Genomic DNA, 56,291 nt, shown 5'->3' on the forward strand with positions numbered 1-56,291 from the left:
CGGGCTTCATGTCCCAAAGGTGCTGCGGTCTCTCATCCGCCACCGCAATCGGCAATACACAGCCAATCCGCGACAAAGGGAAGTTACAAAGGTGGCGCGAATGCGCCGGATGAGGGGGCCGAAGGCCAGTTTTGGACTATGCCGTGCGCGCCGGCTTCCGCGGCCGCCCCCTCATCGCCTCACTGCGTTCGGCACTTCTCCCCGCTGGGGAGAAGAGGGAGGTCATCGCGGCCTTCCACTGTTCAATCTTGACCGATGAGTTCCTCAATATCCCCGCGCAGCCCCCGATCCCGAGCGGCTGTCCATCGCGCCGTTATACCGCGCACCGCCGCCCTTTTCGATTTCCGCCAGATTTTTGCCCCCGACGAGAATGCCGGCGGCCTGGCCCCAGATCGTCCAACTCGGATCGACGCCGACGTCATGGCCCATCTCCGTCAGGAGCTTCAGCGTGTCCGACGACAGCGCGAAGGGCTCCATATAGACCTTGTCGGGCAGCCATTGATGGTGGATGCGCGGGGCGTCGATGGCTTCCTGGATGCTCATGCCGTGGTCGATGACATTGATGATCGCTTCCAGCGTGATGGTGATGATGCGGGCGCCGCCGGGGCTGCCGATGACCATGAACGGCTTGCCGTCCTTCGAAATGATCGTCGGGCTCATCGACGAGAGGGGCGTCTTCTTCGGCTCGATCGCATTGGCTTCACCTTGTACGAGGCCATAGAGATTGGGCGATCCCGGCTTTGAGGTGAAATCGTCCATCTCGTTGTTGAGCAGGATGCCGGTTCCTTCAGCGACGACACCGGCGCCGAAGGAACCGTTCAGCGTGTAGGTGACGGCGACTGCATTGCCGTCATTGTCGATGATCGAATAATGCGTCGTCTCTGTGCTCTCGCCCATGCCCTTCGGCATCAGGTCCTTCGAAACGCCCGCCTTGAACGGGTTGATCTTCTCGCGGATTTCCTTGGCATACGCCTTGTCCGTCAGTTTCTCGACGGGATTTTCGACGAAATCCGGGTCGCCGAGCGCCGAGTTGCGGTCGACATAGGCGTGGCGCATGGCTTCCACCATGGCATGAACCGTCTCGGCCGAACCATAGCCGAGATAGGAGAGCGGATAGCCTTCCAGCACATTGAGGATTTCGCAGATGATGACGCCGCCGGAGCTTGGCGGCGGCGAGGAGGCGATTTCGTATCCACGATAATTGCAGGTGACGGGCTTCAGTTCGCGCGCCGTATATTGCTCGAAATCGGCCTTGGCCAGGATGCCGCCAGTGGCAGCACTTGCCTTGACGATCCTGTCGGCGATATCGCCCTTGTAGAATGCGTCTGGTCCTTTTTCCGAAACGCTGGCGAGGCTGGCAGCGAGATCCGGCTGGATCAGCGTCTCACCGACTGCGAACGTCTTGCCGTCGGGCTTGAGGAAGATCGCGGCGGCGGCCTTGTCCTTTGCCAGCTTTTTCGCACCATTGCCCAGCGAGGCGACATCGCCCTGATCGAGCACGAAGCCCTCCCTGGCGAAACGAATGGCGGGTGCCAGCAGGTCCTGGCGCGACAGCGTGCCGTATTTCTCCCGCGCCGTCTCAAGCCCTAGCACGGAGCCGGGCACGCCGACGGCCAGATAACCGGCGGTGCTGGCACCTTTGACGATCTCGCCCTTGTCGTCGAGATACATGGTCTTGGTGGCGGCGATCGGCGCGCGTTCGCGGAAATCGAGGAACGTCGTCTTTCCATCCTTCAGCCGGATGGTCATGAAGCCGCCACCGCCGATATTGCCGGCAGTGGGGTAGACGACCGCCAGTGCATAGCCGACCGCCACCGCCGCATCGACGGCATTGCCGCCCTTTTTCAGCACCTCGACGCCGACATCGGAGGCGAGATGCTGGGCGGTGACGACCATGCCGTGCTCGGCCTTGATCGGCTCGGGCGAGGCGGCGAAGGCGGGTGGCAGGCTGAGGGAAAGGATAAGCGCGGCGACCGCGCCGGTACGGGGTAGAGGCAGCATGGTGTTCTCCCGGTTCCGGTTTTTCGGATGCGGCATCTTTGCCGAGTTCGGGCGGGATTGCCAGACTTTCCGATAAGGGCAGTGTGTCTACAGCAAGCGACCGGCTTGAGGTTCGCGCAATCCAGCGCTGCTATAGGCGAACGGTACGCAAATCTGACGGAGCCTCTGTTGCCCTTCCTGACACGCAAATTCTTCTTCGCGGTGCTGCCGATGCTTGTCCTCGGCTACATCTTCGGCTCGTTCGTCAGCGCGGCAATTCAGGGCTTCGATGTCAATCCGATGTTCGTGGCTCTGAACGTATTCGGCATTGCCTTTGCGATCTGGGATTTCGAATCCCGGTATCGGCGCTGATGAATGCAGGCCTGATAACGGTTTTCTGCATGTCGTTCGCCCACGCGCGAGCAACGGCGTGGTTTTCAAAGAGCAGTTCGGACGTGGCGCTGAAAGCTGCCTCGTTTGAAGAGTAAAAAGTGACACCTCTCAGCGCCCCGTTCGGCGGTTTTTGCCCACGCACTTTTTCCAGTACGGCCCGCTCATTTGCATGTCGTTGTCCAGAAATCGCTCTACACTTTCTGGCGACATGCAGTGGACCCCTCTGTGCATCGCACGCCCGCAGCAGCAACAGCCTGCGGAGGGGAAATTTCGCCTGGACCCCGAATCTGGGGACTTCCGTCCTTTCCCCAAACCCGGCGCCGGCCCCGCCTCGCTGCCACGGCTGGCAGTGTATCCGTGGCGGGACGAGGGGATTATGGCATGAGAGTTGGGGGCGGGGATTTTCTTTCGCGGCGCAGATCCCCTCACCAACAAAATCTAACACTTAGCCTTTGGCTAAGATGTTGATTTTGTGTCCTCTCCCACTGGGGGAGAGGTAAAACTGCCGCAATCTCTCAAACCAAATCATCCTCGCATTGGCAAGGAGTTGGCTCCGAGTTGGCCTCTCCCCCACCAAGGGGTAGATAAATCTGTCGCGCTTTTGCGCCTGAAATTCAGATATGAAGTCCCAGAACGCCATAAGGTGGCAGTGAAAGGGGCGTGGAGACCGAGGGTTCTGATAGGGCGACGGCGTCAATATTCTGATCCTCTGCGGTCAGGTTGACGACCCAGAGAGCAGGGCCGGTTTGTCCCTCAACCGCAAAGGCCAGCACCTTAGCCGGGTCAGACGAGGCGACAGCGTACCAAGGGCGTCCCGCGAGGTCCGCCAGCGCCTTGACGATCGCGTGGAGCGGGCGGTTGCCGCCTGCTGGCACGGGCTCGTTTTCTCCGGCATGGAGCCCGAAGGGGCCGGTGAGTGCAGAGAGCGTCAGGGTTTCGAGGCCTGCGTCCAGAACAGAAGCGACATAGCCGGCGGCGAAGGCGGCGGCGAACTGGCCGTTGTGGCGGGGGTCTCGGTTGGCCATCGGGATGCGTCCACCGTCGGGATTGTCCATCGTGCGGCTGCCATAGGGGTTCTGGCGCATGGGGATAGTGGACGGGCCGATGCGATAGGGCTTGTTGCCATAGATGGCACGCACCGAGCGGGTGATGAAGGGCAGGGCCTCCAGCGTCTGCATGACGCTGACATCATCGGCAGCATGGACGATCGGATTGGTGCAATGGCTGACGAAGGCAAGATTTTCCGCCGGCACGCGCTTGCGGTTCAGTTCAGTGAAATAGGACAGCATGCCGCCGCCGAGGCGAATGCCGGGAAAGGCGTTTGCCGCTGCCGCATAGACATCTTCGAGCGGCGGGCAGTCCGGCCATTTGCTGCCAGGCGGGGTCGATTGCCGATCGACCGACGGGCAGACCATGATGGCGTCCGGCCGCAAATTCGCTGCCTGCATCCAGCCGGCGATTTCCTGCATTTCCACGTCCAGAAGGCGCTGGCATGGAACGGCGATCTCAAGCGTCGTCGTGCCGTCGTGGAGGGCGGTGATCGCTGCGAAATCCTGGAACGCATCGGCGCCATGGCCGGCAAGAGGATCGAAATGGAAGAGCAGGTCCTGCGCCTTCGGAGCGCCGGGTTGCTGCATGGTGGCGAGACTTGCCTTGGCTTCCTCAGGCGTGATCAGCAGGCCGATGGCGGGCATCGTGCCGGAGGCTTCGCCGGGTGTCAGGCGGATGACGGCCTTGTCTGTCGTGGATTTAGCGCGGTGAACAGATGCCGGACGGGCGTCTTTAATGACAAGCGTGATCTGCTGGCTGACGGGCTCATTGGCCGGGATACGGTAGGGCCAAGGCAGGGCCAGCGGGCGAACATAGGTCTTGTAGGAGGCGTCCGACCAGTTACGCTGGTCTTCCATCTCGAACGTATCGCCCTCCATGCGGCATTCGACGGCGACACCGGGGAGGGCGGTGTGGGTGATGGCGCTCATGTCCTTGAACGGCTGCCAGGGCTCGATCAGGTCGGGCATGTCGGTGGCTTGGATCTGGCCATCGACATGCTCGACGGTGACCGGGGTTCCGGCGACACCGACGATGGGATGCAGGATGCAGAAGCCGCAACGGTTCGTCTCGAAGCCAGTCGTGGAGCGGGCCTCGCCGTTGAAGGTCAGGCGGCCATCGGCGCTGCCCTCTATCATCGCGGAAATGTCGAGGACCGTTTCGTCCGGCCCGTCGCAGCGGGCGCTGTAGGAGACGGTGAATCCGTCGGCGGTTTCGGTGATCTCGACGTTCGACAGGGCGGGATCGTAGGTGCCCCAGTCGCGATCCCGGACCAGATAGGAAATCGCGCGCAGCACCTCGACGCCGTCATAGGCAATCATCCGCAAATTGCCGCCGGACAGCTGCGCCGTGAGCTTTCCCGCCTTCAGCAGGCGCGGGGCAGGCTCGATCTGCCTGGTTCCGGTGAGAGCGAAAGCCGTTGCCGCGTCGGTCATTTCAACAGGGTTCCGATATCGATGGTGGCCTTGGTGGCGGCGCTCTCATAGGCGGCCTCGACCAGCGCGAAGGTCTTCAGATTGTCGGCGCCGGAGGTGGAGGTTTCCTTGCCGGCCTTCAGGCTGTCAGCCCAATGCTGCTGGATGGCGAAGACGCTTTCCTGGATATTGTGCCAGGGCCGGGAAGCCCAGGGGAGGAGCGTCGGGGCGACATCGGTGTTGACGGTGCCATCGGCGGTAAAGACCTGCAATTCGTAGCCTTGCGACAGGCGCAGCGAACCTTCGGTGCCGTCCAGTTCGATCAGCGTCTCAGGGAAGGGTTCCACCGATTGTTTCGTCGCATAGCTGACATCGACAATCGAGGTCGCGCCATTCTCGTGATCCATCAGGATGGTTGCCACGTCCTCGCCATTGATCTTCGGATTGACGCGCTTGGTGCGGGCCGAGAGGCTCGTGACGTCGCCGAGGATGTAGCGGGCGATGTCCAGCGTGTGGATGCCGAGGTCCTCGATGATGAAGCGCTTGCCTTCGGCGAGATAGGGCTGGCCCGAAAAGACATCGTAACCGGAGCGGAACGAGAAACGGCCCCAGAACGGCGTGCCGATCGCGCCGGCATCGAGCACCTTGCGGACGGCCTGGATCGGCGTCTGCCAGCGGAAGTTTTCGTGGATCATCAACGGAATGCCGGCGGCGTCGCAGGCGGCGACCATCGCCTTGGCATCGGCGAGCGTCGGGGCGAAGGGCTTTTGGCAGATGGCGGGGATCTTGTGTGCTGCAGCCAGTTCGACCAATGCGCGGTGGCTGTTCACGGTCGTTGCAATATCGACGAAATCGAAGCAGCCATCGGCAAACATCTGCGCGGCATCCGTATAGCGTCGCTCGATGCCGAACTGGTCGCCGACGATCTTCAGGCGTTCCGGGTCGCGGTCGCAGATCGCGACGATACCGGCGCCATCGACGTCCTTCCAGCCGTGCATCTGGTTGACGGCGAAGAAGCCGCAGCCGATGAGAGCGCCTTTGAGATCGGTCATTTTAATCTACTCCCGGGGGATTACCCCTTACCAACTTCGGCCAAGGGTTCGCTGACGCTCACCCGGCCTTCGTATCCTCTCCCACAAGGGGAGAGGTAGACCTGCTGCACCATTCTGCCTCACATGAGGAGCGGTGATCGTGGCACCCCTTACCTCTCCCCCTGTGGGAGAGGATAGCAAGTCCGTGAGAGGCGCTAGCCGATCACTGGACGCGCTTGGTGAGGGGTAAACCCTGTTATCAGCCCTTCTTCGCCAGCTGCATCAGCGTTACCCGCTGCTGCAACCGTCGCTGGGCCTGGTCTACCACCACGGCGACGATGATGACGATACCCTTGATGACCATCTGCCAGAAGGAGGAGACGCCCATCATCACGAGACCATCGGACAGGATCCCGATGACGAAGGCGCCGATGATCGTGCCGCCGATCGTGCCGCGCCCGCCCGACATCGAAGTGCCACCGAGAACGGCTGCGGCAATGGCGTTGAGTTCGAGATTGGTGCCGTTCAGGGGGTGCGACGCCATGAGTTCGGATGAAATGATCAGGCCGACGATGGCGGCGCAGAAGCCGGAGAACATGTAGACGAACATTTTCACGCGGTTGACGCGGATACCGGACATGCGGGCGGCGCGCTCATTGCCGCCGACGGCAAAGATCTGCCGGCCGAGCGGCACGAAGCGAGCGAAATAGGCTGCGGCAAGGGCCACGACGATGAGGATGCAGACCGAGACCGGAAGCCCGAAGATCGTGCCTGAGCCGAGATAGCTGAAGCCCTGGTTGCCAAGCTCCTCGCGGCCGTTGAGGTTCGGCAGTGTCTGGCCGTTGGAATAAAGCAGCGCCATGCCTCGGGCGACATAAAGCGTGCCGAGCGTCGCAATGAAGGGAGCGACATTGAGCTTGGTGATCAGCAGGCCGTTGATCGCGCCGATGACGACGCCGACGAACATCGTCAGGATGGCGACCTCGAAGATGTTGAAATACATCGTATAGCCGATCTGCAGGTCGATGCCGTGCAGGATCAGGCCGCCGGCGACCATGCCGCAGAGGCCGACGATCGAACCGACCGAAAGATCGATGCCGCCGGTGATGATGACGAAGGTCATCCCGATGGCGAGGAAAGCGTTCTGCGCCGCATGCTTCGACATCAGGATCATGTTCGACGTCGACAGGAAGTTCGGCGCGAAGATCGAGAAGAAGATGATAACGGCGAAGAGCGCGATGAATGTGCGCGCCTTCATCAGCGTCAGGAGAACGGAGCCGCCATCAGCCGACGGCACTTTTGCGGTAGCGGTTGCTGATGTCATCACGCGAGTTCCTTCGAATGTGTTGTGTCAGCCGACTTGTGTCCCTCGGACGCGGCCTTGACGATTGCTTCTTCGGTCGCGCTTTCGCGATCGAGGATCGTCGTGATCTTGCCGTTGCTCATCACGGCGATCCGGTCGGACAGGGCCATGACCTCTTCAAGGTCGGATGTCGAGAACAGGATCGCGAGGCCTTCGCCCGCCAGACGGCGCATGGTGCGGAACACGTCCGCCTTGGCGCCGACATCGATGCCGCGGCTCGGCTCGTCCATCAGCAGAACCTTGGGATTGGTCATCAATGCCTTACCGATGACGACCTTCTGTTGGTTGCCGCCGGACATGGACGTGACGTCGAATTCCGGGTTCGGTGCCTTGATGGAGAGGTTGCTGATCGCATCCTTGATGGCGGATTGTTCGCGATCGCCGGCGATATGGAAGCCGAACTTGACGAATTTTTCGAGGCTCGCCAGCGTCAGGTTAGAGGCGATCGACAGGACCTGGACGAGGCCTTCTCGCTGGCGGTCCTCCGGGATCAGCGCCAGACCCTTCTTGATGCGTGTGGACGTGTCTTTGGCAACGATCTCTTCGCCGGCGACAAAGATCTTGCCGGTCGAGTGTGCATGCTGACCAATGACGCATTCGAAAAATTCGCTGCGCCCGGCGCCCATCAGGCCGTAAATCCCCAGCACTTCGCCTGTCTTGACCGAAATCGACAGGTGATCGACAGCGAGCCCCCCGGTCTTGCGTGGCAGGCAGATATCCTCGGCACGGAAGGCTTCAGCCCCCAGCTTGTGATCGACGGACTTGGCGAAATCCTTGGCATCCGAGCCGATCATCGAGCGGACGATCCATTTTGTGTCGATATCGCGCACCATGGCCTGGCCGGTGATCTGGCCATCGCGCAGCACGGTGATGTAATCGCCGATGCGCATCAGTTCTTCGAGGCGGTGCGAGATGTAGACGATCGCCACGCCTTGCGCCTTCAATTCGCTGATGACCTTGAACAGGATGTCGACTTCGGCGGCGGAAAGAGCGGAGGTCGGCTCGTCAAGGATCAGGATGCGGGTGTCGAGCGAGATCGCCTTGGCGATTTCGACGAGCTGCTGCTGGCCAATCGGCAGGTCTTCGACCATGGTTTCGGCGCTGATACCGGCATCGAGCTTGTCGAGGAAATGATTGGCCTTTTCGACCTGGGCCTTGTGATCGATTCCGCGCAGGCCGCGGGTGATTTCGCGGGTGGCGAAGATGTTTTCGGCGACCGAGAGATTGCCGAACAGGTTGAGTTCCTGGAATACCATGCCGATGCCATGCTTCTGGGCGTCGGCCGGCGAATTGAACTCGACTTCCTTGCCTTCGAGCAGGATGCGGCCGAGCGAAGGCTTTTCGACGCCGGCGATCATGCGCATCAGCGTCGACTTGCCGGCGCCGTTTTCGCCGACGAGCACGTTGACCGCGCCGCGCTTCAGCTCGAGGCTCGCATGCTTGACCGCGACGATGCCGGAATAGACCTTGGTCACGTCATCGAGCTTGAGAATGGTGTCGTGTGTTGCGGCCGTCATATCAGCCGCCGATCGTGATGGTGACGGGCGTGAGTAGTGCCGGCTGGCCGCTCGAGGGAGCGGGGTAGGCACCGAGAGCTTCCACCGTCTTGCCCTCGAGGCCGTCGCGCGCGAGTTTGTCGAGAACCTTGGCGTTCAGGTGATTGTTGAACGCCTTGCCGAACTCGGCCCATTGGATCTGGTTCTTGAATTCGCTGAAATTCACAAAGTTGAGGCTGTCGCGGATGGCCGTCCCCTTGACGACGGGACCGATCTGGATGCGGACATCAGCCTTGCCGTCGCCATCGATATCGGTGTCGAGATAACCGGCACGAGATTTCGTCTCCGCCTTGACGATCGTGCCGGATACCTTCGCGGCGTAGGTCCAAGGCGCCGTGCCGTTCTTTTCCTTATGGCCGTATTCGGCGGCCGCGGCTGTTGCATCCGAGGCGATGAGCGCGGAGACCTCCTGGTACGTGCCTGCGCGTTTTTCGAGGAAAGGGATGACCTTCGCGTCCCAGAGGTCGGCGACCTGCTTGTCAGGCGCAAAGCCACCGCTTGCTTCGGCGGCAGCCTCTTCGGCGGTCGGTGTCTTGATGATCTTGCAGCCGGGCAACACCAGCGCAATGGCGAGCGAAATTGCGGCTGCGGCCCGGAAATTCGGCATGAAAGTCACTCCGTCGTCGTGCACAAAAACGCACAGGGCAGAGAGGCTCTGCCCTGTGCGCGTCCTTTGGGAGGATCAATCCTTGAGCGCGAAGGTTTCGAGCTTGGCGGCGTTGTCGGCGTTGATGAGCACGCAATCCATCAGCTGCTTTTCTTCAGCTGGGCCTTTGCCCGTCTTGATGTAGGTGTCGGCCTGCTCGACAGCCATTTGGGCCTGGGCGTATGCCGGCTGCAGAACGGTTGCCTTGATGCCGCCCGAGGTGATCGAGTCACGCACGTCGTTTGAGCCGTCGAAGCCGACGACAATCACGTCCTTGCGGCCGGCAGCCTGGAGCGCTGCGATCGCGCCCATGGCCATCGTGTCGTTGCCGGAGATGACGCCCTGGATGTCCGGGTTTGCCTGCAGGATGGTTTCCATCTTGGAATAACCTTCCGTCTGGCTCCAGTTGGCCGACTGCTGGGCGACCATCTTCATGTCCGGATATTCGTCGATGATGTCGTGATAGCCCTTCGAGCGGATGCCGGCGTTGAGATCGGCTTCGCGGCCGAGAAGCTCAACATAGTTGCCCTTCTCGCCCATCAGCTTGACGAATTCTTCGGCGCCGAGCTGTGCACCCTGGTAGTTGTTGGAAACGATCTGCGAGACGGCGACGCCGGTGGCATTGATTTCACGGTCGATCAGGAAGGAGGGGACGCCTGCATCCTTTGCCTTCTGGACGGCAGCGATCGAGGCTTCCGAGCCGGCATTGTCAAGGATGATGGCCTTGGCGCCACGGCCGATTGCCGTGTCAATCAACTGGCTCTGCTTGTTGGCGTCGTCATCGTGAACCAGGACGAGAGTCTCGTAGCCGAGTTCCTTGGCCTTGGCTTCCGCGCCGACAGCCTCCGCCTTGAAGAACGGGTTGTCATGCGACGGGGTGATGATGGCGATCAGATCGGCGGCGAAAGCCGGCATTGCAACGCCGAGAGAAAGGGCGCCAGCAAAAGCGGCAAGGGTCAGTCTGCGTGTCAGTTTCATGTGGTCCTCCCAAGTGAGCTAAAATAACAGCGCCGTTCCCACCGGCGCCGATTGTGGGCGGAGCATTCGCTCCGCCTCTTCTCTCAGCATGATATCTCCCCAAACCGCTTCCTGCGGCCCGGCATCATGCCGGTCGGTCAGGTGATGCGCCGGATGCTTTCGGCGATCTCCTCGGGTTCGAAAACCTTCTTCCAGTCATCCTTCATCAGGACGGGGATGCCAAACTCGATCGCCTTGTTGCAGGCGTCGGAGAAGACGCCGGGCGTCTCTTCAAAGATGACGGCGCCGAGCACGTTCATATGGCCGAGCAGGAAGTCGCGGGCGGCTTCCTTCGGAACGCCGCGGGCAACGCATTCGTCCATGGCCTGGCGCATGACGACGAGCAGCGAGGCGCAGACGGTTTCCGACAGGCCCGGCTCCAGAAGCGCGATCTGCTCGACGCTGACGCGGTGCGAGCGCATGACCGGCGCCCAGATGACCTTGGCCACTTCCTCGCCGAGCGAGTAATGTTCTTCCGGACCCTGCATCAGGGCGGAAACGATGTGCTGCTTGGCGGCGACGCCACCGAAGAAGTCGCGCTTGGCGGCCGGGTCGGTCTCGTCGTTGAAGATCGGCGGATGGCAGGGGTGCGTTACGAAATAGGTGAGATCGTCGCGCTTCGGCAGGTGGCCGGCAGCAGGGGCGGCGGCATCCAGAACGACGACAATGGTACCGGGCACGAGCTTGTCGGCGATACCGGCGGCAACCTTGCCAATGGCGGTGTCCGGAACGGCCAGCACGACAACTTCAGCGCCGGCGAGCGCCGTGTCGGCGTCGACGCAGGACAAGCCGAGGTCGTTCTGCAGACGGGCCTTTCCGGCATCGCTCAGCTCGACATGCCGCACGTCGAAGCGCGAGCCTTTCAGGTTCTTGGCAAGCCGGTAGCCCATTTTGCCACCAGCACCGAAGAGTGCGATCGAAGTCATGTTTCCTCACCTGCGCGATTGTTTTGCGATGGTGTAAGGCAACTGGTATAATGAGTCAATCAGTATGTCAGATGGTGAGGTGATTTTTTGATGAGTCGATCTTGTCTGGCCAAAACTGAATTCCAAGAGGGCTGTGTGGCGCGGTTGCGCCTTGTCCATCCCGAGACTCAGGGTTTAGATTTTAACGCTGCATAAATGTTTTATAGTAGAGAATGCGAATGCTTCTCTGGAGGAGGAGCCCCGAATTTGAGTATATTTATAGTGAAAGGCTCAAGTTATGGGCTGGCTCGCGTGTCCAATATTATGAGGCCGCGCGCGTCGATCTGAATGGTATTGGAATTTCTGGTTTCGCCTTTACGACAGCACTTGGGATGGAAAAGATCGAAGCGCATGCTCAAACGGATCAAAAGACATCAAGTGCTTGTCGGTATGTTTGTCACGGATATCGAGGACCCCCTGCGGGATGAAGCCATGCGGGTTCGCAGCTTCCTCCTGAAGGATGAGGCGGCCGTCGCCAAGGTCAAATCCAGCAATATCATCAGTCTCGTCATCGATACGAACCGGGGGGTGGATGTCGGCAGCTCAGCGGCCTCCCACGCCCCCAAGGCAGCCGCATCCTCGGCATCTGCCGCTCGGGCCTTCTCAGAGGCCGAGATCAAGCACGCCATGCAGACGATCGAGCTGACCAAGCCGCTGCTCGAAAACCTGTTCTCCGACATCCGCCTGAGCGGCGCCGCCAGTTTCGAGCATGCGGATAATGCTGTCGATCAGATTGCCAAATCGATGGAGGGCAATCCGGCCGCCCTGATCGGAATTACCCGGCTGAAGAGCAAGGACGAATATACGTTTCTTCACTCCATCTCTGTCAGCGCCTTGATGGTGCATTTCGGCCGCTGGCTGCGGCTGGACAAGAAAACCGTGCGCGAACTCGGTATTGCCGGCCTTCTGCACGATATCGGCAAGATGATGATGCCGGACAGCTTGCTGTCGAAAGAGGGCGCTCTGAGCGCGGCCGAGATGGCGGTCATCCGCACGCATCCGGTTCGCGGTTACGAAACGCTGGCGCGGCAAGGCGACATGCCGGAGATCGTTCTGGACGTCTGTCTTCATCATCACGAGCGTATGGATGGCAAGGGTTACCCGAATGGCCTTTCGGACAAACAGCTCAGTCTTCCCGTGCGGATCGCCGCGATCTGTGACGTCTATGATGCGATGACAACGGCCAGACCCTACAAGCGGGCCTGGACGGCGGCCGAGACGATGACGATGATGTTGAAGTCGGAAGGACATTTCGACCGGTATCTGCTCGGGCAGTTCATGGCCAGCATGCGCAATCCGATGAAACTTCCGCCGGCGGTCGATCGGCGTCAGGCCGATCAACTGAACGCCTGAGCCTTTCCGGCGTTATTGTTGCAGGCCCTCGCGGATTTGCGAGAAATATCCGTCCGATCCCACCTGGCCGCCTTTCAGGGCGATCTGCAGTCCGTTGGTCGCCCCATAGGTTCCGTGTGCCGTGCAAAGCGGTGATCCTGGCGTCTGCGGCAGGGGCAGGAGCGTTGTCAGCGCCTGGACATGCAGTTCCCGCAAGGCGTGGCTCGATGTATCGCCGCCCGCGATGACCGCGCGGCTGAGTTGCTGATCCTCGACCAGTCGGCGCAGGATGGTGCCGAGCAGCCGGCCGAGGCGGTGGCGGCTGCCGGGAATGCGGTCGATATCGCCGCCGCGATCGGCGGATGGGCCAAGCGCGGTGTTGAGAATGACGCTGCGGCCCGCCTTCAAGCCTTCGATGCCGGCGCTGATGGCTCTCTCCAGGGTGGCCGGGCCGTTTTCACCCAGCAGTTCCAGCGGATCGAGATCGATGCCGATGAAGCCGTTGGCTATGGCATGGCGGATCTGGCGTTCGGTGGTTGGCGAGACGCTGCCGGAAACGACCGCGATGCGATCGGCCTTGCCGGGCAGCGGGAAGGTCTTGCGCCCTTGTGTCAATCCGGCCTCGCTCCAGGCGGAGAGCAGGGCATATTCGACGCCGGACGAGCCGGTGACGAACCAGCCGCCGCCGCGCTTGATGCGCCAGAGCTGGCGGCCGGCGTGCGCCTGGCGTTCGGGGCTATCGACATCGAACAGGACCATGCCGTCGGCGCCGCCGCAGAGCACATCGATCCGCTGGTCGGCATCGTCGGACGCCAGCATGGCGAGATCGGCGAGTTTCGTTTCGAGCGGCGTCTGAGCCTTCAGGTGCATGCGCAGGTCGGCTTCGGCCATCGGGGTGACCGGATGGCGGCTCATCACCGGATGACGATCAATGCGGTAGACATCGCCCTGATAGGCGGCAAAGAGGTGGCCGAAAGCGGTGTAGCGTTTCAGTTGCGGCGCGCCGACGAGAACCGGCACATAGGACTGTCCAAACAGCGCCTTGCCGATCTCGACCGCCTTGCCGATATTGCCGACCGCAGGACTGGAATCGAAGGTCGAGCAAACCTTGTAGTGGCAGATAGCGGCGTCGAGGCTCTTCAGCCAGCCGAAGGCGGGCGTCAGGTTTTCCTCCATCCAGGCGGGCGTTTCGCTGCGGCTGGTGCCGGCCAGACCGATCGCCCGGCAATGGGAAAACCGCTTGAGCAGCGCCTCATCCGGCACATCCATGAACAGCGCCGTCTCGACGCCATTGGAGGCGAGCGCCTCCATGACGTCAGTGGAGCCGGTCAGGTCGTCGCCGTAATAGGAAAGAAGAAGGTTCTGGGGTGCGCTCATGGTCGTCATTCTCCGCCACCGCCGAATTTCTTGAGGGAGGCCGCAAGCTCCGGATGGTCTTTCGCATAGGTCTCAAGCGGGATATCCGCCACAGCCGCTTGCCAGGCCTGCTGCACGGCACGCACGCCGGCTGCCGGTCCGCCGGGATGACTAACGATGCCACCGCCACAGAGATAGAGAAGGTCGGTGGTGCGGCCGGTGCGGCGATAGGTTTCCGGCGCCTGGCCGCCCCACTGGCCGGAACCGGCGACGGGCAGGGCGCAGTCGGACGCGTCGAACAGTGGCGTCGTTACGGCCTTGAAGCTCTCGACGAAACTGTCGTCCGGCTCCCAGTATTTGACGCCGATGCCGTTGATCTGGAACTGGTCGACGCCGAGCAGGCGCCAGAACTGCTGCCAGACCTTGAAATCGAAGCCGATGCCGGGATGACGCGTCAGCACGTCCCAGCCGTTGCGATGGGCATGGAGGACGAGGCCCGAACGCTTGCGCAGGAACGCCATGCTGCCCATGCCGATCGAGTTGATGTTGATCACGGCGCAATTGCCGCCGGCTTCCAGCACGAGATCATGATTGCGCATCATCTCGTCGGGATCGGTGGCGGAGATGCCGAAGGCGTACATGACCTTCTTGCCCGTCTTCTGCTCGTGCTCGAGAATGCGCGGCATGATGGCGGCGACGCGCTCCTTCAGCGGCGAATAGGCCGGGCTCATCAGCTTCTCGTCATCCTTGATGAAATCGACGCCGGACTCGATCAGTTCCCCGACCAGTTCGGCCGTTTCGTGCGGGCGCAGGCCCAGCGCCGGCTTGACGATGGTGCCGATCATCGGGCGGTCATAAACGCCCGTAAGCTTGCGGCTGCCGGGCAGGCCGAATTGCGGGCCGAGATAGGCGCTCCTGAATTCCTGCGGCAGCTTCAGATCGACGACACGCAGGCCGGTCATGCCGCGAATGGAGAAGATACCGCCCACCGCGATCGTCATCAGGGCGGCGAGGTCGGTGCCGATGGCATCGAGCGGGAAGGCGATATCGACGTCGGCGCGGCGGATCGGACCGTGGCCGGCCGGCGCTTCCGGCCAGCTTGGATGATCCGCATCGGGAAGCGGACGGATTTCGAGAACGCGGGCGGCGACGCGCGCCTTCAGTTCCGGCGTTTCGCCGGGCACGGGCACGAAGGTGCCGGTCGACTGGTCGCTGGCGATCTTCTCCGCCATGGCCTCGATGCTGCCGGGTGTCTCAATCCTGTAGGTGACGACGATCATCCGCGAAATTCCTCCCGTATCGCCGGATCACTGTTAGTTCCGGCTGGCACGTTTTCGGCAACTGGTATAATGAGTATATCAATTGCGCAAGAGGGTGCGTGCATCAGCAATCATGAATGTGGACTGTGCCCGGCGAAAACATGCCCGTCCATTTCCTTCGCGGACGGACCGGTGCATAACGATGATGACGATAAGACAGCAGGAAAACATGGCCCAGCAGACAGAACAGATCGTCCGCCGCAAACTGTCCGACGAGGTTTTCGCACGGCTGAAGGCCATGATCACCTCCGGCGAGCTCCAGCCGGGCGATGAAATGCCCTCCGAGCGCGAATTGATGGAGCGCTTTGGCGTCGGCCGCCCGGCAATCCGCGAGGCGATGCAGGCGCTGGCCGGCATGGGTCTGGTGGTGATCTCGCACGGCGAGCGTGCCAAGGTGCTGGAACTGACGGCGCAGTCGATCTTCCGCCAGATGGATATGACCGCCAAGATCATGCTGGCGAAATCCTCGGATTCGCTGGAGCATCTGAAAAATGCCCGTATCTTCTTCGAGCGCGGCATGGCGCGCGAAGCCGCATTGAAGGCGAAAACGGACGATATTGCCTCCCTGCGCGATATTCTCGAACACCAGCGCGATTCCCTTGGCAATGCCGATGCCTTCATCTCGGCCGACATGGAGTTCCACACCCGCATCGCCCGCATCTCCGGCAACCCGATCTATGTCGCCGTCAGCGAGGCGATGCTCGCCTGGCTGCAGGAGTATCACACGGACATGCTGATCTGGACCGGCAAGGAAAAGTTCACGCTCGCCGAACACGAGGAAATCATAGCCTGCCTCGAAGCCCGCGATCCCGATGCCGCCGAACAGGCCGTGCTGAAGCATCTGGAGCGTTCACGGGCGCTGTATACGGCGAAGTGAGGCAGCATCTCTCTGAGACCGCCAGATGAGAGGACCAGCCTTTGGGTCAGTGTGGCGGTAATTCGTCTTCCACGAAGACATGGCCAAACGTGCTGGCGTCCTTGAAATCGCAGCCGGTCAAATCGGCACCATCGAAAACAGCCGCATCGATAGCCGAGCCCCGAAAAGATGCATTTTCCAGATTTGCCCCGAAAAATCGCAGGTTTTGAGGTTGCAGTTAGAGAAATCGGCATCACGCAGATCTGCCGCGACAAAATTGGCGAACATAGAGCTGCTGCTAAAAACTGCACCGCGAAGATCAGCATGGCTGAAGTCATTACACGCCATCGTCTCTGTCCATATGCGAGAAAATGCGTTCCCCTGCAGCATAGCGGGCGAGGATGCTTTTCGATTTGTCATCAGATGTCATCTGCCGACCGCCTCAATAAGGTGTCCCATCCTTGTGAACAAAACGCCCGTCCGCATTGGCGCTCATCATGTCGATGTCGGAGCAGATCGTAAGATCGTCCCACTGGCGTGAGCCCATTTCCAGATAGATGGCCATTGCCGCGGACCGGTTGATCATATGATGGCCGTTGCCGGTGTTCTTCGGGAAGGCAGCGCAATCGCCGGGGCGCAGAATGGTTTCTCCGTCATCCTCGACCAGAACGACCTCGCCCTCCAGAATGTAGACCATCTCATCCTCATGGCTGTGCCAGTGGCGCTGGCTGGACCAGCCGCCGGGTGGCAGGGTCATCAGGTTGACGCCGAAATCCTGAAGGCCTCCGGCATCACCCAGCCGCTTTCTTGTGCGCGTTGCACAGGGGGTGTCGTGGGGCGGCGGGTATCCGGAACCCTTGATGGCAGGGACCTTTGTGATGTCGATCTTGGGCATGTCGCGTCTTCCTTCGTCTAAGGCTTCGGCGGGATGACCTTGCCGGGATTCAGGATGCCGTTCGGATCCAGTGCCGCCTTGATCCGGCGCATGACGTCGATCTCCGCTTCGCTGCGAGAGTGGTCCAGGAAATCGCGCTTCAGCGTGCCGATGCCGTGCTCGGCGGAGATTGAGCCCTTGTACTTGCGGACAAGATCGTAGGCGATCGCGTCGATCTCGTGCAGGTCGTGTTCGCTCGGGGACTCGATCCAGACAGCCACATGCAGATTGCTGTCGCCGACATGGCCGAAGAAGGAGACGTGCGCGGCCGGATAGTGGGCGAGCAGCGCTTTTTCGCAATCGGCGGCGAAATCGTCGAGCTGGCCGACCGGCAGGCTGACATCGAGATTGATCAGGCCGGGCAGCAGTTGGTCCATCAGATGGCCCTCGCGCACCGACCAGAAGGCGCGGGCTTCCTTTTCCGACTGGGCGACGAGTGCATCGGTGATCAGTCCTTCCTCGAAGGACTTGCCGAGGAAGGTCTCGAAACGCTCCTTGTCCTCGTCGTTGCCGCTGACATCCTGCTCGATGATGACGGTGAACGGATGCGAGGCGTCGAAGAAGGCCAGGTTGAGCGCATCCGCGTTGAAGCGGAAATAGGTCTGCCACATCGCCTCGAAGGCGGAGAGGCCGGACAGTTCGCGCTCGGCGGATTTCAGCAGCGAGACGACATTGCCATAGGATCCGAGCGCGCAGAGCGCAGTGAGCCGGGCCAAAGGCAAGGGTCGTAGCCGCAGCACGGCGCGGGTGATGATGCCGAGCGTCCCTTCCGAGCCAATGAAAAGCTGGCGCAGGTCATAACCGGTATTGTTCTTGGTCATCCGGTTGAGCGAGGAGAGCACGGTGCCGTCAGCCAGGACGGCTTCCACACCGAGCACGTTATCGCGGGTGACACCGTGGCGGATGACGCGGATGCCTCCGGCATTGGTGGAAAGATTGCCGCCAATATGGCAGGAGCCGCGCGCGCCGAGATCGATCGGCAGCAGGAAACCGGCCGTCTCGGCCACCAGTTGCGCCACTTCCAGTGGCGTGCCTGCGAGCACCGTCATCGTACCGGCGGCCGGATCGATCTCCTCGACACCGGACATGCGTTCCAGCGACAGCGCGATATCGCCATCGCGGGCGTTGGCGCCGCCGGCCAAGCCGGTGAGGCCGCCTTGGGGCACGACGGGCTGGCCATGGCGGTCGCAGATTTTTAGCGCAGTCGCGACCTGTTCGGTGCTGGCGGGACGCAGCACGGTCAGCGGCAGGAAGCGGCCGGTCGTGCTGGCATCGCTGCGATAGCGCTCGCCGATGGCATCACCGGTGAGGACGGCGTCCGCGCCAAGCGCTTCGATCAGGTCGTCAACAACAGTCACAAGGGGCCTCGTCAATTTACGCTGGGCGCATGCAGGAAGGACGGCAGATCGGCGATGGTGCGGCAGCCGAGTTGCGCCATCGCACCGGACAGTTCGGCCTTCAGGATGGTCATCAGATGATCACCGCCAGCCGGACCCATTGCCGCGCTGGCAAAGACGAAGGGACGGCCGATCAGGACGAAATCGGCGCCGAGGGCCAGATAGCGCGCCACATCGAGACCGGAACGGACACCGCCATCCGCCGCGATCAGCACATCCGGGCCGAGCGCGCGACGAATGCCGGGCAGCACGGAAACGGCGGTCGGGGCAGCATCCAACTGGCGGCCGCCATGGTTGGAGACGATAAGGCCATCGGCGCCGAGCGCCATATAGGCCTGCGCCTCGGTGACATCGAGCACGCCCTTCACCAGCATTCGGCCTTTCCAGGCATCGCGGATGCGGCGGACCCGGGTTTCGCCGAGATGACCCGTCATCGTCCGGCCGACGAATGCGGCCGATTCCTTCAGTGAGCCGCCCTTCGGATAATAGGGTGACAGGTTTTCGAATTCCGGAATGCCGTGGCGCAGGACATGGCGCGCCCAGTGCGGATGGGTGGCGATCTGGAACATGGTCCTGAGATCAAGGACGGGTGGAACGGACATGCCGTTGCGGATATCGCGCTCGCGGCGGGTGGGTGCTGGGATATCGACCGTCAGCACCAGCGTTTCATAGCCCGCTCGTTTCGCACGTTCGATCATGTCGGCTTCCATCGCCGGATCGTTGGGCGGATAGAACTGGAACCAGCCATTGTCGCCGACGATCGGCCCGATGGTCTCCATTGCGCGGTTTGCGAAGGTCGACAGCACGTGCGGAATATTGTGGGCTTTCGCGGCTTCGGCTAACGGCACCTCGCACCCGGGCCAGAGCAGGCCGGCAAGACCGAGCGGCGCAACGCCGAAGGGCGCATCGAAATGCTTGCCGAACAGTCTGAAACGCATATCCGGCGACGGCGCTTCCGACAGGTAGCGCGGCATCAGTTCGACTGTATCGAGGCTGGCGACATTGCGCCGAACGTTGCTTTCGCGGCCAAGCCCGCCGATCAGGTAATCATGCACAAATTTCGGCATGCGCCGCGCAGCGGCGGCTTCCATGTCGGGAATGCAGGGAAAACGTCTCTGCAGGTTTGTCATGCGGGCTCCTCGAATCGGTTACCGACTTTAGCGCCCGTATCCCGCTTGCAGAAAGCCCCTGCCTTGCGTGCTGAATGCGTTGTTCATTCTTGATCTGCATCTCGCTTTCGGAGAGAAATGCCTTATCTGCAACAGAGACTATACACATAGCCGGGCCAACCGGATCCGGCCGAGTTCGATAACAGGAGACACGCATGGCGTTCAAACCTCTCATCCTGGCTGCGGTTGCGGCGCTCCTGGCATTATCGGGCTGCGCAAGCAGCGGCGCTGGCAACAACACGACCTATGCCAATTATCAGGGATATCGCCCGATCCCTGACCTCGGCGTGTCCGATGGCGGTGGCGTCCGGATGTCAATCGATCCCTGATCGGGCGACACGTTGTCGGGGATCACCCCGCCGCCTGTGGCCGGGTGAAGGACATGGCGGCATAGCCGCTGGCGGTCAGCGCGATGATCACCACGACATAGACATCGGCGGTCGCACCGAGGCCTATGGCGCGTGACAGGAAGCCTGCGCCGATCGCTGGAATGCTGAACGCGAGATAGCTCTGCACATAATAGGCCGAGAGAAGCCCGGCGCGCTCCTCCGGCTTGGCCAGCGGCATGATCGTGCTGACGGCGCCGAGGAAGCTTGAGCCGAAGCCGAGCCCGGCGATGACGGTGCCGGCGAACAGCAGCGCCACAAGCCCGGAATGGACGCCACCCATGACGACAATCAGTCCGGCGAGAATAGTGACCACCCCGAATGTGAGGTTGGCGCGCGCCGCCTTCTGGCGGCGTGCGAATACGGCTGCCGCCCCAGAAACGGTCAGGGCCGCGACGGTGAGGCCGCCAGTCATCGGTGAGTGAATGCCGGTTGCCGCGGCGACCAGCGACGGCATCAGCGAGAGATAAAAGCCGCCAAGCGACCAGATGGCGATATTGATCGGGGTTATCATCATCAGCGACGGGCGGACCTGCGGGGGCACGCCGACATGCGGCTTGAGCGATGCCCAGGCGCCGGGTTTGGACTGTGCCGTTTCCGGCGTCGACCAGACGAGAATGGACTGCGCGATGAGCGCGGCGAAGATGATCATATAGACGAGGCGCATCGGATCCGGCGCGAACTGGACGAGGGCGCCGGCGCCGAGCGCGCCTGCCGCCATGCCCAGCAGCGGCGCGATGCTGTTGACGATCGGTCCGGTCACCTTGTTGGCATCGACCAGCGCCGCGCCGATCGCGCCGCTGGCAGCGCCGGTCGCTATGCCCTGAACGATGCGGGCAGCGATCAGCCAGGACGGGCTATCGGCTAGCATGAACAGCAGCATGGATGCGGCCTGCAGCAGGATGGCAGCGAAGACCACCGGGCGGCGGCCGGTATGATCCGACAGCGAGCCGACGCTCAGCAGCGTCGTCAGCAGGCTGAAGGCATAGACGCTGAAGATGAAGGTCAGCAGGATCGGCGAGAAGTGCCAGGCTTCCTGATAGACATGGTAGAGCGGCGTCGGTGCCGCGGAAGCGGCCAGAAAGGTCAGAAGCGTCGCCGCGTGGAAGGACAGCGCCCAAAGCCGGCGCCCGCCGGAGAGATCGCTTGTGGGAACTTCACTTTTGCTCGCCATGGCGCTATGGTCCTTAAAGCTAAGATATTGCGTTAGTCCTTGTAGCGCCAAATTCACCTAAAAGCAAATTATTTGCTTTAGTGGGCGGTGCTGGGGTGGAATGGGCGGAAAGAGCAGCGATGAACATACGGGAAAACATCAGGCCGGGTGGACGCAGCGCGCGCGTGCAGGCATCGGTGCACAAGGCGGTGCGTGATCTGCTTTCGTCCATGGATCGCGCCGAGGTCACCATTCCGCTGATCGCCACGCAGGCCGGCGTCACGCCATCGACGATCTATCGCCGTTGGGGCGACCTGCAGGAACTGCTGGCGGATGTGGCGGTCGAACGGCTTAGGCCGGATGCGATGCCGAAGGATACCGGCTCGGCGCTTTCGGACCTCGAACTCTGGGCTGAGCAATATGCCGATGAAATGGCCTCCGGGCCGGGGCGGGCGATGATCCGTGATGTTCTGGCGAGCGACGGTGCGGAGGTCCGCAAGGCCGGCAAGTGCTGTGCCTATACCCGCGAACAGGTGCAGGCGATTGCAGACCGCGCCGGCGAGCGTGGCGAAACCTTTCCCGATGTGGAAGAGGTGATCGACCATCTCGTTGCGCCGATCATGTACCGTATCCTGTTTGACGAGACTCCGCCGACGGCGGCGCAGGTCCGCGCTCTTGCTGCCCGGTTGCTGGATGGGCGCGGATGACGTTCGCGCCGCTTGCTCCGGACGATGCGATGGTGCCTGCTCCGTTGCCGAAGCGGGATGCACTGACCATCGCCCGGATCGTCCGGGTCAACCATGCCGGGGAATTCGGCGCAATCCGCATCTATTCGGCACAGATTCTCGTCGCGAAATTGCTCTGGCGCGATTGCGTACCCGCCCTGGCCGAAATGCTGGAGGACGAGCGGCGGCATTGCGCCATTTTCCGCGCCGCCATGCCCGCCCGCCACTCGCGGCCCTGCCGGGTGATGCAGTTCTGGAGCTATGGCGGCTGGATGCTGGGTTTCGTGACGGCGCTCCTCGGCCGCCCCGGTATCTGGGCCTGCACCGCCGCCGTCGAGGCAACCGTGCATCGTCATCTCGATGATCACCTGCATTTCCTGGCGACGCGTGACCCCGAACTTCACGCAGATATCCTCGCGATCCGGGAGGAGGAACTGGCGCATCTGCTGCATGCGGAAGAGCGGTTGGCCGCCCCGAACATTGCCTTGAACGGCCTGCGCGCCATCATTGCGTTTGCCACCGATGTGCTGATCTGGCTATCGACCTGGGGAGATTCGACACGGATGGCGCGGGCACTGAGGGTGGTAGGGCGTTGAGTCTTGAAGACTGAATGTTGATAAAGAAGCTGTGAAACAGTGACCCCGACTGAGGTGGGTGATGAGCGCGAAGGTGACAAGCAGGGGGCGGGTAACGATCCCCAAACCCGTGCGTGATCTATTGGGTCTCGTGCCGGGAACACTGGTCGATTTTCATTGCACCCTGAATGGTACCATCGTGCTGGCACGCGCGGATGAGAAGCATCCAGCGGGTCGCTTCAACAGGTTGCGCGGCCATGCGGGTGAAGGCTTTAGTACGGAAGCTATTATGGCGCTGACGCGTGGTGGCGAGCGCCTCTGATCGATACAAGATGGAGCTTGGATGTCTGGCATAACAGGCTCTCTAACTTTGCTCCGTCATCCTCGGGCTTGACCCGAGGATGACGGAGTTGGAGGCACCCTAACGACAACTCCTCAAATCATCCCCGCCTCCGGCGCCACCGGCGTTTCCTTCGGCTTGTACCGGAAGGAGCGCAGGGCGACGTAGAAGACCGGCGTGAGGAACAGGCCTAGCAGGGTGACGCCGAGCATGCCGGAGAAGACGGCGGTGCCGAGCGACTGGCGCATTTCCGCGCCCGGACCGGTGGCGATCATCAGCGGCACGACGCCGAGGATGAAGGCGAAGGCGGTCATCAGGATCGGACGCAGGCGCAGGCGGCTCGCCTCGATTGCCGCCTGAACCGGATTCATGCCGTCGTCCTGCGCTTGCCGGGCGAACTCGACGATCAGGATGGCGTTCTTGGCGGCAAGGCCGATGAGGACGATCAGGCCGATCTGCGTCAGGATATTGTTGTCCTGTCCGCGCAGCGACACGCCGATCAGTGCCGCCAGCACGGCCATCGGCACGACAAGGATGATGGCGAGCGGCAGGACCCAGCTTTCATACTGTGCCGATAGCGCCAGGAAGACGAAGATCACCGACAGCGCGAAGATGAAGATCGCGGTATTGCCGGTGTTGCGTTCCTGGAAAGCGAGGTCAGTCCACTCGAACGAGGTGCCGGGCGGCAGGATCTTGGCAGCCAGTCCTTCCATGGTGTCGAGCGCCGTGCCGGTCGAGACGCCGGGACCCGGATTTCCCTGGATCGGGACGGAGACATACATGTTGTAGCGCTGGACGAGCGACGGGCCGGTCGTGTCCTTGATTTCGACCAGCGTGCCAAGCGGCACGAGCGCGCCGGTGGCGGAGCGGACCTTCAGCGCCAGAATGTCATCGCGCTCCAGCCGGTATTGCTGGTCGGCCTGGGCGCGCACCTGATAGACGCGGCCGAACGCGTTGAAGTCGTTCACATAGGATGTGCCGAGATTGATCGACAGCGTCTCGAAGATATTGGGGATCGGGACGTTCAGCGCCCGCGCCTTGTCGCGATCGACCGCGAGGAAGTATTGCGGGCTAGAGGCGGAGAAGGTGGTGAAGACGCCCGCGACTCCTTCGGTCTGGGCCGCGGCACCCATCATCTGGTAGGCAAGGCCGAGAACGCGGCGCATGTCGGAGCTTTCGCGATCGACGATCTGCATCTTGAAGCCGCCGGAATTGCCGATACCCCGGATGGACGGCGGCGGCACGGCAATGATGAAGGCCTCCTGGATGCTCTGCAGCGTTCCGTACAGCTGGCCGATGATCTGGTTGGCGCTCTGGCCGTGTTTCAGACGCTCCTCGAACGTATCGAAGGCGGCGAAGACCACGCCGGAATTCGACGCATTGGTGAAGGTCGCGCCGTTGAAGCCGGAGAAGGCGACGGCATTCTTGACGCCGGGAACCTTGAGGATCATGTCGGAGGCGCGCTTGATCACCGCATCGGTCCGCGCCAGCGAGGCGCCATCCGGAAGCTGGACCACGACGATCGCGTATCCCTGGTCCATGGTCGGCACGAAGCCGCTCGGGACCGTCTTTCCCATATACCAGGTGGCGGTCAGAAGGCCGGCGAAGACAAGCAAGGTCGCGGCGAGCGCAGTCTTGGTCGCAACGAGATGGCCGACCACCCAGGCATAACCCCTGGTCATACGGTCGAAGCCATTGTTGAAGCCGTTGGCAAGGCTACGGCCAACGCGGGTGAATGGATTGCGCGTCTCGTGATGCTCCTGATGTGGTCGCAAGAGCAGGGCGGCCAGCGCCGGCGAGAGCGTCAGCGAATTCAGCGCCGAAATGGCGGTGGCGACCGAGATTGTCACGGCGAACTGCAGGTAGAACTGGCCGGATATGCCGGGAATGAAGGCTGTCGGCACAAAGACGGCGATCAACACGAGCGAAATGGCGACGACGGCGGTACCGACCTCGTCCATCGTCACATGCGATGCCTGTTTCGGCGTCATGCCCTTGGCCAGATTTCGCTCGACATTCTCCACCACGACGATCGCGTCATCGACGACGATGCCGATCGCGAGAACTAGTCCGAACAGCGTGAGCATGTTCAGCGAGAAGCCGAAGGCGACGAGAAAGGCGAAGCAGCCGATCAGCGACACGGGAATGGCGATGATCGGAATCAGCGCCGTGCGCCAGGATTGCAGGAAGACGAGAACGACGATGGCGACGAGGGCCGCCGCCTCGAGGATCGTCTTGTAGACCTCGTTGATGGATTCCGAGATGAATTCGGTGGGGTTGTAGACGATCGTGTATTCGAGGCCGGGCGGGAAATCCTTCTTCAGGGTCTCCATCGTCGCCTTGATCTGTTCGGCGGCCTCAAGCGCATTGGTGCCCGGCCGCGAGAAGATGCCCATCGCCACGGCGGCCTTGCCGTTCAGGTAACTGTTGGTGACGTAGTCCTTGGCGCCAAGCTCGATGCGGGCAACGTCTTGCAATTGCACGAGGCGGCCGCTGGCTGTCGCCTTGACGATGACATAACGGAACTGGCGCGGATCGCTGAAACGCCCCTCGGTTGTCACGGTATACTGGAAGGCGTTTGTGCCGGCGGTCGGCGGCCCGCCGATCGAGCCGCCCGAGACCTGGACGTTCTGGTCACGCAGGGCCTGCACGATGTCACCCGATGTCATACCATAGGCGGAAAGCTTCTGCGGGTCGAGCCAGATGCGCAGGGCATATTCGCGCTCGCCGAACAGGATGACGTCACCGACACCGTCAAGCCGCACGAGCAGATCGCGGGCGTGGCTGCGGGCATAGTTGGAGACATAGAGCTGGTCGTAGCGATCGTTCGGCGAGATGAGATGGACGACCATCATCAGGTCAGGCGAACTCTTTGCTGTGGTAACGCCGATGCGGCGGACCTCTTCGGGCAGGCGCGGTTCGGCGATCGCAACACGGTTCTGGACGAGAACCTGCGCCTGGTCGAGGTCGGTACCGAGCTTGAAGGTCACGGTCAGTGCCATCGAGCCGTCGGCGGTGGAATAGGAGGACATGTAGAGCATGCCCTCGACACCGTTGATTTCCTGTTCGAGCGGGGTCGAAACCGTATTGGCGATCGTTTCGGCGTCGGCGCCCGGATAGGCGGTGCGGATAACGATGGTCGGCGGCGCGATTTCCGGATACTGGGCGACGGGAAGCTGGAAATAGGCGATGCCGCCGACGATCAGCAGGAAGATGGACACGACCGAGGCGAAGATCGGCCGGTCGACGAAGAAATGGGCAAATCTCATTGGCCATTCTCCGAGGTCGCGGCTTCGGGCGGCAGGGTCACGAGCTTCGGGTCGAGGACGACGCCGGGGCGCAGCCGGGTGAGGCCGTTGACGACGATCGTCTCGGTGCCTGTCAGGCCTTCGCGAATGACGCGGTATCCGTAGAGCCTCGGTCCGAGCCGCACCTGTTTGGTCGAGAAGGTACCATCATCAGCGACGACATAGACGACGCGCTGGTCCTGATCCGAGCCGATCGCGTCGTCCGGCACAAGGATACCCTGATAGGTGTTCGACGCATTGACCTGGACGCGGCCGAACAGGCCCGGCTGCAAAACGAAATCCGGATTGTCGAAACGGGCGCGCACGCGCATCGTGCCGGTCTCCTGATCGACGCGATTTTCGGCGAAATCGAGCTTGCCCTTGAAGGGCTTCTCGGTCGAGTCCGCGATAGTGACCGAGACTTCCAGCGAGCCGCCGCCTTCTTGCAGGTCGCTGCCATGCTCGCGGGCGACTCGGGCATAGTTCAGCAGGCGACGCTCATCGACGTCGAAGTAGAAATCGATCGGATCGAGGGAGACAATGGTTGTCAGCGCGGTCTGGTCTGCCTGGACGAGATTGCCGACCGAGATCAGCCGTCTGTCGATGCGGCCACTGAGCGGCGCCTTGATGACCGTATATTCCATGTCGAGCTTGGCACGCGCGAGGCTCGCTTCCGCGCCACGGATATTGGCTTGCGCCGAGCGCAGTTCGCGACGGCGATCATCGAGAACCGAGACGGCGAGCGTGCCCTTCTGGACGAGGGATTCTGTCCGGGTGAACTCGGATTCGGCAAAAGTCAGGGTGGACTTGGCGACTTCCTGCGAGGAGGTTGCGATATCGAGCGCGGTCTGGAAGGGACGCTGGTCGATGACGAAGAGCTGGTCCCCCTTTTTCACCATGGCGCCATCCTTGAAATCGATCTGGTCGAGATAACCACCGACGCGGGCGCGCAGGGTCACCTCGTCGACAGGCTCGAAGCGGCCGATGAATTCATCGCTGTCGACGACATCCCGGACAACCGGCTTGGCGACGGTCACGGCCGCCTTGGGCTGTTCCTGTGCCTGAAGGCTGCTTGTCGCAAGAGTTGTGGAGAAGAGCAATATCGCCGGAACCAACCAGTATCGTGTCATCTGCAAGCCCTCTGAAGCGCATCGAAACGCCGGTCCCGGGAGGCGGAACGGACGCGTTCGTGAAGATTGTCTCTGGTCGAGCCTTGCCGGACTTAAAACAGGATGACGGGCAGTCGGGGCACGGGTTGACCAGCCGCGGATCGTTTGAAATTTACAAGTATTTCAAGTCTGTAGAGTGAGCGATTTTCAGTTTTCGCCGAGCTGTCCCGGTGGGTGCGCTGACAGCCAGCATATGCTTTTCAGGGGCAGCTTACATTATTCGGATTGTGTGTCATCCCGGAAAAGGCGTGAACGCTCAAGCAGGCGCTATTTAAGATTTTCCTTGTGTTCACAGTCGCTTGCTGTGCACGGATCCTTCTTTCCGGCATGGTTGTGAAAACGATCAAAGCCGGAGGCCTCCCCGACTTTGATCGCTTCTGTAGCCGGCGTTACGCCTGCAGGATCTTTCCCTGCAGGCGATGGGCGATCCAGGCGGCGACGGTGCCGAGGCCGCTGACACTGGCGAGTTCCCCGAATGCGAGCAGTCCGGGTTCGAGATGAGCAGCGAAGAAGGTGATCAGGCCGAGGAAATAGGCCGGCACATTGTTGACCGGTGCCAGCGCGCGCAGTGAAACGACGATGATGGCGACCACGAAAACCACCGCACCGAAGGCGAACGGGCCGAGGAGAGGCAGCAATGTGCCAACGGCAAGGGCTGCAAGGACACCGAAGGCGATGCCCATGGCGAGGCAGAGATAGCTGAAGAGGGCATCCCTGGCAGACTGTCCCCGGGTGAAAAACGCGACCCAGCCCATGAACATGGCCCAGACCGGCCAGCCGAGGCTGGCGGAAGTTGTCGCCGCGACGGCGGCGGTCACTGCGGCAACGAGTGTCAGGAGGTTGAAGCGAATGGAGGCCGGGGCCGGCGCAGTCTTGATGTCGGAGGTCATTGTCTTCTCCTTTGCTGGTTGGGCCTTCCGGTCCTCCAAGGTTGCGGAGTACCGGAAGACTGAAGTTCAGGCGTTTGCGGCGGGCGTCAAAAGATCTTCCAGGCCGATGCGGCGGAACAGTTCGGCGCGGACACGATCGGCGACGCCATTGACGATCTCGGCGCCATCCTGCGACGGATCGATATGGACGCGGAAAGGGCGTGTTCCGAACGGCTTGCCGATGACATCGACGATGGCGGTCGCGACGGAGCCCGCATCGGCATCGGCGGGTTCTAGTGCGGCTAGGCCCTTGAGTGCTTGATCGGGAATGCCGGCATAGGGACCCTCGTCATATTCGGCTGCGCGGGCCTTGTCGGATGGCGCGCCGGCATGGGCGAAATGATTGGTGCCCTTGGTGAAGGCGCCGGGAACGATGATCGAGGTCTCGATGCCCCAGCGGGTGAGTTCCGAGGCATAGGAGACGGCGAGCGAGTCCATCGCGGCCTTGGCGGCGAAATAGGGCGACAGGTAAGGCGGCGTGCCGCCGCGCGTCGAGGAGGAGGAAACCCAGACGACCAGCCCCTTGCCCTGCCTGCGCAGATGCGGAAGGGCAGCGCGGTTGACCCGCTGCGTGCTGAGCACATTGATGTCGAACAGTTCCGCGAACTGTTCCGGTGTGAAGGCTTCGGCGGGGCCGAAGGACATGTGCCCGGCATTGTGGATGACGACGTCGAGACGGCCGGCCTCGGCGATGATCTTTGCAATCCCGGTTTCGACCGAGGCGTCGTCGGCAACGTCCAGTTCGACGGAGCGCAGATCGACATTGTGCTCGCGGGCAAAGGCTGCGGCGTCTGCCACAGCGGGAGCATTACGGCCTTCGGTGGCGCGGATGCCTGCATAGACGATGTGGCCGGCCTTGGCGAGTGCGCGGGCGGTGAGGGCACCGAAACCTGAAGAAGCCCCGGTGATGACGATGATTTGCCTGCTCATGATCGTTTCCTTTCAGACATGCGGTTTCGGGCGATGCGAGACCGCGCTTGATGGACAATCTGTTTGGGGGAGGACAGCGGCGATCATGCCACCGTCAGACGAGGCCTCAAATGAGGCCGCCGTTGGCGCGCAGGGTCTGGCCGTTGATCCAGCCGCCGTCGGCGCTGGCGAGCAGCGATACGACCGATGCGATGTCCTCAGGCGTGCCGAGACGTTCCATCGGGTTCATCTTGGCCATGCGGGCGATCAGTTCTTCGGACTTGCCGTTGAGGAACAGGTCGGTGGCGACCGGGCCGGGGGCAACGGCGTTGACAGTGATGTCACGGCCGCGCATTTCCTTGGCCACGATCGCTGTCATCGTTTCCACGGCCGCCTTTGTAGCCGCGTAAATGCCGTAGGTTTCCAGTTTCAGGCCGACGACGCTGGTCGAGAAGTTGATGATCCGGCCGCCATTGCGCAGGCGCTTGGCTGCTTCCCGCATGGTATTGAACGTGCCCTTCAGGTTGACGCCGATCTGACGATCGAAACTGGCATCGTCGGCGTCGCCGATCGGCGAGAGCGCCATGATCCCGGCATTGTTGACCAAAACATCGATGCCGCCGAAGGCGGCTTCGGCCGCATCGAACAGGCCGCGCACGGCCTCCGCATTGCTGACGTCAGCCTTCGCGGTCAATGCCATGCCACCGGCCCGTTCGATCGTCCGGGCCAGTTCCTCGGCCGGTTCGGCATTGCCGGAATAGTTGATGACGACGGTGAAGCCGTCCTTTGCCAAACGTTCGGCAATCGCGGCGCCGATGCCGCGGGATGCGCCGGTTACCAGGGCGACCTTGTTTTCGGTGATAGCCATTATCGTTCTCCTTCAGTCATCTGCGCTTCGGCGCGTTTTCGATGAGGCAAAGATGCGCCTTTCCATTTGGCGAATAATCATCCAATAATCGGCATCACTATCCGGGAAAGACGAATAATGGACAGGTTCGATGCGATGCGGGTTTTTACCCGCGTGGTGGAACGGCGCAGCTTCACATTGGCTGCCGAGGATACGGGACTGCCGCGTTCGACGGTGACCGATGCGGTCAAGCAGCTCGAGACACGTCTTGGCGTGCGCCTGCTGCAACGCACGACGCGGCATGTCAGTCCGACGCTCGATGGCGAGGCCTATTACCGGCGCTGCCTGGCGATCCTCTCGGATATCGAGGATGCCGAGGCCGCCTTTGCCGGCGCCAAACCCAAGGGGCTGCTCAGGGTTGATGTGCACGGCAAGATGGCTCGGCATTTCGTCCTGCCGGGGCTGCCGGCCTTTCTGGCAAATTTTCCCGATATCCAGCTTTACATGAGCGAGGGAGACCGGTTCGTCGATCTGGTCCGCGAGGGCATCGACTGCGTCCTCAGGGCTGGCGAGTTGCAGGACAGCGACATGGTCGCCCGGCGGGTGGGACTGCTGGACGAGATCACCTGCATCGCGCCGGCCTATATCGAGCGCTTCGGCATCCCCCAGAACCTCGACGAACTGGAGGGCCACCAGATGATCGGCTTCTGGTCGACGGCGACAGGCGGCCTGCTGCCACTTGAATTCACCGTGGCCGGAACGATCCGTCATATCACCTTGCCTGCGACGATCTCCGTCAATGGCGCCGATACGCTGACGGCTGCGGCACGGCTGGGGCTTGGCATCATGCAGGCGCCGCGTTATTCGCTGGAGGAGGATCTGCGGCAGGGAACGCTGGTCGAGATATTGCCGGATACGCCGCCGACCCCGACGCCGGTCTCGCTGCTCTATCCGAGAAACCGCCAGCTGTCTCCGCGCGTCCGGGTTTTCATCGATTGGGTGTCGCGTGAATTTGCCGCAAGAAAGACCGCGCTATAGAAAATTCGGAGCGGTGGCTTGCCTTTTGCGGGGCGGTTTCCCATATGCCGCGTCCAGCCTTCCGTCCGCTTGCCGGACATCTCAGCATGACACATCCCGAGCCGACCCTGCATGACCTGAAATCCATTCCGGATATCAGATCCATGCGATAGATATATGAAAGCCGGGGGAATCAGGACGATCGACATGAACGCAAATGACATCGGAGAGCTTTCCGCCTGGCTGACGACGCAGGGCCTCAAGGGCACGGACGAAATGGACATCGTCAACGGCTTCTGCCAGCGCGCCCGCGAGATCGGTATGCGGCTCGATCGCGGCCTGGCGCTGATCGATACGTTGCATCCGGTCTATGAAGGTCGGGCGTTCCAGTGGGACAGCAAGGAACCGGTGCGCGGCGCCTTCGAATATGGCCCGACCAATGAAGGCGTTTCGGCCGAGAACTGGGAGCGTTCCGCTTTCTATCACCTGCGCGAGAACAACGGGCATGAAATCCGACGCCGTCTCGGCTTCGGCGATCCCGCCGACTTCTTTGCGCTGGATACAATGCTGGCCGCCGGCCATAAGGACTACATCGCGATGATCCATCGCTTCGCGCAGGACAGCCATATCGGCGATATGGACTGTTTTTACTCCCACTGGGCGACGATGGATCCGGACGGCTTTCGCGACGAGGATCTCGCAGCGCTCCGTCAACTCGTCCCGGTGCTGGCGCTGGCGATCAAGTCCGGTTCCCTGAACCGGATCTCGCGCACGATCGCGGAGGTCTACCTCGGGGAAGATGCCGCGAAGCAGGTGCTGGAGGGCCGTATCTCGCGTGGCAAGGCGGAACGGATTTCGGCTGTCCTTTGGTTCTCCGACCTGCAGAACTACACCCGCATTTCCGACAATCTTGCACCGGACGAGATCATTCCCTTCCTCAACGACTATGCCGACGCGGTGATTTCCTCGATCCACGAGGCGGGCGGCAATGTGCTGAAGCTGATAGGCGATGGGACGCTGGCGATCTTCAAGGCCGAGGAGCGGGAGGACGCGTGCAAACGGGCGCTGCTTGCACAGACGCAATTGCGCGAAAAGCTGAAGGGTCTGAACGAGCGGCGCATGCTCGAAGGCCGGCCTGTGACGGAGGTCTATCTCGGCCTTCACATCGGCGATGTCTTCTACGGCAATATCGGCGCCAGCGACCGCCTCGACTTCACCGTCATCGGCCCCGCCGTCAACGAGGTCAGCCGCATCGCCTCGATGTGCCGCTTCGTCGACCGCAGCGTCATCATGTCCTCGCAATTCGTTGCTGCCGCGCCGCCGCCACGGGGTTCGGAGGTGGTCTCGATCGGCCGTTATGCGCTGCGTGGCGTCAAGCGGGCGCAGGAATTGTTCACGCTTCTGCCGCTGGAGAAGATCGAAGGATAGAGGTGCCGTTCAGGAGTGGCTGCTTTGGCTTGTGCCGAAGAAGTATCCGGCTGCAAGGGACACCACGGTTCCAAGGGTGGCGACCACGTTTTGCTTCAAGGGATTTTCGCTCGTCAAACCGATGCCCGACAACACGACGAGCAATCCGAAGAACACGACACCGCTGAGGACCGGCTTTGAAAGGATCTTGTCGAACCAGGTTCTGCTGCATTGCCTTTGAAGGAAATGGGCCAGTTCCTCCGTAGTCGAAAACACCTTGACCTGATGGGATGGCGTGACGAAAACGATCTCCTCGTGAGCAACCATGTTGTCAGATCGAACGACGACAATCGTCCCGGAAAACAGATTTTCCGCGATGTCGGTCACTTCCGGATTCTGGAGATCCGGATAGCGCGATTTGATGACCGGAATGACCAAGTCCCGATATGCAGCCACGTCCATTGTCCTGCTCCCCAACAGAATTTCAGCAGGATCGAATGTATAGAGATATACACGCTTTAGTAAATGGTTAAACTTAACACAACCATTGATTGTTTTCTGCGCTAAACCTTGCGACCTTCCTCGTTGAAGAAATGCAAGTTGGCGACCGGCAGCTTCACCGCGACTTCACCATGCATGCCAAGGAAGCCGCGGTCGAGCGTGAAAGCCTTGAAGCTGGCGGGGCCAAGCTTCAGATGGACGATGATGCCGAAGCCGGTGGGCTCGACCAGTTCGACGGTGGCCGTCATCGCATCCGGGCCTTCGGCGCCGAGGATAACGTGTTCCGGACGGATGCCGAGTGTCGCGCGGCTGCCGTCGGTGAGGTTGGCGGTGCCGCCAAGCGGCAGGACGCCGCCACCGGTCAGCGCGAAGCTTGCGGTATCGCCGGTGGCCATGTAGCGGCCCTCGAAGAAGTTCATGCCCGGCGAGCCGATGAAGCTGGCAACGAAGAGGTTGGCGGGGTTGTCGTAGAGTTCAAGCGGGCTGCCGACCTGCTGGATGACGCCGCCATGCATGGCGACGATGCGGTCGGCGAGCGTCATCGCTTCGATCTGGTCGTGGGTGACGTAGATCGAGGTGGCGCCGAGATCCTGGTGCAGTTTTTTGATTTCGGCGCGCATCTGTTCGCGCAGGCGGGCGTCGAGGTTGGACAATGGCTCGTCGAACAGGAAGGCCTTCGGTTCACGCACGATGGCGCGGCCCATGGCGACACGCTGGCGCTGGCCGCCGGAGAGCGCCTTCGGGCGCCGCTCCATCAACGGATCGAGCCCGAGCTTGCCGGCAGCATTGGCAACCACCGAAGCGATCTTTTCCTTGGCGGTTTTCCTGAGGCGCAGGCTGTAGCTCATGTTCTTGGCCACACTCATATGCGGATAGAGTGCATAGGACTGGAACACCATGGCGATGTCGCGGTCCTTCGGGGCGAGGTCGTTGACGCGCTTGCCGTCGATGCGGATCTCGCCATCGGTGACGGCCTCGAGGCCCGCGATCATCCGCAGCAGCGTGGACTTGCCGCAGCCGGATGGGCCGACCAGCACGACGAACTCGCCATCCCTGATATCGAGATCGACGCCGTGCAGCACCGGATGGATGCCGTAGGACTTATGGATGTTGGAAATATCGATCGATGCCATGGGATCAGCCTTTCACGGCGCCGGCCGTCAGGCCCTGCACGAGGTAACGTTGGATCAACAGGAAGAACAGGCAGGCCGGGATCAGCGCGAGCACGCCCGCCGCCATCATCTGTCCAAAGTCGACAGAGAATTTGGAGACGAAGGAAAGCAGCCCGACCGGGAAGGTCGCGGCGTCGTTGCCGGAAATCAGCATCAGCGAGAACAGGAGTTCGCTCCAGGCGGCCGTGAAGACGAAGCCGAGTGTCGCGGCGATGCCGGGCAGCGTCAGCGGCAGGATGATCTGGCGGAAGGCGACGAACTGCGTCGCGCCGTCGATCATTGCCGCCTCTTCCAGGTCCTTTGGGATGCCGTCGAAGAAAGACTGCATGAGGAAGGTTGCAAAAGGCACGTTGAAGGCGGTGTAGACGATGACCAAACCCGTAAGGCTGTTGGTCAGGCCGAGCGGCGACAGGATCTTGAAGATCGGCGCGACCAGCATGACCAGCGGGAACATCTGGGTCAGCAGCATCAGCGTCACGATCCAGTATTTGCCGCGGAAATTGAAGCGCGACATCGCATAGCCGGCGAGCGAGGCAAGCACGGTAACGATGACGGCGGTCGAGCCGGAAACGATAAGGCTGTTCTTGAAAAAGGTCGGGAATTCGCTGTGTTTCAGCACGAATTCGAAATGCTCGAAACTGGTCCGCGACGGCCACATCCGGATGCCTTCGGAATAAAGCAGCTTGTTGGGCGTGACCGAGACTTTCAAAAGCCAGTAAAGCGGGAACAGCGCGAAGACCACATAGGCGAGGATGGCCAGCCGATGGGCGACGATGGAGACGATGCGTTTTCCGGTCATGATCTCAATCCTTGCTCAGAAGCCATTGCCGCAGAACGACGATCAGCATGGAATAGGTGATGAGCAGCACCAGCAAAACGAGTGCGATCGCCGAGGCGTAGCCGAAATCCAGCCGCTTGAAGGCCTGGGTGAAGATATAGCTGGCGACGATCTGGCTCCGGTCTGCTGGTCCGCCATTGGTCATGACGATGATCAGGTCGGCGAAATTGGAAATCCAGACGGTGCGCAACAGCACGGTTATGGCGATGGTCGGCGCAAGGAAGGGCAAGGTGATCGACAGGAACCGCTGAACCGGGCCGGCGCCGTCGATGCTGGCGGCCTCGTAGAGATCGCGCGGGATCGCCTGCAGGGCGGCCAGCAGAGTGATTGCGAAGAAGGGAATGCCCCACCAGACGTTGGCGATGATCGGTCCCCACATGGAAAGCTGTGGGTCCGACAGGATGTTGGACGGTTCGTTCATGATCCCCAGCGCAAACATCCAGTGCGGCAACGGACCGACAACAGGATTGAAGAGCCAGGACCAGTTGAGGCCGGCGAGGAAACTCGGCACGGCCCAGGGCAGGAAGACCAGCGCCTGGACGATGCCGCGACCATAAAAGGGCTTGTCGAGCAGCAGCGCCAGGATCAGGCCGAAGACAAACTGCAGCAGCACGGACCAGCCGGTCCACCAGAGCGTGTTCTTCAGAGCCCGGTAGAAATTGTCGTCCTGCGACAGCGTCTTGAAATGATCGAGCCCGATGAAGCTGCCGGAAAACGGATTGAGCAACTGGATATCACGGAAAGCATAGGAAATGCCGAGCACCAGCGGCACCAGCATGACGGTGACGATTAGGATCAGCGCGGGCGCGCTGTAGAGGTAGGGTGCGGACGCATCCGCCAGGCGCTTTTTCAGCGGTCGCTGGTCTCTGCGCGTGCCGTCATTGCGGGCTGCAAGTGAAGCCATCGTCAAATATTTCCGTTTCGCAATCGTTCGTTAGTCAAGACAGCCCCCTCTGGCCTGTCGGCCATCTCCCCCACAAGGGGGGAGACCCGGCCGCGGCCTTTGGTTTTCACCCTCGGACTGAGCGGCAGGTTAAGCCCCTCCCCCTTGTGGGGAGGGGTTGGGGAGGGGCTCACAGGCGCAAAGTCCTGACTTACTTGCTCGCCAGGAACTTCTGCTGAGCCTTGGTCATGTATTCAGCCCACTGCTTGGCCATGTCTTCCGGCGTGATATCGCCGAGCATGGCCTCCTGGCTGGTCTTGATCGCCATCGAATCCTTGAAGAAGGCGAATTCTTCGAGATAGGTCGGCATGACGGTCGGGACGGCGTCCTTGTCCGCCAGTTCCTCGAACCAGCCCTTGAACTGGTCGGTGGCAAAGAACGGGTCCTTCTCGGCGGACTTCAGGGCCGGCAGGGCGCCGATCTTCTTGTTCCACTCGACATTGCCTTCCGGGCCTTCGAGGGTGGCGATCAGCTTCCAGGACAGGTCCTTGTTTTCGCTGGCCGACATCATCGACCAACCGGCAAAGCCGATCGTCGGGAAGGTCTTGCCCGACGGACCCTTCGGCATGGTGGTGATGCCGTAGTCCGCGGCATCCATACGTTCGGCAATCGCGATCAGCGCATCCGGATCCTGGTCGAGCATGGCGCAGGTTCCGGTATAGAAGCCGGCGACGATCTCGTTGAAGCCCCAGTTGACGCTGTCCTTCGGTGCGTAACCGTTCTTGTAAAGGTCGGTGAGCCAGGTGAAGCCCTTGACCCAGCCTTCTTCCGAGAATTTCGACGTGCCGTCGGCATTGAAGAATGTGTTGTCGCCAGCCATCGTGGCGCCCATCATCATCCAGCCATTGAGGCCGCCCGGGCCGCCGCGCATGCAATAGGCATATTTGCCCGGCAGCTTCTTGATTTTCTCGGCGGCTGCGACGAAATCGTCCATCGTCTTCGGCGGGCCGTCGACGCCGGCTTCGGCGAAGATCTTCTTGTTGTAGAACATGGCGCGCAGATAGAAGCCGTAGGGCAGCATATAGGCCGTGTCCTTGACGTCGCGGCCGAGTTCGAGCGCGCGATCGGTCAGCTGCGGCGTGTGCTCCCAGTCCTTCAGGTAGGGCTCGAGGCTTTCGAGCATGCCGTTGTTGGCATAGAGCGACAGCCAGGTATCCGGCATTTCCATGACGTCGGGAATTTCACCGGCCGAAACCATGGTCGCGAACTTCTGGAACGCTTCGCCCCAAGGCAGCGAGATGACCTCGACCGTCGTGCCCGGATTGGCCGCTTCGAACTTGGCGACGATCGACTTCAGCGTTTCGGTGCGTTCCGGGCTGGTGATCACTTCCACCAGCTTGAGCTTGGTATCGGCAAGCGCGCTGCCTGCCATCAGCGAGGCGAACAATGTCGCCGCAATCAGTTTCCTCATGTTCGTTTCCCCTTTTTGTTGGGTGGTTGCTTCTTCTTGTCAGCCTACTGACGCGGCAGCGATTGCCGCTTCGATATCGCTCCAGAGGGCCTCCGTTCCCTCCAGGCCGACATGGAGCCGTACTGACCGCGGGCTGATGCCGAAGGCGACCGCGGAATTCGGTTGTGCTTTTTGTGAAAGGACCACTTCGCCCGGCACGATCAGGCTTTCGTGACCACCCCAGCTGACGCCGAGCTTGAACAGGTCGAGATGGTCAGAGAATGTGCGGACGTTGATGCCCTCCTTGAAGATGAAGGAAAACAGGCCGGACGTGCCCTTGAGGCCGGGCGGCAGCTGGTTGGCAAGGCCCGGATAGTTCACGGATTCGACGGCATCATGGGCTTGCAGCCGCTTGGCGATCTCCGTTGCCGACTGCTCATGCGCCTTCATGCGGATCGGCAGGGTGCGCAGGCCACGAATGAGCAGCCAGGCATCGAAAGGCGAAAGCTTGCCGCCGAGATAGGGATAGGTCTCGGCGCGGATGCGACCGATCAGTTCCTTCGAGCCGGCGACGACACCGGCGACGACGTCGCTGTGCCCACCGAGATATTTCGAGGCCGAATGGATGACGAGATCAACGCCAAGCGAAATCGGCTGCTGGAAGATCGGGCTTGCCCAGCTGTTGTCGATGGTGGTGATGACACCGTGTTTCTTCGCCAGTGCCGCGAGCGCTGCGACGTCATGTGTCTCCATCACCCAGCTTGTCGGGCTTTCCAGATAGAGCAACTTGGCGCCGGGCAGGGCCTTGGCGACTTCCTCCTCGTCGCGACCATCGACATAGGTGACCTCGATGTTCATGCGCTTGAAGAAGGTGCCGAACAGGCGAAAGGCATCGGGATAGAGATGCTTGACGGCGACGATGCGGTCGCCCGGCTGCACGAAGGACAGGACGGTGGACGAGATCGCCGACATGCCGCTGGCAAAGCCCATCGCATCCTCGGCGCCTTCGAGCCTGGCCAGCATCTCCTCGAACATGCGCACGGTCGGGTTGAGGCCGCGCGTGTAGATCGGGCGGACTTTTTCGCCACGATAGGAGGAGACCATGTCGTCGTAATCGGTGAAGGTGAAGAGCGAGGTCTGCACGATCGGCGGAACGACGGCGTCATAGGCATTGCTCATGTCGTGGGCGACGATGAGGGAGGCTTCTTCGAACGGATCGAACCCGTTGCTCATTTGGACATTTCCTTGATGTCTTCCTCGACGATGGCGAGGATTTTCAGTGTTTCCGCGCGCGCCGCGTCGGGGTCGCCGGCTGCGATGGCGTTGAAAAGTGTGCGGTGGAACGGGAAGGAGCGGCGGGCGAAGTCCGGCCGGTCGAACGGCTTTTCCCAGAACTGCTCAAAGGCGCCGCGCATCTGTTCGAGCAATTGCTTGAACAGTGGATTGTGGGTGGCATCATAGATGGCAAGATGGAAGGCGAGGTCTTCCGGGCCGGACGTGCCCTTGGACAGGTGCACCCGCTCCATCTCGTTGAGCTTTTCCTCGATGGTCACGAGATCGCCCGCCGTGCGCATGCGGGCGGCGACCATGCCGGCCTCGCATTCGATCCCTCGGCGGACTTCAAGGGTCTTCAACAGCACGTCGCGCAGATGGGTCGTGTCCAGCGACAACGGCATGTGGATGGTCGCGCCGCTGATCGGTTTCAGGAGATAGGTGCCGCTGCCCTTGCGGGCTTCCATGACACCGAGCGCCTGAAAGTGACGAATGACCTCGCGAATGGTGGAGCGGCCGACGGCAAGCGCCGTCATCAGCTCCCGCTCGGCCGGCAAACGATCGCCGGGAGCGAGATTGGAGCGCTGGATATAGTCAGCAAGAGCAGCTGTCACCTGCTGGACCCGGTCGGCCGGGGGCAGGGGCGTCAGGGCCGCTCTTGCATCCTTGTGCTTCATCGTCCGCCTTCCAGCTAAAACCAAATTGGTCTGACATCTGAGCAATAGTGCAAATCATAAAGGCGACGTCAAGCGTGTTTATCGATGCCCGATAACGAACGTGCTTGAACAGGAGATGCAGATCGACGCATTGCAGGGAGATCAAAGGCTGTGGCTCGGCGGTGTAACGGTCGCCGTCGGTCGGAAGCGAAACATGCGAGCGGCAGCATTCCGCCGATGAATGAAGCGCGTTACTCAGCGGACGAAGAAGCCAGCCCCTGCGGATAGGTGCGCTCCGCAAGCGGCGTCGCCTCGATGGCAGCCAGCAGGCGCTCGACCAGAAGCGTTTCGGCCCGGCTGGTGCGGCTGGCGCGTTTCGTCACCAGATAGACGTCGGCCGCCGGCGGGTTTTCATAGGGCGGCAACTGCCAGAGTTGGCGGGTCTCGATATCCGGGGTCACGACATGGATCGGCAGCGGGCCGAAACCGAAGCCCGCCTTGATCAGCCGCCTGACCTCTTCCAGATTGGAAAAGAGGCCGAGCACCTGGCCGGTGAAATTCTCCCGCTGCCGTAGCCGGGCGATCGGCGCCAGGGCGCCGCCGAGATGATCAGTCTTGAAGGAGACGTAATCGAGGCCAGCGAGATCGTGTATCTCGACGCCGGGCTTGCCGAAGAGGGTATGTCCGGGTGCGCAGAAGAAGCCAAAATGCTCGCGGTAGAGCACGGCGTAATCGAGTTCGGGATGCTTGTCATGGGCGAGGCAGATGCCGAGGCCGGCATTCCCGGAAAGAACAGCGTCGATGACGTTCTGGCTGGCGGAGACGGTGGTCGAGAAGGTAACGCGCGGAAAGGTCTTGTGGAAATCGGCGAGATAGCGATCGAGAAACGGGCACTCGATATGGCTGGCAAATGCCATCTCGACATGGCCGGTCACCAGGTCCGGATCGTCGCGCACGAGGTCTGGAAGACCGGTGACGATGTTGAGCATCGTCCGGCATTCGGCATAAAGCCGCTCGCCGGCCGGCGTCAGGCGGAAATGGTTGGCGGAGCGATCGATCAACCGGCACGCCATGTGGGTTTCGAGGCGGCGCAGCGCATTGCTGATGGTCGGTTGTTTCAGCAATAGCCGGTTACCCGCCGCCGTCAGGCTCTTTTCCTCGACGATGACCGTGAAGGTGCGTAGGAGGTTCCAGTCGACCTCCCAGACAAAGCGACGTCTTGGCGTTGGCATGTTCGCCTCATTCATTTCGTGAATGCTGAGGCTTCACCTAATGTATTTGTCTGCTCAAGTCCATTGTGGTTTGATCGACCCTACCAGTAGATCGACGAGGCATCAGGTGACGGACAGAGGCGAAGTTTTTCCCGATTTCGGACTGAGCGTCGAACAGTGCCGCGAGGCCGTGCGCGGGCACTACTATGAGTATCCGGGGATGGATGGCGCTCGTGGCGAGATCTGGTGCTACACGCGGTCGTGGACTTATGCGCCGGGCGCCACGGTTGATCTGCACATCAGTTCGACGACGTCATCGTGCCAGCTGGAGATCATCCGCGACGGTGGTGACGAGACGAGCGTCTACGGCGCGGAAGGGATTACCACCCGGTGGCAGGAGACGCCGGATCAGGTTTCCGTTCTCGGCTGCGGCTGGGAGCCGACGTTCTCTTTCCAAATTCACGAAAGCTGGCCATCCGGCGCCTACCGCATCACGCTGACAGCGGATGGCCGGGATGGAGAGCCGATCATCTGCCATCACCTGATCATCGTCCTGCCGAAGCCCGGTCGCAAGCCTGGCCGCATTCTGCAGGTCGCCGCGACCGGAACCTGGGCGGCCTATAATACCTGGGGCGGATCGAACCATTATCAGGGCATCACCGGCCCGAACCGTGACCAGTTCGCCACCACCGTCAGCGTGGAGCGGCCGCTTTGCCGTGGTTTCGTCGTCTTGCCGCAGGACGCGCCGCGCGTGCCGCTGGAAGTCTCGCTGCCGCCGGGCACCGTGCCGCGCTATCCGCATATGGAATGGGCCTATGCCAATGGCTATTCGAAGAAATATGCGTCTTCCGGCTGGGCGAGCTATGACAGCCTGTTTTTCCGCTGGGCCGAGCGGCAGGGCTACGGCGTCGATCTCGCCAGCCAGCACGAACTGCATGTCGATCCCGGCATTCTCGAAGATTACGACTGCGTCGTCTTCGTCGGCCATGACGAATACTGGAGCTGGGAGATGCGCGATGCCGTCGATGCCTATGTCGACAACGGCGGGCACGTGGCGCGCTTTGCCGGGAATTTCATGTGGCAGACGCGGCTGGAGGACGAGGGGCGCCGGCAGGTCTGTTACAAATATGTGGCCCGCGCACAGGACCCTGTCTACCAAGGCGGCGACGTGACGCGCGCCACCAATTCCTGGGAAGCGCCGGAGATCGGCCGTCCCGGCGCGCTGACCTTCGGGCTCAACGCCACCAACGGCGTCTACGCTGGCTGGGGCGGATGCGCGCCGCGCGGCGTGCGCGGGTTTCCGGTCTACCGGCCCGGGCACTGGGCCTTTGCCGGAACGGGCCTGTTCTACGGCGACCTTCTCGGCGCAGACAGCCATATTTATGGTTACGAGGTCGACGGCCTTTCCTATGAGATTCGCCACGGCCTGCCTTACCCGTCCGTCGACAGCGGCGCGCCCGGTGGGCTGGAAATCCTGGCCTTGGGCATGGCGAGCCAAGTGGAGGAAAGCGATATCCTGGCTGTCGAGGACCAGTTCTTCGGCGACGAGGATGGGCGTTTCATCGCCGAGACGCTGTATGGCGACGACAATGACGAAAATATGGAAAAGGTCCGTTACAGCAACGGCATGATCGTCAATTTCAGGCGCGGCAAGGGCGAGGTTTTTCACGCCGGCACCTGCGAATGGGTTGCCGGTCTCAAGCGCGGCGACGCTATGGTCGAGCGCGTGACCGCCAACGTGCTGAACCGCTATCTCAACCGATAAACCACCAGAGCAAAGCATCATGAACATCCAGACCGAGCGGCCTGCATCCCATCTCTTCTACGTCACGCGCCTGCGCCGGCCGCTGGTCGACCGCGCCGAGGGCATCTATTTCTGGACGCAGGATGGAAAGCGGTTCATCGACGGCTCGAGCGGGCCGATGGTGAGCAATATCGGCCATGGCAACCGGCATGTGATCGAGGCGATGAAGCGGCAGTTGGACAAGACCAGCTTTGCCTATCGGCTGCATTTCGAAAACCAGCCGGCGGAAGATCTGGCCCGTCAACTGGCGGCGAAGATGCCGGGCGATCTCGATCGCATCTTCTTCGTCTCGGGCGGGTCCGAGGCGGTGGAGTCGGCGATCAAGCTGGCGCGGCAATGGGCGGTGGCGACGAACCAGCCGAACCGCTGGAAGGTGATCTGCCGCTTCCCGTCCTATCATGGCGGTACCATGGGAGCGCTCGGCATTACCGGCGACCTGGCGCTGACTGAGACCTTCGCGCCGCAGATCCAGCCGATGCCGGCCATCCCTGCGCCGACGGCCTACCGCGACCGCGACAACCTGGCGATGGAACAGCGCGGCCTGCGCTACGCCGACATGCTGGAGGAAAAAATCCTTGCCGAAGGGCCGGAGAGCGTTGTTGCCTTCATCATGGAGCCAATCGGCGGCGCGGCGACGGCGGCACTGGTCCCACCGGACAGCTACTTTCCGCGCATCCGCGAGATCGGCGACAAATACGGCATCCTGCTGATCCACGACGAGGTGATGAGCGGCGCGGCGCGCACCGGCCGTTATCTCGGCGGGGATCACTGGAATTGCAAGCCGGATATCATCACCTTGTCGAAGGGTATCGGCTCCGGTTATGCGGCCCTCGGCGCGATGGCTGCGTCGGCAAAACTGGTGAAGCCGGTGCTCGACATGGGTGGCTTCCAGCATGGCTATACCTATGCCGGCAATCCTCTCGCCTGCGCGGCCGGTCTGGCTGTTCTGGAAGAGATGGAGAGGCTCGGCGTTGAGGCCAATGCGGCGGCGATGGGCGAACTGCTCAAGGCCGAGTTGGAAGGTCTGTCCAAGCGTTTCCCCTTCATTGCCGGGGTGCGCGGCAAAGGCCTGCTGATCGGTGCCGATCTCGTGGCCGATCCCGTGAATTTCACGCCTTTCCCGAAGGCGCAGGCGACCAACCAGCGGCTGCTCGACATCGCCTATGACAAGGGCCTCATCCTCTATTCCCGCCGGATTCGCGGCGATGGTTACGAGGTCGACAATCTGATCCTCGCGCCGCCGTTGATCATCACGCGTGATGAGGTGATGGAGATGGTCGGTATTCTCGGAGACAGCTTCGAGCAGTTGGCCCGCGAACTCAACCTGCCGGTCAACGGGTGAGGTCATGAAGAACAAGGTCATCATCACCTGCGCCGTCACCGGCTCCGTCCATACGCCTTCGATGAGCCCCTATTTGCCGGTGACGCCGGATCAGATTGCCGAACAGGCGATAGCGGCGGCCGAAGCGGGCGCATCGATCCTGCACCTGCACGCCCGCAATCCTGCCGATGGAAGGCCGACCGCCGACCCGGCGGTGTTCATGCAATTCCTGCCGCGCATCAAGCAGGCGAGCGATGCCGTCATCAACATTTCCACCGGCGGCAGTTCGCTGATGACGCTTGACGACCGGCTGGCGGCAGCGCTGCAGGCACAGCCGGAAATGTGCTCGCTCAACATGGGTTCGATGAATTTCGGCATCTTCCCGCTGGCAAGGCCCGGCATGGAATGGCAGCACGACTGGGAGCCGCAGCTTCTGGAAGCGACGCGCGGGACCATCTTCAAGAACACCTTCGCCGATATCGAGGATATCCTGAAACGGTTGGGCGAAGGCTGCGGCACGCGCTTCGAATTCGAATGCTACGATGTCGGCCATCTCTATTCGCTGAAGCATTTTTACGATCGCGGGCTGGTGAAAGGGCCGCTGTTCATCCAGTTCGTGCTCGGCATTCTCGGCGGTATCGGCGCCGATCCCGACAATCTCAGCCATATGAAGAGGATCGCCGACAAGCTGTTCGGCGCGGACTATCGCTTTTCGGTTCTCGCCGCCGGCCGCCAGCAGATGCCGTTGATCACCATGGGCGCCGCGATGGGCGGCAACGTCCGTGTCGGGCTGGAGGACAGTCTCTATCTGGGGCGCGGCGAACTGGCGAAATCCAATGCCGATCAGGTGAGCCGCATCCGCACCATTCTCGAAGCGCTATCGCTTGAGATCGCGACACCTGATGAGGCGCGCGCCATGCTGGCGCTGAAGGGCGGCGATAGGGTAGCTTTCTGATGGTCGATAGCGCGGAGAATACCATTCATATTCGCCTTGCGACGGCAGAGGATGCCGGGCTGATCCATGCCGGCCTTTTGAAAATCGCCAAGCATCTCGGGTCTGAAGGCAAGGTCACCTCTACTATTGAGGACATTCGCCGGCATGGCTTTGGGGTGCGGCCGGCTTTCGAGGTGTTGATTGCTGAAGCAAAGAACCCCTCCCCAACCCCTCCCCACAAGGGGGAGGGGCTTAACCTGGTCGCCGACCCTTGGAACATCACTGATAGTGTATTTCCGGAGGGTGATAGTCGCAGAGGCCAGCGGCAAGTTAGCCCCTCCCCCTTGTGGGGAGGGGTTGGGGAGGGGTCTTCGGCTTTGCCCGTATTTGCCGGCATGTGCCTCTTCTTCCCCAGCTTCTCCACCTGGCGCGGTGAGCGGGGCGCCTATATCCAGGACATCGTGGTCGATGAGCGGTTTCGCGGCGCCGGCGTCGGCATCGCCCTGATACGCCACACCGCGGCCCATGTGCGTGAGCAAGGCGGGACCTATCTGCGGTTGTCCGTCGATGAAAAGAATGTTTCCGCCCAGCATTTCTACGAGCGGCTGGGGCTTTCCTGGTCGCGGCAGGAGCGCATTCATGCCGCCTATGGCGATGCGTTCCAATCGCTGGCAGGACTGCATGAAAGCGGGGTTTGAGCAATGAAGACGTTTTTTGCCGACGAGCAGCGGAAACATGATCCGAAGATGTTTCTCTCCAGCGGTGCCGCGCAACCGAATCCGGAAAAGCCGGAACGGATCGAACGGCTGTTGGCGGGTGCCCGCGCGGCCGGATCGGAGATCGTTCGACCGCGCGATCATGGCCTCAAGCCGATCGCCGCAATTCATACGCCGGAATATATCGAGTTCCTCGAAAACATTTTTCTGCGCTGGCGGCGGATCGAAGGTGCTTCGGAAGAGGTCATTCCGAACATTCACCCCTTGGCCCGCAGCGGCCGTTATCCGGCATCGGCCGTGGGGCAAGCCGGCTATCATATGGCCGATACGGCCTGCCCGATCTCCGCAGATACCTGGGGTAGCGCCTGCTGGAGCGCGTGGAGCGCGGTCGAGGCTGCGGAAGCGGTGATGGCGGGCGCGCGTTCGGCCTATGCGCTCTGCCGTCCGCCGGGCCACCATGCCTTTGCTGATGTGGCGGGCGGATTCTGCTTTCTCAACAATTCGGCCATTGCCGCCCAGCATCTGCTTGGTTCATCGAAACGTGTCGCCATCCTCGATGTCGACCTGCACCATGGCAACGGAACGCAGGGCATCTTCTATGGCCGCAGCGATGTGCTGACGGTGTCGCTGCATGCCGATCCCGTGCGCTTCTATCCCTTCTTCTGGGGCCATGCCGACGAGCGTGGCGAAGGCGCCGGTCTTGGTTACAATCTCAACCTGCCGCTGCCGCGCAAGACCGCCGATGCCGGGTTCCTCGAAGCGCTGGAGGTGGCCAACCGGCGGATCGAGGCCTATGCGCCGGATGCCCTCGTGGTTGCTCTCGGCCTCGATGCCTTCGAAGGCGATCCCTTCGGTGGCCTGTCCGTCTCGACACCGGGCTTTGCCCTGATCGCCGAGGCGATTTCCAGCCTCGGCCTGCCGACGGTTATCGTTCAGGAGGGCGGTTATCTCTGCGACGAACTCGGTGCCAACCTGACGTCGTTTATGACGGGGTTCAGATAGCGGTCGAATTTGTACACTCGGATTTGGAAGGACGGGCATGCCATTCCCTTCGCCTTGCCTGTGCTTGTCACGGGCATCCAGCCAGCTCAGTCATCCTGAAAGAGTCTTTTGACCCGACGGACGTCGGGTCGCTGGATCCCCGCCACAAGGGCGGGGATGACGGAGAGTGGGGAGCGTCTTTCGTCAAACAATCGGTATTGGGGTCTGTTCGGGGTCTTATGTGCGACTTCACGTATCGATTGTCGCCATCCAAAAAGCGGGTCTCAGTCCGGCTTCTGAAGACCCTGCATCGTCCCGTGTCCGCAGGCAAGCGCATAGGTCCGCAGAACTCTTGTCACAGCCGCCTGCGCCAGCGCCATCGCCGTGGGCTGCGTTTGGCCTGTCATCACCTCCGGCCAGGCGTTGGCGAGATGCTGGCTGATCAGCGTTTCCGGTAGTGACCTGTCGCCGAGCCGGATAAAGAGTTCGCCCACAGCTTTCTGTGCGGTCGCATGGGTCCAGTAGTAGCGGATGCGGTCAGAATAGCTGAAATGGCGCTGGATGCGCTGCTCGTCTGGTGAGCCCGGATAGTAGTTCGCCCAATACCCCGGCTCCGCCTGCATCAGCATTTCCATCGCCGGCTTCAGTTGGGGGGCGGTGTTGTCGAGTTCGGCGGCGATCAGGTCCAGTCCGTACAAGGCCTCGCGCAGTGCAAAGGTCAGGCCCGGGCCGACTTTCAGGATGGAGAAACCGTCCCGCACCAAAGCGCTGAGCGCCTCCAGCGTCTGGTAATCGGTGGAATGGGCCTCGAAGACGAGGTTCGGCATCCGGGCGAGGCTTGCCGACAGCGCCTGAGCGGCTTCCGGCACATAACCGACGACATTCTGATTGCCGAACTCGACCCCCGGCTGGACGACGAGGCCGACAACGCGCTCAAAGGCAGCCTGCAGGTTGCGGGCGGCAAAGGCATTGCGATGGATATCGACCGTGGTCAGCGCCGCCTCGGGCGAGGTGACCTGCAAATGTTCCACCTCTTCCAGCGCTCCGCCCGGGACAGGAACTTCCGTCCCGATGATGTAGACGGGCTCGACCGGGCTATGGGCTTCGGCGATGGCGCAGAGATCGGCGGCGCGGGCGGCGGTTGCCTCGTCGTCCAGCGCCAGTGGCTCGCCCTTGCAGCCCATCGAGCAATCCAGATGGATCTTCTCGAATCCGGCTTCGGCATAGGCCGCGACCATCTTGCGGGCCTTGTCGAGTGCCTGTTCGGCCGGAAGGTTCTTCCAGGGGTTGGGGCCGAGATGGTCTCCGCCGAGAATCAGGCCGGATCGGTCGAAGCCGGTCTCGTCGGCGATGGTTTCAACGAATGAGCGGAAACCGGACGGCGTCATGCCGGTATAACCGCCGTCCTGATTGACCTGATTGCAGGTCGCCTCGATCAACACGGGTTGCCCCATGTGGCGGCCCAGCGACAGCGCCGCGCGGATCACCTCCGGATGGGCCGAACACACGGACGTGACGCCGATGGATGCGCCTTCCCGGTGAAGGGTCGGTAGGGATCGAAGCAATTGCGTGGACATGAGGCCCTCCCGATATAGATTTCTAAAACGATCAATAACGATCAAAAATATGATTGACAATGATTCTTTTGTCGGCAATCTTTGGGACAGGTTGAAAGAAAAGATTGCTCGACATGAAGAACGACCGCGCCCAGGCCATCCGCCAATATCTGTTTTCCAATGGCTCCTCGCCGATCGTGTCGATCGCCCAGGCCGTCGGCGCTTCAGTGCCGACATTGCGGCGCGATCTTGCCGAGCTGGAAGAGCAGGGTGTCATCCTACGCACCCATGGCGGCGCCCGTCTGGCGGAGGAATTCCAGGTCGAAGTGGCGTTCGAGCAGCGCGAGGCACAGTCGCTGGCTGCCAAGCGCGCTATCGGCGATCTCGCCTATGAAATGTTGCAGCCCGGCTCCTCGATCTTTCTCGATTCCGGCACGACCGTGCTGCAACTGGCACGCCGCATCCGCGTCAATCCGATCCCTCTCAACGTCTTCACCAATTGCCTGCCAGCGGCGCAGATGCTGATTGATGTCGAGGGCGTCAAAGTGACGGTTCTCGGCGGGCAGTTGCGCAAGGAAAACTCCTCGATGGTCGGTCCGCTGGCCGAGGAAATGCTGCAGCGCCTCTGGTTCCGCCAGCTGTTCCTCGGCGCGGGCGCCATTGCCGAGGATGGGTATCTCAGCTCGCTCGACGAGAACGAAGCGCGGCTCAACTCGGTGATGCTGGCGCGTTCCGAACAGCGCATCCTGCTGGCCGATTGCGGCAAGTTCGGCCAGAGGCTCACTTATCGCGTTGCACCGCTCAGCGACCTGCATACCGTCGTCACCGATGACGAGATGTCGGCGGAATGGGTCGAGCGGATCGAGGCCATCGGCGTCTCGGTGCGGCAGGCCGAACAGCCGGGCGGCGCGCGATGAGCGTCGTCTTGGGGCTCGATTCCGGTGGCACCAAGACGCTGGCCGCGATTGCGGATCAGGACGGGCAGGTGCTGCGCCAGTGGACCGGCCCCGGCTTCGATCCGATGGCTGGTGATCAATGGGTCGACCATCTTCGCACGGTTGCCGACGTTCTGGGTGAAGGACAGTCGATTGCCGCCGTGGTTCTGGGGCTTCCCCTGCATGGCGAGGTCGATGCGATCAGCGAGCGGCAGCGTGCGGTGGCGGCTTCGGTTTTCGATTGCCCGCATCTCGTGCTCAACGATGTCGAAGTCGCCTGCGATGGCGCCTTTGCCGGTGAAGACGGCGTTCTGGTGCTCTCAGGAACCGGCAGCATGGCCTGGGCCAAGGTCGGCGGCAAAAATCTGCGTTCTGGTGGTTGGGGTGATGCTTTCGGAGACGAGGGCTCCGCTTACTGGATCGGCCGGCAGGCTCTGTCCATGGCGACGCAGGCGCTCGACGGCCGCCGCGATGGGCCGGAATTTGCGCGCACGATCCTTGCTGCTTGCGGGGTCGATGAGACGCAGCTGATCGGCTGGGCCTATGGTCAGGACAATGCGCGGTCCGGCTTTGCCGATCTGGCGCGCACGGTCGATGCGCTGGCCGATGCCGGTGATGCAACGGCGATCGCAATTCTGGAAGAGGCGGCTGAGTTTCTGGCGGATCTGGGATTTGCCGCCCGGCGCGCCTTCGGTCAGCCATCGCTCGCCTGGTCACATGCCGGAAGTGTCTTTCGCTCACGGCTGATCCGGCAGGAAGTCGAACGACACCTCGGGTCGCCGATGGCGCCAAGGCTTCCGCCAGTCGGAGGGGCGCTCTGGCGGGCCGCCAAACTGGCCGGTTGGCCAGCCGATGCCGGCTTTATCCGATCCGTCGCCGCGCATTTTAAGAATCAATAAGCAAAAACAGGAGAACAGCTGAAATGAAACGTCGCACCTTGCTTTCCGCCGCGCTTGCGCTCGGCCTCACAACCGCATTCACCCCCATCATGGCTGTTGCCGCAGATGCGCTTCCCGTGCTGCTGCCGCCATGGGTCACGCTCCCGAAGGAGATGACCGACAAATACACCGCCAAGACTAGCGGCACGCTCGATATCCAGACGCTCGGCTGGGACGAGATCCGCACCAAGATCGTCACCTCGATGATGGCGAGCAAGGCTCCGGCTTCGGCGACCGAAATGGACTGGTCTTGGGTCGGCCAGTTCGGCAGCGCCGGCTGGTATGACGACCTCTCCGGCATCCTGACCGACGAGATGAAGGCCGACCTGCCAACCACCTCGATCTTCACCTTCGACGGTAAGCTGATCGGTGTTCCTTACAACAACGATTTCCGCGTGATGATCTACAACAAGGGCCATCTGGCAAAGGCCGGTATCGCGACCGCGCCGACGACGCCGGATGAATTGCTGGCCGCAGCCAAGGCGATCAAGGAAAAGGGCGTCGTCGAACATCCGATCGGCCTGCCGCTTTCGGCAACCGAAGGATCGGCGACCGCCTGGTACCTGCTGACCAAGGCATTTGGCGGTGATCTGTTCGATGCCGATCTGAAGCCGCTGTTCGTCGATCCCGAAAGTGCCGGCTACAAGGCGATGGCCTTCGAGGTCGCCGCGCTGAAGGACGGCCTGATCGATCCGGCCGCCACCTCGCTGAAGGATGTCGAAATCCAGGAGCTGTTCAAGTCGGGCAAGATCACCTTCGATATTGCCGGCTGGGCCGGAAACCTCGCTGTCTACACCGACGCCTCGAAATCGCAGGTAGCGGAGGATGCCGCAGCCGCTCTCGTTCCGAACGTGAATGGCAAGTCGCGGACCATCGGTCTGCCGGGCGCGCTCGGCGTTCCCGTCTCGGCCGGCGACAAGGAAACGGCACATGCGTTCATCAACTGGATGCTCGATGCCGACACGATGATCGACAACTATACCAAGCTCGGCAACCTGCCGACGCGCCTGTCGGTGCTCAAGCAGTTGAACGACGAGGGCAAGCTCAAGCAGGGCGACGTGCTGATTGAGCAGGCCGGTGTCGTCGAGCCGCTGTTTGCCGGTGGCACTCCTGGCTGGTATCCGGAATTTTCCGGCGCCGTCGCGACCAACCTGAACGCCGCGGCCAAGGGCCAGATCTCGGTGGATGATGCCGTCAAGGCGATCGCTGCCGCGGCCGAAGAGGCGCAGCAGTAACATGACATCCAGCTTCGTATCGAAGCGCGCCTTCCTGGGACGGGAGGCGCGGCTGGGGCTGTGGCTTTCCGCCCCCATCATCCTGATCATGGGTGGGCTGGTTATCCTGCCCCTGATCGTCACCGTGGTTGACAGCTTCTTCCGCGTCGAGCCGATGAAAATGGGAACGCCGTTCGTCGGCCTTCGCAACTACATCGCCCTGATGACCGATCCGAACGTGCTGCAGAGCTGGACCAATACGCTGGTCTATGTGGTGATCTCCGTCACCATCGAAACGCTCGGCGGTCTTGCTGCCGCCTTGCTGCTCAACCGATCCGGCAGCGCACGCCGCTGGCTGCTTGCGATCGTCATCCTTCCCTGGTGCCTGCCGCCGGTGGTCAATGCCATCATCTGGCTTTGGATCTATAATCCGAGCTACGGCCTGCTGAACGGCCTGCTGCAATCCGTCGGGCTGATTTCGGAAAACCAGGTCTGGTTCAACGATCGCTTCACGGGACTGGTGCTGGTCTCGGTCGTGCATGCCTGGCGCATGATGCCGCTGACCGCAATCATCCTGCTTGCAGCGCTGCAATCCATTCCGTTCACCCTGTATGAGGCCGCAAGGCTTGATGGTGCAACACCGTGGCGGCAGTTCTCGCTGATCACCCTCCCGTTGATATCAAGCGGTCTCGCCATCGCGCTCAGCCAATCCACGGTCTTCGCCTTCAATCTGTTCGATGAAGCCTGGATCCTCAACGGCAGCTCGATGGATACCCGCAGCATCATGGTTCAGGTCTACATGATGGCCTTCCAGAACCTGAAATTCTCGCTCGGCATGGCCCTGTCGATCCTGGCGATGATCGCATCGCTGGCGGTCTCGGCGCTCTATGTCCTGCGCGTCTACAAAGAGACGAGGTTCGACTGATGCGGCGGCTTGGTTTCTATCTCGGTTGTGCGGTTCTGATCCTCTGGTCGCTCGGCCCGGTCTATTGGTCGCTGGTCACGTCACTGACGCCGCCGAATGCGCTGGTTAGCGATCAGTTGCACCTCTGGCCGCAGCAGATCACGCTGGAACATTACGGCAAGCTGTTCGGCGCGACGTCGACCAGCCAGGGCAATGAAGTGCAGTCGGTCTGGCCGCAGTTTTCGCGCGCCCTGTTCAACAGCGTGCTGACCTCGCTTCTGGCCACGGTCGTGACGGTGGTGATCGCCGCCTTCGGCGCCTGGGCTTTCGTCCGGCTTCGCTTTCCCGGTCGCGACACGATGTTCGTGCTGATCGTCGCGACGCTCGGCGTGCCTGCCTATACGGTGATGATCCCGCTCTACCGGATCATGATCGGGGCAGGGTTGGTCGATACCTATCTCGGCGTGACGCTAATCTATGTCTCCGCCTTTCTGCCGCTGGCCCTGTGGCTGATGCGCAGCGTCTATCAGGCCATGCCGTTGTCACTGGAAGAGGCGGCCTGGCTGGATGGGGCTTCCAAGCTCTACACGCTGGTGCGCATCGTCCTGCCGCTCGCCGGACCGGGCTTGATGGCGACGGCGATCCTGACGTTTCTCTCGGCCTGGGGCCAGTTCATGGTTCCGCTGGTCTTCTCTCCGACCCTGAGCACCAAGCCGCTGACGGTGCTCATTCCCGAATTCGTAACCCGCAACTATGTGGACTACGGCCTCATGAACGCGGCCGGGATCGTGGCGATCGTACCGCCCGCCCTGCTGGTGCTCTTCCTCAATCGCTTCCTCGTGCAGGGCCTGATGGCCGGTGCGAGCAAATAAAGGACTGCAGACATGAATCTGACCGAAAAAGTCATCAAGGAACAATTCCCCTTCTGGGAAAAGGCACTCGTCCAGCCGCTGCCGAAGGTCTCTGCCAAGACCGTCGTCGTGACAGGCTGCGGCACGTCCTTCTATCTTGCCCAGACCATCGCCGTAGCGTTTAACCAGAATGGCCAGCCGGCCGTCGCGGTGCCGGGTGCGGAATGGGCGGTGCGCCCCGGTGACTATGTCGTCGATCTCTCCGATGTCTGCGTCATCGGCATTTCCCGCTCTGGCACCACGACCGAGACCGTCCAGGCTGTCGAGGCCTCGCGCAAGGCCGGCATGAAGACCATCGCCATTTCCTGCGAGCCGGACACAACGATCCTCAAGGCCGCCGATATCGCCGTCTACCTACCGACGCATGGCGAGGAAGGCATCGTCATGACGGTATCGGCCTCGCTGATGCTGCTCGCAGGCCTGCGCATGGCCGGCGTCAAGCTGGGTTCCGTGGCCGAAGCTCATGCGGCGCTTGCTGCCGCCGAAGCCGCCGTGCCGCTGATCAAGGATCGCACCCATTACGTCTATCTCGGCGCTGGCCCGCTTTACGGAATGGCGACCGAGGGCTGCCTGAAGCTGCAGGAAATGTCGATCACCTTCAGCCAGGCGTTCCATCCGCTGGAATATCGCCACGGCCCGATAAGCCTGATCGACAGCCAGTCCGTCGTCGTTATCCTTTATTCGCCGGAGACGCTGGAAGACGAGGCAAAGGTTGCCCGCGAAGTGCAGGCCTTGGGCGCGCATGTCATCGGTCTGGGCGGCCCCGGCGACCTGTCGATCCCGTTGTCGCAGGCCGGTCCGGCCCGCGCGCTCGAACTCCTGCCGGCGCTGCAGATCATCGGCGAGCGCGTCGCCAACCAGAAGAACATGGACACGGCCCAGCCGCGCCATCTGAGCAAAGTCGTCGTTCTCCAGTAAGAGGAACTGCAATGGCCAAGATCTGCCTGATCGGTGCCGGCAGCACCGTTTTTGCCCAGAACATCCTGTCCGATGTGCTGTCGAACCCCGATCTCGCCGATAGCGAGATCGCCCTGATGGATATCGACGTAGAACGGTTGTCGACCTCGGAAATCATGGCGCGGCGGATCGGCGATACGTTGGGATTGAAGGATTTGAAGATAGCCTCCTTCACCGATCGTCGTGGGGCGCTGAAGGGGTCCGATTTCGTTATCCTGATGATGCAGGTCGGCGGCTACAAGCCGGCGACGGTGACGGATTTCGAGGTTCCGAAGGAATTTGGCCTTCGCCAGACGATCGCCGATACGCTCGGCATCGGCGGCATCTTTCGGGCGCTGCGCACCATTCCGGTGATCTTCGATATCGCCCGCGACATGCGTGACGTCTGCCCGGATGCGCTGATGATGAACTACGTCAACCCGATGGCGATGAATTCCTGGGCCATGGCGGAAGCCTTTCCGGATATCCGCTATGTCGGCCTCTGCCATTCGGTGCAGGACACGTCGAATTATCTCGCCCGTTCGCTCGGCGAGGATATTGCCGATATCGATTTCCGCTGCGCCGGCCTCAACCATGTGGCCTTCTTCACCAAGTTCGAGAAGCGCCACAAGGACGGGCGCCGCGAGGACCTCTATCCCCGGCTGCGCGCCAAGGCGGAGAGTGGCGATTACGACCGGGACGACGCGGTGCGCTGGGAGACGATGAAGCATTTCGGCCATTTCGTCACTGAAAGCTCGATCCATTTCAGCGAGTATACGCCCTGGTTCATCAAGCGCGGCCGCGAGGACCTGCTGGCGAAATACCAATTGCCGCTCGACGAATACATCACCCGCTGCGAAGACCAGATCGCCGACTGGCATGTGTTGCGCAAGGAATTGGAGGATGCCGGCAAGCCGCTCGAGGTTTGCCGCTCCAACGAATATGCCTCGGCGATCATCCACGGCATGGTGACCGGCACGAACTACCTGATCTACGGCAATGTCCGCAACAACGGCCTGATCGACAACCTGCCGACCAATGCGGCGGTCGAGGTGCCCTGCCATGTCGACCGCAACGGCATCCAGCCGGTGCGCGTCGGTTCGGTGCCGCCGCAGCTTGCTGGCATCATGCGCATGTCGCTGAACGTCCAGGAACTGACCGTTCAGGCGGCACTGACGGGTCGTCGCGATCACATCTATCACGCCGCAGCCCTCGATCCGCATACCGGTGCCGAGTTGTCGCTCGATGAAATCCGCGCCCTCTGCGACAAGTTGATCGCTGCCCACGGCAATTACTTGCCCGCTTATCGGTGAGAGGTGTGATGAACGGCTTCACGACAATCGACAACGTATCTCCTGGGCGCCGGCGCAGCCCCATACTCCCTCATTCCTGTGCCTGTCACAGGAATCCAGCCAGCCCAAGTCTTTGGGCTGAAAGAGCTTTCCTCGACCCGACGGACGTCGGGTCGCTGGATTGCCGGGACAAGCCCGGCAATGAGGGTGAGTGGGTTGCGTTCTCTACCCTATACCGCATCCGCCGCAGCCCCGTGCAGCCGACATGCACTGAAAGGAATTCCATGGCTCAGGTATCACTCGACAATCTGGTCAAGGCTTATGCCAACGTGCAGGTGATGCATGGCGTCAGCTTCGATGTCGCCGATGGCGAGTTCGTTGCGCTGGTCGGTCCGTCCGGCTGCGGCAAGTCGACCCTCTTGCGGATGATCGCGGGACTGGAGGAAATCTCCGGCGGTACGATTTCCATCTCCGGCCGCGTCGTCAACGACGTCGAGCCGAAGGAACGCGATCTGGCGATGGTGTTCCAGAACTACGCGCTCTATCCGCATATGACGGTGCGCGACAATATGGGCTTCTCGCTGAAGCTGCGCAACGCGCCGAAGGCGGAAATCGAGACCCGGGTTCGCGAGGCGGCCGGCATTCTCGGCCTCGTCGATTATCTCGACCGCATGCCGAAGCAGCTTTCGGGCGGCCAGCGCCAGCGTGTCGCCATGGGCCGGGCGATCGTGCGCCAGCCGGCCGTCTTCCTGTTCGACGAACCGCTGTCCAACCTCGATGCCTCGCTGCGGGTGCAGATGCGAGCGGAAATCCGCGCGCTGCATGACCGTCTCGGTTCGACCTCGATCTTCGTGACCCATGACCAGGTGGAAGCCATGACCATGGCCGACCGCATCGTGGTGCTACGATCCGGGCGGCTGGAGCAGGCTGGCGCGCCGCTCGATCTTTACGACAAACCCGCCAATGCTTTCGTTGCCGGCTTCATCGGCTCGCCGGCGATGAACCTGATCAAGGGGGACGCGGCGAATGGTTCGATCCGGCTGTCGCCGAACCTCTCGGTGCCGGCACCGGTCGCGGCAACGGGTCCGGTCATCTGGGGCGTTCGTCCGGAACATCTCGACCTCGTCCCGGCAGAAGCGCCGGGAGCCATCGATCTGAGGGTGACCGCCGTTGAAAGCACCGGCCATGCGACCTTCGTGATGGGCGAGAGCGACGGGATTGCCATGACGGCGCTGTTCACGGATCGGCCGAGCCTCGTGCGTGGCGATGTCATCCACCTCAATCCGCGTGCGGACAAACAGCATCTGTTCGAGGCGGAAAGCGGCAACCGCATCGGCTGACATGAG

The 56,291-nt window shown here is 61.7% G+C and carries 52 protein-coding genes; 22 read left to right on the plus strand and 30 right to left on the minus strand.

From position 1 onward, the window contains the following. Positions 1-264: 264 nt before the first annotated feature. Entirely contained in the window at positions 265-2,001 is a 1,737-nt protein-coding gene (gene ggt / locus ASG68_RS11815; RefSeq protein WP_200943345.1) for a gamma-glutamyltransferase, read from the minus strand. Between the two features lie 168 nt (positions 2,002-2,169). On the opposite strand from ggt, the gene ASG68_RS11820 reads away from it, so the two are divergent. After that, a complete protein-coding gene (locus ASG68_RS11820; protein WP_062578889.1) occupies positions 2,170-2,352 on the plus strand; it encodes a hypothetical protein in 183 nt (60 codons plus the stop codon). Positions 2,353-2,987: 635 nt separating this feature from the next. Here ASG68_RS11820 and ASG68_RS11830 read toward each other — a convergent pair. The 7 genes from ASG68_RS11830 to ASG68_RS11860 form a co-directional block, all read right to left on the minus strand. Then, positions 2,988-4,856, minus strand: coding sequence for a hypothetical protein (locus ASG68_RS11830; RefSeq protein ID WP_062578893.1), 1,869 nt, complete (start codon positions 4,854-4,856; stop codon positions 2,988-2,990). Beyond that, entirely contained in the window at positions 4,853-5,887 is a 1,035-nt protein-coding gene (locus ASG68_RS11835) for a Gfo/Idh/MocA family protein (protein ID WP_062578895.1), read from the minus strand. The genes ASG68_RS11830 and ASG68_RS11835 overlap by 4 nt, the downstream gene beginning before the upstream one ends. A 238-nt stretch (positions 5,888-6,125) precedes the next feature. Next, a complete protein-coding gene (locus ASG68_RS11840; RefSeq protein WP_062604041.1) occupies positions 6,126-7,190 on the minus strand; it encodes an ABC transporter permease in 1,065 nt (354 codons plus the stop codon). Further along, positions 7,190-8,746 carry a sugar ABC transporter ATP-binding protein gene (locus ASG68_RS11845; RefSeq protein ID WP_062578899.1) on the minus strand — a complete coding sequence of 519 codons (1,557 nt, stop codon included), beginning with the start codon at positions 8,744-8,746 and terminating at the stop codon, positions 7,190-7,192. Before ASG68_RS11845 ends, ASG68_RS11840 begins: the two co-directional genes overlap by 1 nt. 1 nt (position 8,747) lies before the next feature. Then, a complete protein-coding gene (locus ASG68_RS11850; RefSeq protein WP_062578901.1) occupies positions 8,748-9,392 on the minus strand; it encodes a DUF2291 family protein in 645 nt (214 codons plus the stop codon). A gap of 75 nt (positions 9,393-9,467) precedes the next feature. After that, complete coding sequence (locus ASG68_RS11855) at positions 9,468-10,409, minus strand: D-ribose ABC transporter substrate-binding protein (protein WP_062578903.1); 942 nt, start codon at positions 10,407-10,409, stop codon at positions 9,468-9,470. Between the two features lie 137 nt (positions 10,410-10,546). Further along, positions 10,547-11,374: a phosphogluconate dehydrogenase C-terminal domain-containing protein gene (locus ASG68_RS11860; RefSeq protein WP_062578905.1), complete on the minus strand. Its 828-nt coding sequence runs from the start codon at positions 11,372-11,374 to the stop codon at positions 10,547-10,549. Positions 11,375-11,764: 390 nt separating this feature from the next. Here ASG68_RS11860 and ASG68_RS11865 point away from each other — a divergent pair, with 390 nt between their 5' ends. Beyond that, positions 11,765-12,766, plus strand: a complete 1,002-nt coding sequence (locus ASG68_RS11865; protein WP_062578907.1) for an HD-GYP domain-containing protein — start codon at positions 11,765-11,767, stop codon at positions 12,764-12,766. Positions 12,767-12,778: 12 nt separating this feature from the next. On the opposite strand, the gene ASG68_RS11870 is transcribed toward ASG68_RS11865, so the two are convergent. Both ASG68_RS11870 and oiaX read right to left on the minus strand, forming a co-directional pair. After that, positions 12,779-14,122 (minus strand): four-carbon acid sugar kinase family protein, encoded by a 1,344-nt coding sequence (locus ASG68_RS11870; protein WP_062578909.1) that lies wholly within the window; start codon positions 14,120-14,122, stop codon positions 12,779-12,781. Positions 14,123-14,127: 5 nt separating this feature from the next. Continuing rightward, positions 14,128-15,381: a 3-oxo-isoapionate-4-phosphate decarboxylase OiaX gene (gene oiaX / locus ASG68_RS11875; protein WP_062578911.1), complete on the minus strand. Its 1,254-nt coding sequence runs from the start codon at positions 15,379-15,381 to the stop codon at positions 14,128-14,130. 208 nt (positions 15,382-15,589) lie between these two features. Between oiaX and ASG68_RS11880 the strand changes: the two genes are divergently transcribed. Then, a complete protein-coding gene (locus ASG68_RS11880) occupies positions 15,590-16,297 on the plus strand; it encodes a transcriptional regulator NanR (RefSeq protein ID WP_062578913.1) in 708 nt (235 codons plus the stop codon). 46 nt (positions 16,298-16,343) lie between these two features. On the opposite strand, the gene ASG68_RS33025 is transcribed toward ASG68_RS11880, so the two are convergent. Genes ASG68_RS33025 through ASG68_RS11895 form a run of 5 tightly spaced genes read right to left on the minus strand, consistent with a single transcriptional unit; the run spans position 16,344 to position 19,737 of the window. Then, a complete protein-coding gene (locus ASG68_RS33025) occupies positions 16,344-16,478 on the minus strand; it encodes a pentapeptide repeat-containing protein (RefSeq protein WP_413814011.1) in 135 nt (44 codons plus the stop codon). Continuing rightward, a complete protein-coding gene (locus tag ASG68_RS30570; protein ID WP_082478623.1) occupies positions 16,415-16,696 on the minus strand; it encodes a pentapeptide repeat-containing protein in 282 nt (93 codons plus the stop codon). Before ASG68_RS30570 ends, ASG68_RS33025 begins: the two co-directional genes overlap by 64 nt. 22 nt (positions 16,697-16,718) lie before the next feature. Then, positions 16,719-17,171: a cupin domain-containing protein gene (locus ASG68_RS11885; RefSeq protein WP_062578915.1), complete on the minus strand. Its 453-nt coding sequence runs from the start codon at positions 17,169-17,171 to the stop codon at positions 16,719-16,721. Positions 17,172-17,188: 17 nt separating this feature from the next. After that, on the minus strand, positions 17,189-18,568 hold the full coding sequence (locus tag ASG68_RS11890) for an FAD-binding oxidoreductase (protein WP_062578917.1): 1,380 nt from the start codon (positions 18,566-18,568) through the stop codon (positions 17,189-17,191). An 11-nt stretch (positions 18,569-18,579) separates the two neighbouring features. After that, complete coding sequence (locus ASG68_RS11895) at positions 18,580-19,737, minus strand: alpha-hydroxy acid oxidase (protein WP_062578920.1); 1,158 nt, start codon at positions 19,735-19,737, stop codon at positions 18,580-18,582. A gap of 194 nt (positions 19,738-19,931) precedes the next feature. Between ASG68_RS11895 and ASG68_RS31890 the strand changes: the two genes are divergently transcribed. Next, complete coding sequence (locus tag ASG68_RS31890; protein ID WP_164491917.1) at positions 19,932-20,105, plus strand: hypothetical protein; 174 nt, start codon at positions 19,932-19,934, stop codon at positions 20,103-20,105. A 22-nt stretch (positions 20,106-20,127) separates the two neighbouring features. Here the strand turns inward: ASG68_RS31890 and ASG68_RS11900 are convergent, their stop codons facing one another. Continuing rightward, positions 20,128-21,336: an MFS transporter gene (locus tag ASG68_RS11900; RefSeq protein ID WP_062578922.1), complete on the minus strand. Its 1,209-nt coding sequence runs from the start codon at positions 21,334-21,336 to the stop codon at positions 20,128-20,130. 119 nt (positions 21,337-21,455) lie between these two features. Here ASG68_RS11900 and ASG68_RS11905 point away from each other — a divergent pair, with 119 nt between their 5' ends. The 3 genes from ASG68_RS11905 (at position 21,456) to ASG68_RS11915 (ending at position 22,937) form a co-directional block, all read left to right on the plus strand. Beyond that, a complete protein-coding gene (locus ASG68_RS11905; RefSeq protein WP_062578924.1) occupies positions 21,456-22,022 on the plus strand; it encodes a TetR/AcrR family transcriptional regulator in 567 nt (188 codons plus the stop codon). A 29-nt stretch (positions 22,023-22,051) separates the two neighbouring features. Beyond that, positions 22,052-22,636 (plus strand): demethoxyubiquinone hydroxylase family protein, encoded by a 585-nt coding sequence (locus tag ASG68_RS11910; RefSeq protein WP_062579102.1) that lies wholly within the window; start codon positions 22,052-22,054, stop codon positions 22,634-22,636. Positions 22,637-22,697: 61 nt separating this feature from the next. Then, positions 22,698-22,937, plus strand: a complete 240-nt coding sequence (locus ASG68_RS11915) for an AbrB/MazE/SpoVT family DNA-binding domain-containing protein (protein ID WP_062578926.1) — start codon at positions 22,698-22,700, stop codon at positions 22,935-22,937. A gap of 113 nt (positions 22,938-23,050) precedes the next feature. Here ASG68_RS11915 and ASG68_RS11920 read toward each other — a convergent pair whose 3' ends face one another. The 5 genes from ASG68_RS11920 to ASG68_RS11940 all read right to left on the minus strand — a co-directional run bounded on the left by ASG68_RS11920 (position 23,051) and on the right by ASG68_RS11940 (position 30,117). Then, entirely contained in the window at positions 23,051-26,224 is a 3,174-nt protein-coding gene (locus tag ASG68_RS11920; RefSeq protein WP_062578928.1) for an efflux RND transporter permease subunit, read from the minus strand. Continuing rightward, complete coding sequence (locus tag ASG68_RS11925; RefSeq protein WP_062578930.1) at positions 26,221-27,372, minus strand: efflux RND transporter periplasmic adaptor subunit; 1,152 nt, start codon at positions 27,370-27,372, stop codon at positions 26,221-26,223. The genes ASG68_RS11920 and ASG68_RS11925 overlap by 4 nt, the downstream gene beginning before the upstream one ends. Positions 27,373-27,800: 428 nt before the next feature. Beyond that, positions 27,801-28,301, minus strand: coding sequence for a DUF1097 domain-containing protein (locus tag ASG68_RS11930; RefSeq protein ID WP_062604043.1), 501 nt, complete (start codon positions 28,299-28,301; stop codon positions 27,801-27,803). A 66-nt stretch (positions 28,302-28,367) separates the two neighbouring features. After that, entirely contained in the window at positions 28,368-29,270 is a 903-nt protein-coding gene (locus ASG68_RS11935; RefSeq protein ID WP_062578934.1) for an SDR family oxidoreductase, read from the minus strand. A 106-nt stretch (positions 29,271-29,376) separates the two neighbouring features. Next, complete coding sequence (locus ASG68_RS11940; RefSeq protein WP_062578937.1) at positions 29,377-30,117, minus strand: SDR family oxidoreductase; 741 nt, start codon at positions 30,115-30,117, stop codon at positions 29,377-29,379. A gap of 117 nt (positions 30,118-30,234) precedes the next feature. On the opposite strand from ASG68_RS11940, the gene ASG68_RS11945 reads away from it, so the two are divergent. Beyond that, a complete protein-coding gene (locus tag ASG68_RS11945) occupies positions 30,235-31,134 on the plus strand; it encodes a LysR family transcriptional regulator (protein WP_062578939.1) in 900 nt (299 codons plus the stop codon). A 186-nt stretch (positions 31,135-31,320) separates the two neighbouring features. After that, positions 31,321-32,541, plus strand: coding sequence for an adenylate/guanylate cyclase domain-containing protein (locus ASG68_RS11950; RefSeq protein WP_062579104.1), 1,221 nt, complete (start codon positions 31,321-31,323; stop codon positions 32,539-32,541). A 9-nt stretch (positions 32,542-32,550) separates the two neighbouring features. Here the strand turns inward: ASG68_RS11950 and ASG68_RS11955 are convergent, their stop codons facing one another. The 8 genes from ASG68_RS11955 to ASG68_RS11990 form a co-directional block, all read right to left on the minus strand. Beyond that, positions 32,551-32,982, minus strand: a complete 432-nt coding sequence (locus ASG68_RS11955; protein WP_062578941.1) for a hypothetical protein — start codon at positions 32,980-32,982, stop codon at positions 32,551-32,553. A gap of 101 nt (positions 32,983-33,083) precedes the next feature. Beyond that, a complete protein-coding gene (locus ASG68_RS11960; RefSeq protein WP_062578943.1) occupies positions 33,084-34,154 on the minus strand; it encodes an ABC transporter ATP-binding protein in 1,071 nt (356 codons plus the stop codon). A 4-nt stretch (positions 34,155-34,158) separates the two neighbouring features. Then, positions 34,159-34,992 (minus strand): carbohydrate ABC transporter permease, encoded by an 834-nt coding sequence (locus ASG68_RS11965; RefSeq protein ID WP_062578945.1) that lies wholly within the window; start codon positions 34,990-34,992, stop codon positions 34,159-34,161. A 4-nt stretch (positions 34,993-34,996) separates the two neighbouring features. Next, positions 34,997-35,935 carry a carbohydrate ABC transporter permease gene (locus tag ASG68_RS11970; RefSeq protein WP_062578947.1) on the minus strand — a complete coding sequence of 313 codons (939 nt, stop codon included), beginning with the start codon at positions 35,933-35,935 and terminating at the stop codon, positions 34,997-34,999. A gap of 190 nt (positions 35,936-36,125) precedes the next feature. Then, positions 36,126-37,385: an ABC transporter substrate-binding protein gene (locus tag ASG68_RS11975; protein ID WP_062578949.1), complete on the minus strand. Its 1,260-nt coding sequence runs from the start codon at positions 37,383-37,385 to the stop codon at positions 36,126-36,128. Positions 37,386-37,424: 39 nt separating this feature from the next. After that, positions 37,425-38,597 (minus strand): PLP-dependent transferase, encoded by a 1,173-nt coding sequence (locus ASG68_RS11980; RefSeq protein ID WP_062578951.1) that lies wholly within the window; start codon positions 38,595-38,597, stop codon positions 37,425-37,427. Further along, positions 38,594-39,313, minus strand: coding sequence for a FadR/GntR family transcriptional regulator (locus tag ASG68_RS11985; RefSeq protein ID WP_062578953.1), 720 nt, complete (start codon positions 39,311-39,313; stop codon positions 38,594-38,596). Before ASG68_RS11985 ends, ASG68_RS11980 begins: the two co-directional genes overlap by 4 nt. Before the next feature lie 230 nt (positions 39,314-39,543). Beyond that, on the minus strand, positions 39,544-40,524 hold the full coding sequence (locus ASG68_RS11990; protein WP_062579106.1) for a LysR family transcriptional regulator: 981 nt from the start codon (positions 40,522-40,524) through the stop codon (positions 39,544-39,546). Between the two features lie 106 nt (positions 40,525-40,630). Between ASG68_RS11990 and ASG68_RS11995 the strand changes: the two genes are divergently transcribed. Genes ASG68_RS11995 through ASG68_RS12015 form a run of 5 tightly spaced genes read left to right on the plus strand, consistent with a single transcriptional unit; the run spans position 40,631 to position 46,280 of the window. Beyond that, on the plus strand, positions 40,631-42,268 hold the full coding sequence (locus tag ASG68_RS11995; RefSeq protein ID WP_062609736.1) for a N,N-dimethylformamidase beta subunit family domain-containing protein: 1,638 nt from the start codon (positions 40,631-40,633) through the stop codon (positions 42,266-42,268). Between the two features lie 19 nt (positions 42,269-42,287). Continuing rightward, positions 42,288-43,649 carry an aspartate aminotransferase family protein gene (locus tag ASG68_RS12000; protein WP_062578957.1) on the plus strand — a complete coding sequence of 454 codons (1,362 nt, stop codon included), beginning with the start codon at positions 42,288-42,290 and terminating at the stop codon, positions 43,647-43,649. Positions 43,650-43,653: 4 nt separating this feature from the next. Next, on the plus strand, positions 43,654-44,583 hold the full coding sequence (locus ASG68_RS12005; RefSeq protein WP_062578960.1) for a 3-keto-5-aminohexanoate cleavage protein: 930 nt from the start codon (positions 43,654-43,656) through the stop codon (positions 44,581-44,583). Further along, complete coding sequence (locus tag ASG68_RS12010; RefSeq protein ID WP_062578962.1) at positions 44,583-45,260, plus strand: GNAT family N-acetyltransferase; 678 nt, start codon at positions 44,583-44,585, stop codon at positions 45,258-45,260. Before ASG68_RS12005 ends, ASG68_RS12010 begins: the two co-directional genes overlap by 1 nt. 3 nt (positions 45,261-45,263) lie before the next feature. Next, complete coding sequence (locus ASG68_RS12015) at positions 45,264-46,280, plus strand: histone deacetylase family protein (protein WP_062578964.1); 1,017 nt, start codon at positions 45,264-45,266, stop codon at positions 46,278-46,280. Between the two features lie 263 nt (positions 46,281-46,543). Here the strand turns inward: ASG68_RS12015 and ASG68_RS12020 are convergent, their stop codons facing one another. Beyond that, positions 46,544-47,836, minus strand: coding sequence for a D-tagatose-bisphosphate aldolase, class II, non-catalytic subunit (locus tag ASG68_RS12020; protein ID WP_062604045.1), 1,293 nt, complete (start codon positions 47,834-47,836; stop codon positions 46,544-46,546). 113 nt (positions 47,837-47,949) lie between these two features. On the opposite strand from ASG68_RS12020, the gene ASG68_RS12025 reads away from it, so the two are divergent. The 8 genes from ASG68_RS12025 (at position 47,950) to ASG68_RS12060 (ending at position 56,285) form a co-directional block, all read left to right on the plus strand. Continuing rightward, positions 47,950-48,732 carry a DeoR/GlpR family DNA-binding transcription regulator gene (locus ASG68_RS12025; protein WP_062578969.1) on the plus strand — a complete coding sequence of 261 codons (783 nt, stop codon included), beginning with the start codon at positions 47,950-47,952 and terminating at the stop codon, positions 48,730-48,732. Continuing rightward, a complete protein-coding gene (locus ASG68_RS12030; RefSeq protein WP_062578972.1) occupies positions 48,729-49,649 on the plus strand; it encodes an N-acetylglucosamine kinase in 921 nt (306 codons plus the stop codon). The genes ASG68_RS12025 and ASG68_RS12030 overlap by 4 nt, the downstream gene beginning before the upstream one ends. A 23-nt stretch (positions 49,650-49,672) precedes the next feature. Beyond that, entirely contained in the window at positions 49,673-50,923 is a 1,251-nt protein-coding gene (locus ASG68_RS12035) for an extracellular solute-binding protein (RefSeq protein WP_062578974.1), read from the plus strand. A gap of 1 nt (position 50,924) precedes the next feature. Next, a complete protein-coding gene (locus ASG68_RS12040) occupies positions 50,925-51,827 on the plus strand; it encodes a carbohydrate ABC transporter permease (protein WP_062578975.1) in 903 nt (300 codons plus the stop codon). Further along, on the plus strand, positions 51,827-52,678 hold the full coding sequence (locus ASG68_RS12045; protein WP_062578976.1) for a carbohydrate ABC transporter permease: 852 nt from the start codon (positions 51,827-51,829) through the stop codon (positions 52,676-52,678). The genes ASG68_RS12040 and ASG68_RS12045 overlap by 1 nt, the downstream gene beginning before the upstream one ends. A gap of 12 nt (positions 52,679-52,690) precedes the next feature. Further along, positions 52,691-53,635, plus strand: coding sequence for an SIS domain-containing protein (locus ASG68_RS12050; protein ID WP_062578977.1), 945 nt, complete (start codon positions 52,691-52,693; stop codon positions 53,633-53,635). Positions 53,636-53,646: 11 nt separating this feature from the next. Further along, positions 53,647-54,966, plus strand: a complete 1,320-nt coding sequence (locus ASG68_RS12055) for an alpha-glucosidase/alpha-galactosidase (protein WP_062578978.1) — start codon at positions 53,647-53,649, stop codon at positions 54,964-54,966. Positions 54,967-55,229: 263 nt separating this feature from the next. Further along, positions 55,230-56,285 carry an ABC transporter ATP-binding protein gene (locus ASG68_RS12060; protein WP_062578979.1) on the plus strand — a complete coding sequence of 352 codons (1,056 nt, stop codon included), beginning with the start codon at positions 55,230-55,232 and terminating at the stop codon, positions 56,283-56,285. The last annotated feature ends 6 nt before the right edge of the window (positions 56,286-56,291 follow it).

The organism is Rhizobium sp. Leaf453 (assembly GCF_001425605.1).
Taxonomy (GTDB): domain Bacteria; phylum Pseudomonadota; class Alphaproteobacteria; order Rhizobiales; family Rhizobiaceae; genus Pararhizobium.

What these genes read in the sequence shown, in the direction of transcription:
- ggt (WP_200943345.1), bottom strand. Translation starts at nt 2,001, where the DNA reads ATGCTGCCTCTACCCCGTACCGGCGCGGTCGCCGCGCTTATCCTTTCC.
- ASG68_RS11830 (WP_062578893.1), bottom strand. Translation starts at nt 4,856, where the DNA reads ATGACCGACGCGGCAACGGCTTTCGCTCTCACCGGAACCAGGCAGATC.
- ASG68_RS11835 (WP_062578895.1), bottom strand. Translation starts at nt 5,887, where the DNA reads ATGACCGATCTCAAAGGCGCTCTCATCGGCTGCGGCTTCTTCGCCGTC.
- ASG68_RS11840 (WP_062604041.1), bottom strand. Translation starts at nt 7,190, where the DNA reads ATGACATCAGCAACCGCTACCGCAAAAGTGCCGTCGGCTGATGGCGGC.
- ASG68_RS11845 (WP_062578899.1), bottom strand. Translation starts at nt 8,746, where the DNA reads ATGACGGCCGCAACACACGACACCATTCTCAAGCTCGATGACGTGACC.
- ASG68_RS11850 (WP_062578901.1), bottom strand. Translation starts at nt 9,392, where the DNA reads ATGCCGAATTTCCGGGCCGCAGCCGCAATTTCGCTCGCCATTGCGCTG.
- ASG68_RS11855 (WP_062578903.1), bottom strand. Translation starts at nt 10,409, where the DNA reads ATGAAACTGACACGCAGACTGACCCTTGCCGCTTTTGCTGGCGCCCTT.
- ASG68_RS11860 (WP_062578905.1), bottom strand. Translation starts at nt 11,374, where the DNA reads ATGACTTCGATCGCACTCTTCGGTGCTGGTGGCAAAATGGGCTACCGG.
- ASG68_RS11865 (WP_062578907.1), top strand. Translation starts at nt 11,765, where the DNA reads ATGCTCAAACGGATCAAAAGACATCAAGTGCTTGTCGGTATGTTTGTC.
- ASG68_RS11870 (WP_062578909.1), bottom strand. Translation starts at nt 14,122, where the DNA reads ATGAGCGCACCCCAGAACCTTCTTCTTTCCTATTACGGCGACGACCTG.
- oiaX (WP_062578911.1), bottom strand. Translation starts at nt 15,381, where the DNA reads ATGATCGTCGTCACCTACAGGATTGAGACACCCGGCAGCATCGAGGCC.
- ASG68_RS11880 (WP_062578913.1), top strand. Translation starts at nt 15,590, where the DNA reads ATGGCCCAGCAGACAGAACAGATCGTCCGCCGCAAACTGTCCGACGAG.
- ASG68_RS30570 (WP_082478623.1), bottom strand. Translation starts at nt 16,696, where the DNA reads ATGACAAATCGAAAAGCATCCTCGCCCGCTATGCTGCAGGGGAACGCA.
- ASG68_RS11885 (WP_062578915.1), bottom strand. Translation starts at nt 17,171, where the DNA reads ATGCCCAAGATCGACATCACAAAGGTCCCTGCCATCAAGGGTTCCGGA.
- ASG68_RS11895 (WP_062578920.1), bottom strand. Translation starts at nt 19,737, where the DNA reads ATGACAAACCTGCAGAGACGTTTTCCCTGCATTCCCGACATGGAAGCC.
- ASG68_RS31890 (WP_164491917.1), top strand. Translation starts at nt 19,932, where the DNA reads ATGGCGTTCAAACCTCTCATCCTGGCTGCGGTTGCGGCGCTCCTGGCA.
- ASG68_RS11900 (WP_062578922.1), bottom strand. Translation starts at nt 21,336, where the DNA reads ATGGCGAGCAAAAGTGAAGTTCCCACAAGCGATCTCTCCGGCGGGCGC.
- ASG68_RS11905 (WP_062578924.1), top strand. Translation starts at nt 21,456, where the DNA reads ATGAACATACGGGAAAACATCAGGCCGGGTGGACGCAGCGCGCGCGTG.
- ASG68_RS11910 (WP_062579102.1), top strand. Translation starts at nt 22,052, where the DNA reads ATGGTGCCTGCTCCGTTGCCGAAGCGGGATGCACTGACCATCGCCCGG.
- ASG68_RS11915 (WP_062578926.1), top strand. Translation starts at nt 22,698, where the DNA reads ATGAGCGCGAAGGTGACAAGCAGGGGGCGGGTAACGATCCCCAAACCC.
- ASG68_RS11920 (WP_062578928.1), bottom strand. Translation starts at nt 26,224, where the DNA reads ATGAGATTTGCCCATTTCTTCGTCGACCGGCCGATCTTCGCCTCGGTC.
- ASG68_RS11925 (WP_062578930.1), bottom strand. Translation starts at nt 27,372, where the DNA reads ATGACACGATACTGGTTGGTTCCGGCGATATTGCTCTTCTCCACAACT.
- ASG68_RS11930 (WP_062604043.1), bottom strand. Translation starts at nt 28,301, where the DNA reads ATGACCTCCGACATCAAGACTGCGCCGGCCCCGGCCTCCATTCGCTTC.
- ASG68_RS11935 (WP_062578934.1), bottom strand. Translation starts at nt 29,270, where the DNA reads ATGAGCAGGCAAATCATCGTCATCACCGGGGCTTCTTCAGGTTTCGGT.
- ASG68_RS11940 (WP_062578937.1), bottom strand. Translation starts at nt 30,117, where the DNA reads ATGGCTATCACCGAAAACAAGGTCGCCCTGGTAACCGGCGCATCCCGC.
- ASG68_RS11945 (WP_062578939.1), top strand. Translation starts at nt 30,235, where the DNA reads ATGGACAGGTTCGATGCGATGCGGGTTTTTACCCGCGTGGTGGAACGG.
- ASG68_RS11950 (WP_062579104.1), top strand. Translation starts at nt 31,321, where the DNA reads ATGAACGCAAATGACATCGGAGAGCTTTCCGCCTGGCTGACGACGCAG.
- ASG68_RS11955 (WP_062578941.1), bottom strand. Translation starts at nt 32,982, where the DNA reads ATGGACGTGGCTGCATATCGGGACTTGGTCATTCCGGTCATCAAATCG.
- ASG68_RS11960 (WP_062578943.1), bottom strand. Translation starts at nt 34,154, where the DNA reads ATGGCATCGATCGATATTTCCAACATCCATAAGTCCTACGGCATCCAT.
- ASG68_RS11965 (WP_062578945.1), bottom strand. Translation starts at nt 34,992, where the DNA reads ATGACCGGAAAACGCATCGTCTCCATCGTCGCCCATCGGCTGGCCATC.
- ASG68_RS11970 (WP_062578947.1), bottom strand. Translation starts at nt 35,935, where the DNA reads ATGGCTTCACTTGCAGCCCGCAATGACGGCACGCGCAGAGACCAGCGA.
- ASG68_RS11975 (WP_062578949.1), bottom strand. Translation starts at nt 37,385, where the DNA reads ATGAGGAAACTGATTGCGGCGACATTGTTCGCCTCGCTGATGGCAGGC.
- ASG68_RS11980 (WP_062578951.1), bottom strand. Translation starts at nt 38,597, where the DNA reads ATGAGCAACGGGTTCGATCCGTTCGAAGAAGCCTCCCTCATCGTCGCC.
- ASG68_RS11985 (WP_062578953.1), bottom strand. Translation starts at nt 39,313, where the DNA reads ATGAAGCACAAGGATGCAAGAGCGGCCCTGACGCCCCTGCCCCCGGCC.
- ASG68_RS11990 (WP_062579106.1), bottom strand. Translation starts at nt 40,524, where the DNA reads ATGCCAACGCCAAGACGTCGCTTTGTCTGGGAGGTCGACTGGAACCTC.
- ASG68_RS12000 (WP_062578957.1), top strand. Translation starts at nt 42,288, where the DNA reads ATGAACATCCAGACCGAGCGGCCTGCATCCCATCTCTTCTACGTCACG.
- ASG68_RS12005 (WP_062578960.1), top strand. Translation starts at nt 43,654, where the DNA reads ATGAAGAACAAGGTCATCATCACCTGCGCCGTCACCGGCTCCGTCCAT.
- ASG68_RS12010 (WP_062578962.1), top strand. Translation starts at nt 44,583, where the DNA reads ATGGTCGATAGCGCGGAGAATACCATTCATATTCGCCTTGCGACGGCA.
- ASG68_RS12015 (WP_062578964.1), top strand. Translation starts at nt 45,264, where the DNA reads ATGAAGACGTTTTTTGCCGACGAGCAGCGGAAACATGATCCGAAGATG.
- ASG68_RS12020 (WP_062604045.1), bottom strand. Translation starts at nt 47,836, where the DNA reads ATGTCCACGCAATTGCTTCGATCCCTACCGACCCTTCACCGGGAAGGC.
- ASG68_RS12025 (WP_062578969.1), top strand. Translation starts at nt 47,950, where the DNA reads ATGAAGAACGACCGCGCCCAGGCCATCCGCCAATATCTGTTTTCCAAT.
- ASG68_RS12030 (WP_062578972.1), top strand. Translation starts at nt 48,729, where the DNA reads ATGAGCGTCGTCTTGGGGCTCGATTCCGGTGGCACCAAGACGCTGGCC.
- ASG68_RS12035 (WP_062578974.1), top strand. Translation starts at nt 49,673, where the DNA reads ATGAAACGTCGCACCTTGCTTTCCGCCGCGCTTGCGCTCGGCCTCACA.
- ASG68_RS12040 (WP_062578975.1), top strand. Translation starts at nt 50,925, where the DNA reads ATGACATCCAGCTTCGTATCGAAGCGCGCCTTCCTGGGACGGGAGGCG.
- ASG68_RS12045 (WP_062578976.1), top strand. Translation starts at nt 51,827, where the DNA reads ATGCGGCGGCTTGGTTTCTATCTCGGTTGTGCGGTTCTGATCCTCTGG.
- ASG68_RS12050 (WP_062578977.1), top strand. Translation starts at nt 52,691, where the DNA reads ATGAATCTGACCGAAAAAGTCATCAAGGAACAATTCCCCTTCTGGGAA.
- ASG68_RS12055 (WP_062578978.1), top strand. Translation starts at nt 53,647, where the DNA reads ATGGCCAAGATCTGCCTGATCGGTGCCGGCAGCACCGTTTTTGCCCAG.
- ASG68_RS12060 (WP_062578979.1), top strand. Translation starts at nt 55,230, where the DNA reads ATGGCTCAGGTATCACTCGACAATCTGGTCAAGGCTTATGCCAACGTG.